This is a genomic window from Hydrocarboniphaga sp. (assembly GCF_028291725.1).
GTDB lineage: Bacteria > Pseudomonadota > Gammaproteobacteria > Nevskiales > Nevskiaceae > Hydrocarboniphaga.
In genome coordinates, this window is record NZ_JAQGNT010000029.1 from 1 (window position 1) to 57,671 (window position 57,671).

Annotated in this window: 46 protein-coding genes (1 of these 46 running past the window's edge); 32 read left to right on the top strand and 14 right to left on the bottom strand. The window is 64.3% G+C overall.

Annotated features, from left to right (window positions below; translation table 11 throughout):
* Positions 1–150: 150 nt before the first annotated feature.
* Together JWQ90_RS08250 and JWQ90_RS08255 are read right to left on the bottom strand one after the other, a co-directional pair.
* Positions 151–1,140 carry an SUMF1/EgtB/PvdO family nonheme iron enzyme gene (locus JWQ90_RS08250; RefSeq protein ID WP_299691946.1) on the bottom strand — a complete coding sequence of 330 codons (990 nt, stop codon included), beginning with the start codon at positions 1,138–1,140 and terminating at the stop codon, positions 151–153.
* 77 nt (positions 1,141–1,217) lie between these two features.
* Positions 1,218–3,569, bottom strand: a complete 2,352-nt coding sequence (locus JWQ90_RS08255; protein ID WP_299691949.1) for an SUMF1/EgtB/PvdO family nonheme iron enzyme — start codon at positions 3,567–3,569, stop codon at positions 1,218–1,220.
* Between the two features lie 140 nt (positions 3,570–3,709).
* On the opposite strand from JWQ90_RS08255, the gene JWQ90_RS08260 reads away from it, so the two are divergent.
* On the top strand, positions 3,710–4,675 hold the full coding sequence (locus tag JWQ90_RS08260; protein WP_299691952.1) for a DUF1338 family protein: 966 nt from the start codon (positions 3,710–3,712) through the stop codon (positions 4,673–4,675).
* A 106-nt stretch (positions 4,676–4,781) separates the two neighbouring features.
* Here JWQ90_RS08260 and JWQ90_RS08265 read toward each other — a convergent pair whose 3' ends face one another.
* Complete coding sequence (locus JWQ90_RS08265) at positions 4,782–6,224, bottom strand: mannose-1-phosphate guanylyltransferase/mannose-6-phosphate isomerase (protein WP_366919470.1); 1,443 nt, start codon at positions 6,222–6,224, stop codon at positions 4,782–4,784.
* A 427-nt stretch (positions 6,225–6,651) separates the two neighbouring features.
* Here JWQ90_RS08265 and JWQ90_RS08270 point away from each other — a divergent pair, with 427 nt between their 5' ends.
* The 5 genes from JWQ90_RS08270 (at position 6,652) to JWQ90_RS08290 (ending at position 15,603) form a co-directional block, all read left to right on the top strand.
* Positions 6,652–9,621 carry a ribonucleoside-diphosphate reductase subunit alpha gene (locus tag JWQ90_RS08270; RefSeq protein ID WP_366919471.1) on the top strand — a complete coding sequence of 990 codons (2,970 nt, stop codon included), beginning with the start codon at positions 6,652–6,654 and terminating at the stop codon, positions 9,619–9,621.
* Positions 9,622–10,140: 519 nt separating this feature from the next.
* A complete protein-coding gene (locus tag JWQ90_RS08275) occupies positions 10,141–10,905 on the top strand; it encodes a crotonase/enoyl-CoA hydratase family protein (protein ID WP_299691962.1) in 765 nt (254 codons plus the stop codon).
* A 2-nt stretch (positions 10,906–10,907) separates the two neighbouring features.
* Positions 10,908–12,155 (top strand): acetyl-CoA C-acetyltransferase, encoded by a 1,248-nt coding sequence (locus JWQ90_RS08280; protein ID WP_299691965.1) that lies wholly within the window; start codon positions 10,908–10,910, stop codon positions 12,153–12,155.
* Positions 12,156–12,309: 154 nt separating this feature from the next.
* The gene (locus tag JWQ90_RS08285; RefSeq protein ID WP_299691968.1) at positions 12,310–14,799 is read left to right on the top strand and encodes a TonB-dependent receptor; all 2,490 of its coding nucleotides are present in this window, start codon (positions 12,310–12,312) and stop codon (positions 14,797–14,799) included.
* 99 nt (positions 14,800–14,898) lie between these two features.
* Positions 14,899–15,603, top strand: coding sequence for a hypothetical protein (locus tag JWQ90_RS08290; protein ID WP_299691971.1), 705 nt, complete (start codon positions 14,899–14,901; stop codon positions 15,601–15,603).
* Between the two features lie 18 nt (positions 15,604–15,621).
* Here JWQ90_RS08290 and JWQ90_RS08295 read toward each other — a convergent pair whose 3' ends face one another.
* From JWQ90_RS08295 to JWQ90_RS08330, 8 genes are read right to left on the bottom strand one after another with little or no spacing between them, the layout of a single operon-like run.
* On the bottom strand, positions 15,622–17,034 hold the full coding sequence (locus JWQ90_RS08295) for an aldehyde dehydrogenase family protein (protein WP_299691973.1): 1,413 nt from the start codon (positions 17,032–17,034) through the stop codon (positions 15,622–15,624).
* Between the two features lie 35 nt (positions 17,035–17,069).
* Positions 17,070–17,738 (bottom strand): nitroreductase, encoded by a 669-nt coding sequence (locus JWQ90_RS08300; protein WP_299691976.1) that lies wholly within the window; start codon positions 17,736–17,738, stop codon positions 17,070–17,072.
* A gap of 14 nt (positions 17,739–17,752) precedes the next feature.
* Positions 17,753–18,913, bottom strand: coding sequence for an acyl-CoA dehydrogenase family protein (locus JWQ90_RS08305; RefSeq protein WP_299691979.1), 1,161 nt, complete (start codon positions 18,911–18,913; stop codon positions 17,753–17,755).
* A gap of 16 nt (positions 18,914–18,929) precedes the next feature.
* A complete protein-coding gene (locus tag JWQ90_RS08310) occupies positions 18,930–20,456 on the bottom strand; it encodes an acyl-CoA synthetase (protein ID WP_299691982.1) in 1,527 nt (508 codons plus the stop codon).
* 29 nt (positions 20,457–20,485) lie between these two features.
* Complete coding sequence (locus tag JWQ90_RS08315; RefSeq protein WP_299691985.1) at positions 20,486–21,265, bottom strand: enoyl-CoA hydratase-related protein; 780 nt, start codon at positions 21,263–21,265, stop codon at positions 20,486–20,488.
* Between the two features lie 5 nt (positions 21,266–21,270).
* The gene (locus JWQ90_RS08320; protein ID WP_299691988.1) at positions 21,271–22,395 is read right to left on the bottom strand and encodes a CaiB/BaiF CoA-transferase family protein; all 1,125 of its coding nucleotides are present in this window, start codon (positions 22,393–22,395) and stop codon (positions 21,271–21,273) included.
* Positions 22,396–22,407: 12 nt separating this feature from the next.
* Complete coding sequence (locus JWQ90_RS08325; protein WP_299691991.1) at positions 22,408–23,175, bottom strand: SDR family oxidoreductase; 768 nt, start codon at positions 23,173–23,175, stop codon at positions 22,408–22,410.
* Between the two features lie 23 nt (positions 23,176–23,198).
* Positions 23,199–24,374 carry an acyl-CoA dehydrogenase family protein gene (locus JWQ90_RS08330; protein WP_299691993.1) on the bottom strand — a complete coding sequence of 392 codons (1,176 nt, stop codon included), beginning with the start codon at positions 24,372–24,374 and terminating at the stop codon, positions 23,199–23,201.
* Positions 24,375–24,591: 217 nt separating this feature from the next.
* Between JWQ90_RS08330 and JWQ90_RS08335 the strand changes: the two genes are divergently transcribed.
* From JWQ90_RS08335 to JWQ90_RS08345, 3 genes are all read left to right on the top strand, one after another.
* The gene (locus tag JWQ90_RS08335; RefSeq protein WP_299691995.1) at positions 24,592–25,629 is read left to right on the top strand and encodes an AraC family transcriptional regulator; all 1,038 of its coding nucleotides are present in this window, start codon (positions 24,592–24,594) and stop codon (positions 25,627–25,629) included.
* A 54-nt stretch (positions 25,630–25,683) separates the two neighbouring features.
* Positions 25,684–26,994, top strand: a complete 1,311-nt coding sequence (locus JWQ90_RS08340; protein WP_299691997.1) for an oxygenase MpaB family protein — start codon at positions 25,684–25,686, stop codon at positions 26,992–26,994.
* Between the two features lie 233 nt (positions 26,995–27,227).
* The gene (locus JWQ90_RS08345) at positions 27,228–27,818 is read left to right on the top strand and encodes a TetR/AcrR family transcriptional regulator (RefSeq protein ID WP_299691999.1); all 591 of its coding nucleotides are present in this window, start codon (positions 27,228–27,230) and stop codon (positions 27,816–27,818) included.
* Between the two features lie 27 nt (positions 27,819–27,845).
* Here JWQ90_RS08345 and JWQ90_RS08350 read toward each other — a convergent pair whose 3' ends face one another.
* The gene (locus JWQ90_RS08350; protein WP_299692001.1) at positions 27,846–29,129 is read right to left on the bottom strand and encodes a Fic family protein; all 1,284 of its coding nucleotides are present in this window, start codon (positions 29,127–29,129) and stop codon (positions 27,846–27,848) included.
* Positions 29,130–29,320: 191 nt separating this feature from the next.
* Positions 29,321–30,319 carry a LysR family transcriptional regulator gene (locus JWQ90_RS08355; protein WP_299692003.1) on the bottom strand — a complete coding sequence of 333 codons (999 nt, stop codon included), beginning with the start codon at positions 30,317–30,319 and terminating at the stop codon, positions 29,321–29,323.
* 107 nt (positions 30,320–30,426) lie between these two features.
* Between JWQ90_RS08355 and JWQ90_RS08360 the strand changes: the two genes are divergently transcribed.
* The 23 genes from JWQ90_RS08360 to gfa all read left to right on the top strand — a co-directional run bounded on the left by JWQ90_RS08360 (position 30,427) and on the right by gfa (position 57,218).
* A complete protein-coding gene (locus JWQ90_RS08360) occupies positions 30,427–31,914 on the top strand; it encodes a form I ribulose bisphosphate carboxylase large subunit (protein WP_299692005.1) in 1,488 nt (495 codons plus the stop codon).
* A 25-nt stretch (positions 31,915–31,939) separates the two neighbouring features.
* The gene (locus tag JWQ90_RS08365; RefSeq protein WP_299692008.1) at positions 31,940–32,356 is read left to right on the top strand and encodes a ribulose bisphosphate carboxylase small subunit; all 417 of its coding nucleotides are present in this window, start codon (positions 31,940–31,942) and stop codon (positions 32,354–32,356) included.
* 149 nt (positions 32,357–32,505) lie between these two features.
* On the top strand, positions 32,506–33,513 hold the full coding sequence (gene cbbX / locus JWQ90_RS08370; RefSeq protein ID WP_299692010.1) for a CbbX protein: 1,008 nt from the start codon (positions 32,506–32,508) through the stop codon (positions 33,511–33,513).
* Between the two features lie 43 nt (positions 33,514–33,556).
* Complete coding sequence (locus JWQ90_RS08375; RefSeq protein ID WP_299692013.1) at positions 33,557–34,633, top strand: class 1 fructose-bisphosphatase; 1,077 nt, start codon at positions 33,557–33,559, stop codon at positions 34,631–34,633.
* A gap of 160 nt (positions 34,634–34,793) precedes the next feature.
* On the top strand, positions 34,794–35,669 hold the full coding sequence (locus JWQ90_RS08380; RefSeq protein WP_299692016.1) for a phosphoribulokinase: 876 nt from the start codon (positions 34,794–34,796) through the stop codon (positions 35,667–35,669).
* 10 nt (positions 35,670–35,679) lie between these two features.
* Positions 35,680–37,791: a transketolase gene (gene tkt / locus JWQ90_RS08385; protein WP_299692019.1), complete on the top strand. Its 2,112-nt coding sequence runs from the start codon at positions 35,680–35,682 to the stop codon at positions 37,789–37,791.
* Between the two features lie 120 nt (positions 37,792–37,911).
* Positions 37,912–38,643, top strand: coding sequence for an HAD-IA family hydrolase (locus JWQ90_RS08390; protein ID WP_299692022.1), 732 nt, complete (start codon positions 37,912–37,914; stop codon positions 38,641–38,643).
* Positions 38,634–39,698 (top strand): class II fructose-bisphosphate aldolase, encoded by a 1,065-nt coding sequence (fba, locus tag JWQ90_RS08395; protein ID WP_299692025.1) that lies wholly within the window; start codon positions 38,634–38,636, stop codon positions 39,696–39,698. Before JWQ90_RS08390 ends, fba begins: the two co-directional genes overlap by 10 nt.
* A 26-nt stretch (positions 39,699–39,724) precedes the next feature.
* On the top strand, positions 39,725–40,399 hold the full coding sequence (gene rpe, locus JWQ90_RS08400) for a ribulose-phosphate 3-epimerase (RefSeq protein ID WP_299692090.1): 675 nt from the start codon (positions 39,725–39,727) through the stop codon (positions 40,397–40,399).
* 32 nt (positions 40,400–40,431) lie between these two features.
* Positions 40,432–41,226, top strand: coding sequence for an HAD-IA family hydrolase (locus tag JWQ90_RS08405; protein ID WP_299692028.1), 795 nt, complete (start codon positions 40,432–40,434; stop codon positions 41,224–41,226).
* 44 nt (positions 41,227–41,270) lie between these two features.
* Entirely contained in the window at positions 41,271–42,104 is an 834-nt protein-coding gene (gene fghA / locus JWQ90_RS08410; protein ID WP_299692031.1) for an S-formylglutathione hydrolase, read from the top strand.
* A gap of 376 nt (positions 42,105–42,480) precedes the next feature.
* Positions 42,481–44,331 carry a PQQ-dependent dehydrogenase, methanol/ethanol family gene (locus tag JWQ90_RS08415; protein ID WP_299692034.1) on the top strand — a complete coding sequence of 617 codons (1,851 nt, stop codon included), beginning with the start codon at positions 42,481–42,483 and terminating at the stop codon, positions 44,329–44,331.
* Between the two features lie 95 nt (positions 44,332–44,426).
* Complete coding sequence (locus tag JWQ90_RS08420) at positions 44,427–46,136, top strand: quinoprotein dehydrogenase-associated putative ABC transporter substrate-binding protein (protein ID WP_299692037.1); 1,710 nt, start codon at positions 44,427–44,429, stop codon at positions 46,134–46,136.
* Positions 46,137–46,238: 102 nt separating this feature from the next.
* Positions 46,239–46,844 (top strand): c-type cytochrome, encoded by a 606-nt coding sequence (locus JWQ90_RS08425; protein ID WP_299692040.1) that lies wholly within the window; start codon positions 46,239–46,241, stop codon positions 46,842–46,844.
* Positions 46,845–46,892: 48 nt separating this feature from the next.
* Positions 46,893–47,915 (top strand): MoxR family ATPase, encoded by a 1,023-nt coding sequence (locus tag JWQ90_RS08430; RefSeq protein ID WP_299692043.1) that lies wholly within the window; start codon positions 46,893–46,895, stop codon positions 47,913–47,915.
* 127 nt (positions 47,916–48,042) lie between these two features.
* Entirely contained in the window at positions 48,043–48,900 is an 858-nt protein-coding gene (locus JWQ90_RS08435; protein WP_299692046.1) for a DUF58 domain-containing protein, read from the top strand.
* Complete coding sequence (locus tag JWQ90_RS08440) at positions 48,897–49,811, top strand: hypothetical protein (RefSeq protein WP_299692049.1); 915 nt, start codon at positions 48,897–48,899, stop codon at positions 49,809–49,811. Before JWQ90_RS08435 ends, JWQ90_RS08440 begins: the two co-directional genes overlap by 4 nt.
* Complete coding sequence (locus tag JWQ90_RS08445; RefSeq protein WP_299692052.1) at positions 49,808–50,818, top strand: vWA domain-containing protein; 1,011 nt, start codon at positions 49,808–49,810, stop codon at positions 50,816–50,818. Before JWQ90_RS08440 ends, JWQ90_RS08445 begins: the two co-directional genes overlap by 4 nt.
* Entirely contained in the window at positions 50,806–51,393 is a 588-nt protein-coding gene (locus JWQ90_RS08450; RefSeq protein WP_299692055.1) for a hypothetical protein, read from the top strand. Before JWQ90_RS08445 ends, JWQ90_RS08450 begins: the two co-directional genes overlap by 13 nt.
* A 418-nt stretch (positions 51,394–51,811) precedes the next feature.
* Positions 51,812–52,765 carry a vWA domain-containing protein gene (locus JWQ90_RS08455; protein ID WP_299692057.1) on the top strand — a complete coding sequence of 318 codons (954 nt, stop codon included), beginning with the start codon at positions 51,812–51,814 and terminating at the stop codon, positions 52,763–52,765.
* 218 nt (positions 52,766–52,983) lie between these two features.
* On the top strand, positions 52,984–54,096 hold the full coding sequence (locus tag JWQ90_RS08460) for an S-(hydroxymethyl)glutathione dehydrogenase/class III alcohol dehydrogenase (protein WP_299692060.1): 1,113 nt from the start codon (positions 52,984–52,986) through the stop codon (positions 54,094–54,096).
* 288 nt (positions 54,097–54,384) lie between these two features.
* On the top strand, positions 54,385–56,418 hold the full coding sequence (locus JWQ90_RS08465; RefSeq protein WP_299692063.1) for a sigma-54-dependent Fis family transcriptional regulator: 2,034 nt from the start codon (positions 54,385–54,387) through the stop codon (positions 56,416–56,418).
* A 218-nt stretch (positions 56,419–56,636) separates the two neighbouring features.
* A complete protein-coding gene (gene gfa / locus JWQ90_RS08470) occupies positions 56,637–57,218 on the top strand; it encodes an S-(hydroxymethyl)glutathione synthase (RefSeq protein ID WP_299692066.1) in 582 nt (193 codons plus the stop codon).
* Positions 57,219–57,365: 147 nt separating this feature from the next.
* On the opposite strand, the gene JWQ90_RS08475 is transcribed toward gfa, so the two are convergent.
* Positions 57,366–57,671: the final stretch of a porin gene (locus tag JWQ90_RS08475; protein WP_299692069.1), read on the bottom strand. The gene runs 927 nt beyond the window's last position; the window shows 306 of its 1,233 coding nt (coding positions 928–1,233); its start codon lies beyond the right edge, outside the window — the gene reads right to left on this strand; it ends in the stop codon at positions 57,366–57,368.

Genomic DNA, 57,671 nt, shown 5'->3' on the forward strand with positions numbered 1-57,671 from the left:
TACCTCAACAGCTTCATGCGCGTCAGCGCCAACTACGTCACCGTCCTCAAGCTCGATCGCGAAGGCAATGCCTTCGACGGCCAGGAACCCGCCGCCTATCAGATGCGCTTCCAGATGGCGTTCTAGCAGCCCCGGTGAAACCCGGGGCCGTCAGCGGCCGGCCGACGCGGCGACGCGGAAGCCGGTCCAGACGTTGCGGTGCCAGGCGCCGAAGGGCCCGCGATTGCTCAGCTGCAAGGCCTGCTGCGGCTCCTGCCAGGAGCCGCCGCGGACCACCAGGTTGGTCGCCTCGTCGAACGTCGCAGCGCACTGTCCCGGCGTGCCGGTGCCCGGCGCGGCGAACGGCGAGCAGGTCCATTCGCGCACGTTGCCGGCGACGTCGAGCAGGCCGAAATCGTTGGCCGGACGCGAGCCGACATAAGCCGGATGCTGCGGCGCCCGCGTATCGCAGCCGACGCAGTCGGCATATTGCGCATCGTATTCGTCGCCCCACCAGAAGCGTGTCTTGCTGCCGGCGCGCGCCGCGTATTCCCATTCGAGTTCGGTCGGCAAGCGCATCGCGATGCCGGTTTCTTTCGACAGCCAGGCGGTGAACGCCAGCGCATCGCGCGCCGACACGCAGACCGCCGGATAGGTTTCGGCCTGCTCGTAGCCCGGCTGATTCCATGACAGATCCTGCGAGCTGCCCAGGCACGGGAAATCCGCCCAGGCCGGGTTCTTGTAGCCGGTGTGCAGCACGAAGATGCGGAACTGTTCGACCGTGACCTCGGTGCGGCTGATGCGGAACGGCGCGATCTCGAAACGGGCCGGCGGCTCGGTTTGCTCCAGGCGGCCGGCCGGAATGTCCAGCAACTCCGGCAGATGGCTGCGCTCGAGCCCGGTCAGCGGCGGCAAACCCGACGTCGTCACCGCCTCATGCCGCAAAAACGCCAGGCTGATCACCAGCGCGACCGACAGCAGCGCGAGCACCAGCAAGGGGTAGCGCAGCGCATCGGTTTCTTCGACGCCCTCGCCCGGCAGATCCAACGGACGGATGCGGGCCTCGCCGTCCGCGGTTTCGCGGACCGGCCGGCGGAACGGATCGCGGGTGGCGGCCGACTCGGCAGCCGCTTGGGGCAAGGAAGGCGTGGCGTCGGTCACGCCAGGATGTTAGAGCGAGCGCCGCAATAAAGGCGAGAAAAACGCGCGGCGGAATGCTTACGCTTTGCGCTATTGCCTCAGCGCGGCACTACCAGATCCTGGGCGATGCGGAAACCGGTCCAGACATTGCGATGATCGGCGTCCATCGCGGTGCGGCGCGCCGAGCGCAAGGCGTCGGCATTCTCGATCCACGATCCGCCGCGCACGCTCAGCAGGCGCTCGTATTCGGAGGCGCACTGCGCCTCATCACCGCCGCCGTAGGGCGCGTAGGCCGAACAGGTCCATTCGCGAACGTTGCCGGCGGTGTCCGCGAGGCCGTAGGCGTTGCGCGGCCAGCTGCCGGCCGGCAGCGGGCCGGTGCGCGCCTGCGGGCAGCCGGCGCAGCTGGCCTGCGCCGGCTGATACGCATCGCCCCACCAGAAACGCGAACTGCTGCCGCCGCGCGCCGCGTATTCCCATTCGGCTTCGGTGGGCAGACGGAAATGCAGGCCGCTGGCCCGGCTCAGCCATTGCGCGTACGCGCGCGCGTCCGGCGCGCTGACGCAGACCACCGGCCGGCTACCGCTCTGCGCGAAGCCCGGCTCGCTCCAGCTCGGCTTGCGTGCGCCGGCGCTTTCGCAGGCGTAACGCGCCCATTGCGGATTGTCGTACCGGGCCTGACTGACGAACTGGCCGAATTGCTCGACGCTGATCTCATCGGCCGAGATCGCGAACGCGGCGAGGCCGACCGCATGCGCCGGCCGCTCCGCGGTGTCGCCGCGATCGTCGCCGATCCGCGCCGACGCGGCCGGCAGCTGCAGCATCTGCGGCAACTGCGGTGGTGGTGCGAGCGTGTTCACTGCGGCAACTGGCGCGACGGCGGCGCGCGCGGCAACCAAGGGCACCGATGCGGTATCGGTCGCGGCCATCGTCGGCAGGCTGCGTTCGGGGCCGTTGACGATCCGGTACACGAGGCCGCCGACCAGCAGCACCAGGCCGGCGATCAGCGCGAGCGGCATCGCCAGCACGGTCCACGACGCGGGCCGTGTCTCGGCTGCCGGATCGCGCAGCGGCGGCTCCGGCGCTGCGCGCTGCGCCGGCCTTGCCGGAACACGGGTCGATGCCTGCGCCTCGGGAGCGCTCGGCGGACGCAGCGGGTAATCGCGGCGCGGCGGCGGCGGCGGTTCCTCGGCGTCGGGCAACTCCTCGGCCTGCATCACCGCCTCGATCTGCGCGTGATGGCGGGACGCGGCGGCCGATGCTTCGACGGCGGCTGGCGGTGGCGGTGACGGCGCAGTCACCGCCACCGCAATGACCGGAGCGCTCGCTGCGGGTACCGGCGGCTCCTGGCGCGGCAGCGTGATCGGCGGCGGAGCGCGGCTTGGGATTGGCGCGGGGCTTGGGTCTGGGACGGGAACCGGCGGCGGTGTTGCCGCGGCTGGCGGCGGCACCGAGACAGCGCCTTCGCCCGTCGCCGGCGGCGCAAGCAAGGGCCGGTATTCGTCCAGCGCCGCGATGAAGTCGGCGGCCGTCTGGAACCGCGCCTCCGGCGTCAGCGCCAGCGCCCGCCGCATCGCCGGGCGCAGCGATTCCGGGATGCCGACCCAGCCTTCGCGCTCCAGTGGATCGTCGCTGAGCCGGTCCAATGCCGTCGGCGGCGCGGCTCCGGTCAGCATCCGGTACAAGGTCGCGGCGGCACCATAGACGTCAGTCCACGGCCCCTGCGCGGAGCGGCGCTGGTACTGCTCGAGCGGCGCATAGCCGTCGGTCAGCACCACCGACATGCTGTGCTGGCGCTCGCCGGCGGCCTGACGCGCCGCGCCGAAATCCAGCACGATCGGCTTGCCGACCGTGGCCAGATAGATGTTGTGCGGCTTCAGGTCGCGATGCACCACGCCGTGCTCGTGCACGAACTGCAGCGCCTCCAGCACCGGCCGGATCAGCGGCACCGCCAGCGCCGGCTCGATGATCTTGCGCACCCGCGACAGGTACTCGCCCAGCGACAGGCCCTCGTAGTAATCCATCACCAGATACGCGGTGCCATTGGCGTTGAAAAATGCCCGCACGCGGACCACGTTCGGGTGATCGAGCCTGGCGACGATGCGCGCCTCGCGCAGGAACTGCTCCTTGCCGAACTCGAAATTGCTGCGCGTCTCGTCGGTCTGCGTGACCACGTCGAGCTGGCCCGGGTGGCGCGTGGCGATGTCGCGAGGCAGGAACTCCTTGATCGCGACGCGCTGCTGCAGGTGAATGTCCCAGCCCAGATAGGTGATGCCGAAACCACCCGGCTGGCCGAGCACGCGGCCGACCCGGTACTGCCCGCCGATGATGATGCCGTGCGGCAGGAACAGCGGCGGCCTGGGCAGCGACTCGTCATAGCCGCAGACCGGGCAGACGGCGACGCCGCCCTTGTCATGGAAACAGCCGGGGCAATGCTTCTGGAATGCCATTGAAGCTTCAGGGCCGCGGGAAGATGCGCGATTGTATGCGCAATGCGGGCTCGCGCCGCCGGCCCTTTTTTCCGGTCGCCGGAACGCATACGCTGGCCGCATCGGCTGTGCACTGCGCGCCTCTCTGAATGCAGGAGCTTATGACGTCTCTCTCAAATCGGCTGGCGCCGCAGGCGCTCCGCGAACGCTTCGTCGGCGAGGCCACGGCGAAGTTCGCGGCCCAGGTTCCGGACTTCGTCGAGCTGCAGAAACTGGTGACCGGCAACGGCGGCGTCTTCCTGAACGATCACGGCGCGATCCGCACCGCGGACCCGGCACTGCGCGAGCTCATCGTGCGCGCGGCTGGCGTGATCGGTCTGCGCAAGGAGCTCGATTACTCGTTCCCAAGCAAGAAGCTGGTCAGCTTCGATCTGCAGGTGCTCGGCGAGGATTCGCGACAGTTCAAGATCTTCGTGTCGCAGGTCGATCTGCCGGCGTTCCCGCCAGACGTCGCCCGGCTGATCGAGGCGGATTGCGCGGAACAGGCGGCAGCTGTGAATCACGCTCCGTTCGTGGCGCTGCTCGAGAAAGCCGAGGCGGAGGGCGGCTTAGGTGAGGCCGACGCCGAGCGCTTCGTGCAGCATTTCGTCCACAAGCTGATGCATCGCAACGGCGCGCCGATGAAGCGCTCGCTGCTCGAAGCCGTGGCGGCGGTGTCCGGCGAAGCGGCCAGCGCGCTGGCGCTGGGTGCCGACTTCAACCACGTCACGATCGACGTTTACGCGGCCGGTTTTTCCGGCATAGAGGCGATGACCGCGGCGATGAAGCAACGCGGCTTCCGCATGCTGCCGGCGATCCAGGGAGCAGCCGGCAGCCTGCTGCGCCAGACCGCGACGATAGCCGCGACGATGGCGACACCGGTGCTGGAGGCGGATGGCTCGGTCGGCAGCGCGCAGACCGAGAAACAGTTCGTCGAGATCATCGAGCGCAACCAGGCGAGCAATGCCTGGGGCGGCAAGCTGTGGGCACAAGATGGCGCGCCGCTGATCTTCCGCAATTTCCTGTCGGCGAACGCAGAGAAGATCTTCGATGCGGCGTCGACCAAAGTGGCAGCGAAGACCGAGTAGGTTGGGGTGAGCGCAGCGAACCCCAACCTACTCGCGGCGCTGGCCCTGATCTGGCGGTGATCGTTGGGGTTCGCTGCGCTCACCCCAACCTACCCCCAACCTACCGCTAAACCTTGACTGGAGCCGCCGCCGGCGTGCGCCCGTAGATGTCCTCGAAACGCACGATATCGTCTTCGCCCAGGTACACGCCCGACTGCACCTCGATCAGTTCGAGCGGCACCTTGCCCGGATTCTCCAGCCGATGCGTGTGGCCCAGCGGGATGTAGGTCGACTGGTCTTCGCACAGCAGGAAGTTCTTCTCGCCGCACCAGACCCGCGCCGTGCCTTTGACCACGATCCAGTGTTCGGCGCGGTGGTGATGCATCTGCAGGCTCAGCTTCTGGCCCGGCTTGACGATGATGCGCTTGACCTGAAAACGCTCGCCCAGCGCGACGGTTTCGTATGAACCCCAGGGGCGATAAACCCGCGGGCTGGTCTCGGCCTCGCTGCGCTTGTCCTTCTTCAGGCGCGCGACGATTTTCTTGACCTCCTGCACGCGGCCGCGCGGCGCGACCAGGATCGCATCCTCGGTCTCGACGACGACGGTATCGCTCATGCCGATCATGCTGACCAGGCGCGTGCTGGCGTGCACCAGGTTGTCGCTGCAGTCTTCCAGCATCACGTCGCCGCGCGTGCGGTTGCCGGCGGCGTCGTTGGCCGGGAGCTTGCCGAGGAAGGTCCAGGAGCCGACATCGTCCCAGCCCGCGTCCAGCGGCACCAGCGCGATGTTCCGGGTCTTCTCCATCACCGCGTAGTCGATCGATTCGTTGCGGCATTTGCGGAAGGCGTTGACCTCGAGGCGCACGAAATCGATGTCCTTCACCGCGTGGTTCCAGCTCTGCAGGCTGGCCGCGTACATTTCCGGCTCGAGCTTTTTCAGCTCGTCGAGGAACACGTCGGCGCGGAACATGAACATGCCGCCGTTCCAGTAGTAGCCACCCTCGGCAATGAAGGCCTCGGCCTTTTCCAAGGCGGGCTTTTCGACGAACGCGGCGACGTCGAACGCGCCGCCGTCGATCGCCGCACCGACCTTGATGTAGCCGAAGCCGGTTTCCGGATGGGTCGGCTTGATGCCGAAAGTCACGATCTTGCCGGTCGCGGCAATCACCGCCGCGGCCTCGACCGCCGCGACGAAGGCGGCGCTGTCGGTCACGGCCTGGTCGGCCGCCATCAGGAACACCAGCGCCTGCGGGCCGTAGTTGCTGGTCGCGTAGTGCGCGGCCACCGCGGCGGCCGGCGCGGTGTTGCGGCCTTCCGGCTCGAGCATCACGGTTGCGCCTTCCAGGCCGACCTGGCGCAGCTGCTCGGCGATGACGAAGCGGTGAGCGTCGCCGCCGATGACCAGCGGCGGCGCGGTTTCTTCGACCGCCGCCACGCGCAAGGCCGTGCTCTGGAGCAGACTGTGCTCGCCGAGCAGCTTCAGGAACTGCTTCGGGTGCTGCTCGCGAGACAAGGGCCACAGCCGGGTGCCGGAACCGCCAGCCATCAGCACGGGGACGATCATGTGCAAGCTCCTGTAAAAGCTATTGTTATAGATGAGCCTTCATTGTAGCCAGCTCCATGCCAGTTGCGATCCAGTTGCTATCGAGGCACCTGCAATTCGGCGAGTGACGTTCAGACAACCCTGGATTCCCGCCCTCGCGGGAATGACGAGCGGGAGTCTGAAGCCCTACGATCTTCCGCGGCACTTCGCCGTTCGTCAGCTGTCTTATCTGACTCTCGGGTTAGCCATGAAACCCTGCCCCGATCCGGACACCCCGCAAAACCCCGTTCTTGCTTGCTCGCAGGCATTTCATCCACAAGTCACCCACAGGCAATGCACCGCTTTGGACACACTATGTTGGGGTTGACTGAGCGCCGAACCACTAGATATTGTTACCGAACGGTTCAGCCCCGCCTGGAAGAACCGACTCCACAGCGACTAAAAAAGGGGAGCTATGCAAACACATACCCAAGAATTCAATGACCTACGCCGCCCCGTCGTGGCGGCCCCCGCTACCACCGCCGAACTGGCCGCGGTTGCACCGGGCGGCATTAAGGTGATCCGCCGCAACGGCAAGGTCACCGGCTTCGATTCCACCAAGATCTCGATCGCGCTGACCAAGGCCTTCCTGGCCGTGGAAGGCGGCCAGGCCGCCGCCAGCGCGCGCGTGCGTGAAACCGTGCAGCTGCTCGCCCAGCAGGTCGTGCAGGCGCTGACCCGCCATATGTCCGGCGGCGGCACCGTGCATATCGAAGACATCCAGGACCAGGTCGAGCTGGCGCTGATGCGCGCCGGCGAGCACAAGGTGGCGCGCAGCTACGTCATCTACCGCGCCGAACGCGCCAGCGCCCGCGCCGCTGAGGCCGCCAAGAGCGCACCGGCGTTGGCCAGCCCTGGCATCAGCGTCAAGTTCGACGACGGCAGCCTGCACCCGCTCGACACCCAACGCATCCAGCGCGTGGTCCTTGAGGCGGCCGATGGCCTGAGCGGCGTCAGCGTCGAAGAGATCATGGCGTCTGCGCTGCGCGACCTGTACGACGGCATTCCGGAAGTCGAGCTGTCGCAGGCGGTCACCCTCGCCGCCCGCGCGCGCATCGAGAAAGAGCCGAACTACACCTACGCCTCCGCGCGTCTGCTGCTGGACGGCCTGCGTCACGAGGCGACCAAGTTCCTTGGCATGTCGGAGACGCATCCGACGCTGGAAGACATGAAGGGCCTGTATCCGGAGTATTTCCGCGAATACATCCATCGCGCGGTGAGCCTGGAACTGCTGGACCCGAAGCTGGCGCTGTACGACCTCGACACGCTGGGCAAGGCGCTGCTGGCCGAGCGCGACGCCAAGTTCGACTATCTGGGCCTGCAGACCTTGTACGACCGCTACTTCATCCACAGCCGCAAGGTGCGCTTCGAACTGCCGCAGGCGTTCTTCATGCGCGTCGCGATGGGCCTGGCGATGAATGAGATCGACCGCGAAGCGCGCGCGATCGAGTTCTACAAACTGCTGTCGTCGTTCGACTTCATGAGCAGCACGCCGACGCTGTTCAACAGCGGCACGCCGCGCCCGCAGCTGTCGAGCTGCTATCTAACCCAGGTGCCGGACGATCTGCACGGCATCTTCGGCGCGATCAGCGACAACGCGATGCTCAGCAAGTACGCCGGCGGCCTCGGCAACGACTGGACGCCGGTGCGCGGCATGGGCGGCTGGATCAAGGGCACCAACGGCAAGAGCAATGGCGTCGTGCCGTTCCTCAAGGTCGCCAACGACACGGCCGTTGCCGTGAATCAGGGCGGCAAGCGCAAGGGCGCGGTCTGCGCCTACCTGGAAACCTGGCACCGCGACATCGAGGAGTTCGTCGAGTTGCGCAAGAACACCGGCGACGACCGCCGCCGCACGCATGACATGAACACCGCCAACTGGGTGCCGGATCTGTTCATGAAGCGCGTCATGGAAGACGGCCAGTGGACGCTGTTTTCCCCGGAAGAAACGCCCGATCTGCATGACCTGGTCGGCGAAGCTTTCGAAGTGCGTTACGTGCAGTACGAGAAGCTCGCGGACGAAGGCCGCATCAAGAACTTCAAGCGCACCCAGGCAACCTCGCTGTGGCGCAAGATGCTGTCGATGCTGTTCGAAACCGGCCACCCGTGGATCACGTTCAAGGACGCCTGCAACCTGCGCTCGCCGCAGCAGCACGTCGGTGTCGTGCACAGCTCCAACCTGTGCACCGAGATCACGCTGAACACCAAGGCCGGCCAGGAAATCGCGGTCTGCAATCTCGGCTCGGTGAACCTGCCGGCGCACATCGTCGACGGCCGGCTCGACACCGCCAAACTCGAGCGCACCATCAACACCGCGATGCGCATGCTCGACAACGTCATCGAGTACAACTACTACTCGGTCGCGACCGCGCGCAACTCCAACCTGCGCCATCGTCCGGTCGGCCTGGGCGTGATGGGTTTCCACGACTCGCTGTACAAGATGCGCGTGCCCTACGAGAGCGACGCGGCGGTGGATTTCGCCGACAAGTCGATGGAAGCGGTCAGCTACTACGCGCTGAAGGCTTCGGCCGATCTGGCAGTGGAACGCGGCGCCTACAACAGCTTCAAGGGCTCGCTGTGGGATCAGGGCATCCTGCCGATCGACTCGATCGCGATCCTGGCCAAGTCGCGCGGTGGCGTGAACAATATAAATGGCAGCGCGTACCTGAAGCAGGACATCAGCATGTCCGGTGATTTCGACTGGGCGGCGCTGCGCACGCGCATCCAGACCACCGGCATCCGCAACAGCAACACCATGGCGATCGCGCCGACCGCGACCATCGCCAACATCACCGGTGTGAGCCAGTCGATCGAGCCGACGTATCAGAACCTGTACGTCAAATCGAACCTGTCGGGCGAGTTCACCGTGGTCAACGAGTACCTGGTCAACGATCTGAAGAAGATCGACCTGTGGGACGAAGTCATGGCCCACGACCTCAAGTACTACGACGGCAGCGTGCAGAAGATCGACCGCATTCCGGCCGAGATCAAGGCGCTCTACAAGTGCGCATTCGAGATCGACGCCAAGGTGCTGGTCGATGCCGGCAGCCGGCGCCAGAAGTGGATCGACCAGGCACAGTCGCTGAACCTGTACATGGCGCAGCCCAGCGGCAAGAAGCTCGACGAGCTGTACAAGCACGCCTGGGTATCGGGTCTGAAAACGACCTACTACCTGCGCACGATGGGCGCCACGCACACCGAGAAGACCACGATCACCGACGGCCGTCTGAACAAGGTCGGCTCGGCCTCGGCAGCTTCTTCGGCTGCCGCGGCGGCGCTTGCATCGGCACCGATGATGGTGCCGGCCAGCAGCGTGCTATCGACCACCGACGTCAGCGGCGCCAAGGTCTGCTCGATCCTCGATCCGGATTGCGAAGCCTGCCAGTAGCTTGAAGTAGCGGCACAAAAAAACCCGGCCTCGCGCCGGGTTTTTTTGTGCCGCTCGTAGGTCGGCAACCCTTTGCCGACGTTTGCCCGCGAAGGCGGGCATCCGTTGAGTAGGTTGGGGTGAGCATAGCGAACCCCAACATCGGCGCGGACACCCGTTGGGGTTCGCTGCGCTCACCCCAACCTACACGCGAGCAGGATGATCTGTAGATACCCATGCCCCGGTAGGTCGATATCCGGGAGTTCCGCGGATGAAGGCCCGAAGTCGAGGAATACAGCAGCAATCGAATCGCCCCCAGATGCACTGACGATCGACCGAACGGGCATCGCGAGACGAAGTTCCCGCTCGCGCAGCTTGCTGGGCCCGCCAGCGAGCGCTGTTATCGCCAGCCTACTTTTTTGTTGCTCGCAACCATTGTTGCTGATCAGGCCGGCGAGCACGCTACGACGGTCGATCGAACGATCGTCGCCGACGCCAACTGACAGATGTGGCGCGACCGTCACATTTGAGGGGAGAACGATGCAGCAGGAAGTAATCACGTCCAGGGAAGGCGGGATTCTCGTCGTCACCATAAACCGACCCGAGGCAAAGAACGCGGCGAATCACGCCGTGGCCTTGGGCATCGCCGCGGCGATGGATGAACTCGACGCCGATCCGGCTTTGCGCGTAGCCGTACTGACTGGTGCCGGCGGTACTTTCTGCTCCGGTATGGACCTCAAGGGCTTCATCACCGGCGATCGTCCTGTCATCGAAGGCAGAGGATTTTGCGGCCTAACCGAGGCGCAGCCGGCCAAGCCGCTGATCGCTGCGGTTGAGGGGTATGCCGTAGGTGGAGGGTTTGAAATGGCGATCGCCTGCGACCTGATCGTCGCCGCTTCGTCGGCCAGGTTCGGGGTTCCCGAAGTAAAGCGCGGGCTCATGGCAAAGGCCGGCGGGCTGATTCGTCTGCCTAGACAGATGCCCTCGCGTATCGCCATGGAGCTTGCGCTTACCGGCGACTTCCTCTCGGCGCAACGCGGATATGAGCTCGGGATGGTCAGCCTGGTCACCGAACCAGGTGGTGCTTTGCAGGCTGCGCTTGCGATGGCGGCGAAGATCGCGACGAACGGCCCGCTGGCCGTGGCCGCGAGTAAGAAGCTAATCAACGAATCGCAGGACTGGTCGAGTAAAGAAATGTTCCACCTGCAGCTGCAGTACACCGACCCGGTCTTCAAGAGTGCCGATGCGCAGGAAGGCGCAAAAGCCTTTGCCGAGAAGCGTGCGCCTCAATGGCAGGGGAAATGACGATGAGGGCGAGAACCGCATCCGAGGCCTGGATCATCGATGCCTGCCGCAGTCCGCGTGGCATTGGCAAAGCAGGAAAGGGGGCCTTGTCGAGCCTGCATCCGCAACGCCTGAGTGCTGCGGTCCTAAGGGCCATCGCCGAGCGTAGCGGCATCGATACCGCGGACGTGGAAGACATACTCTGGGGTACCAGCACGCAGGTCGGACCCCAGTCCAACGATCTGGGCCGCATGGCTGCTCTGGATGCGGGATACGACGTCCGTTCCAGCGGCGTGACGCTGTCGCGATTCTGCGGCTCAGGCATCACGACGGTCAGTTACGCAGCGGCCAGCATCATGTGCGGCATGCAGGATCTGGTCGTTGCCGGCGGCACCGAGATGATGTCGATCAATATGGTCGGCCCCATACCCTCTCCGTTCATGGATCGTGAAAATCTTCATCTGCGAGCGCTGCATCCGATGCCGCAGCAAGGCGTGAGCGCGGACGCGATCGCGACGCTGGAGGGCATCGAGCGCGAAGCACTGGACCAACTCGCCCTGCTAAGCCAGCAACGCGCCGACGCTGCCATCCGCGGAGGGTATTTCAGCCGCTCTCTGATTCCGATCTATCACGAGGACGGAACGCTGGCTCTCGACCGCGAGGAGTTTCCCCGCCCCGGCACGACTTACGAATCGCTGGCGGCGCTTAAACCCTCGTTTTCCGCGATGGCCGATCAGCCCCTGGATGCGAACGGCACAACGTATCGCAAGCTGGTGCTGCAGAAATATCCGGGCCTCGAGATTCGCCATGTCCACCACGCCGGCAACTCGTCCGGCGTGGTGGACGGATCGGCCGCTTTGCTCCTTGCCTCGGAAAGTTATGCGAAAGCTCATGGTCTGAAGCCCCGCGCTCGTGTCGTCGCGTCCGTGAACATGGGCGACTGTCCGACGCTAATGCTCAACGCACCGGTTCCAGCAGCCCGCAAGGTGCTGGAGAAGGCAGGCCTTTCCCTCAAGGACATCGATCTTTTCGAAATCAACGAGGCCTTCGCGGTGGTCACGGAGAAATTCATTCGCGATCTCAACGTGGATCGCGACAAGGTCAACGTCAACGGCGGCTCGATGGCGCTTGGCCATCCTATCGGCGCGACGGGTTCGATTCTTATCGGCACCGTGCTCGATGAGCTGGAGCGCCGCGACCGTCAGTTCGGCCTGGTGACCATGTGCGCCGCCGGCGGTATGGCACCCGCCATCATCATTGAGCGGATATAGAAATACAGGACAGGTAAGCGGCCCATTTCGAGGCGGTACTCGTGGTCCCGTCGACCGCATAAAACCGAAATAGCGGTATGCCGATAACGAGTGCGCATTGCGAGGCCGAGTGGCCTTCACGCGCCGATGAATTGCGAAAAAGCTGGAGGTTTACATGATGGTCCGTAAGAGTTCCTTTGTGCTTGCGCTGTGCGCGATGACCTGGGATGCCAATGCTCAGCTCCAGGCAACCGACACCGGGGCCGCGCCTGCTGCCGAGGCCGATCCGGCCTCCGCGCCGCCGGGCTCCGATCAGATGCCTTCCGATCAGACGCCTGTAGAACCCGCACCCGCGCCTGCGGAGGCTGCCACTTTAGATACGATCCCGGTTGCCTCGGACACTCCGCCGGATAAAATCTCTCGGGCGCCGTCGAGCAGCCGCCTGGTGGAAGAGGTCGTGGTTACGGCCCAGAAGCGCGAGGAGAACCTGCGCGACGTGCCGATCTCGGTCGCTGCATTCAGTGCCGCCCAACTTGACGCCAAGCAGGTCATCGACTCCGCCGATTTGCCGAAGATCACCCCGGGCCTCACCGTTACAACCCAAGTAGGTTTCGCGTCGACCTTCCTTCGCGGCGTCGGCTCCGACGCGTTCATTCTCGGCGATCCCAGCGTCGTGACTTATATCGACGGTGTGTATTTTCCGTTTGCTCTGGGCCAGGTTCAGGATTTCGGATCGGTCGATCACATCGAAGTGCTCAAGGGTCCGCAAGGAACGCTGTTCGGCCGCAATGCGCTCGGCGGCGCTATCAAGATCGATACCAAGGCGCCCAATCTGGAGGAGCCCGAGTTCCAGGTCGGCGGTAGCTATGCCGAGAATAATTCGTTCAAGTCGCGTATCTATGCAAGCGTACCGCTTGGGGAGACCTTCGCCGTCAGTGCATCAGGGCTCTACAACAACGGCGAGTCGTACCTTGATGGAACGCAGGGAATCAACCGTGACCCCCTGCCTCGCCAGGAGTCGGACGCCTATCGCTTGAAGGCAATCTGGAAACCGAACGAGTGGTTCCAGGCTCGGCTGAACTACTATCATCTGGCGCAGAATAGCGGCGACACTTTTGCCGTCAACACACAGCCGACGCTGCTGTTTTCTGCACTGATTCGGCCGCAAGACGCGCGGCATGGCGTTAACAACGAGGACCTGTTCCTGCGTAACCGGAATCGTACGGTCTTCGGCGACCTTACGTTCAGCACCAGCATCGTTGATATCAAGGTCCTGGCCAGCGATCAGCTCGCCACCAACAACCAGACATATGACTTCGACGGCTCGCCGGTTCCTTTGGCCAAGTTCGAGTCCAACCCCGGATTCGCGGATGTACAGACCGGCGAACTACAGCTCCTGTCCAATAAGTCGAGCCCCTACTCCGAGTGGCTTGAATACATCTTTGGCGTCTACTACTTCAAGTCGCATGCCGGTTTTGATCCCGCTTTCCTGGCGGTGGGCTCGATCGACCTATCGCGCGGAACCGTGGCTGGCCTGCCGATTCCGAGCGCTCTGCAGAACGTGCTTTCACCCATTCTTGGACTGGCGCCGATCCCGACCGGCGTGGCGCTCAATTTCGTAGGCCTATTGGACACGAAGTCGATCGCCTACTACACGCAGGCGACCGCGCATATCACCGACTGGTTTGCCCTCACATTGGGCGGTCGGTTTCAAGACGAGCAGCGAATCATCGACCGGTCAAGCTCCGGCGTCCGAAATACGAATGGAACCACGACACCCATTCCTTTCCAGAACTACAGCGGCTACGACGATCCTGCCTATCGTGATACGACGAAGAAGTTCGATCCGAAAGTGTCGCTAAATTTCCGCCCCCAGGTGGAATGGCTCGGAGACGCACCGCTCTTCTACGTCAACTATCAGTCGGCAACCACCAGTTCGACCTTCAATACCATCAACATTTACAACGCGCCGGAGAAGGTCAACGGCACCAAGATCAAAGCGTATGAAGTCGGCGCCAAGACCCGCATCTTCAACGGTCTAGTCGACCTCAATGCCGCCGCATTCTGGTATGACATCGACCAGCCCCAGGTTCAGGTCGTATCCCTGGTCGCCGGCGGTGCGGTCCGTCTCGAGAACGCAGGTGGTGAGCGCATTCGCGGTATGGATTTCGACACTGTCGTTCAGCTCTTTCCCGACATGAGCTTCGGCAGCTTGGTAGCCACGGCCAGCGCCGCCTACCTCGATACTGAATACACCAGCTACACCAACGGCTCCGGATTCAACCCGACAACCGGTCTTTTCACCGGCAACAACGACTATACCGGCAATCCCGTCGTACGCTCGCCAAAGTTCTCGGGCACAGCGGGTTTGCTGCAGACCATCTCAAGCGATCGGGGGCCGATCGAAATTGGGCTCGACTACTACTACAACAGCGGTTTCTATTATTTGGCTCAGGCCGACTCAAGCGTCGAACAGAAATCGTATGGAACGCTCGGGATCAACCTGAGCTATCTCTACGAACCATGGCAGCTACGCGTGACCGCTTTCGGCCGAAATGTTCTGAACGAGGATTACCTCGCTTCTCGTTTCCGCACTGACTTTGGCACCAACGATACGGCCGCGCCCCTCTCCATCTACGGCGTCCGCTTCGACTACACGTTCTAAGCGTCCCCGCGGCACCAGAAATTGCATAAATGAGCCGATCCGGCGAACGCAGGTGGTTGCGCTTCACCGACTGCGGCAAGGATCATTGAGGAGTTGAAGATGGTTTTGAATATTCGGCAGAACACTTTTCTCGGCGCCGTTCTGCGGGCCGTTGTCATCATTGCAGCGAGCGGTGCTCCAATCGGCAGCGTTCACGCGCAGGACAACCCCGGCAACAATGAGGGCGCTTACCTCGCGCCCATGGGCGTCGTGGTGGTTCCCGGCACCAAGGCGCTCGATGTGGGCTACGGCGGCAGTCTTGGGATCGGTTATCGGCTGGGGCGCTACGCCTTCGAACTCAGCTTCAACGATACGCGTCTTGGCACCGATGGCGGCAGCAAGGTGAAGGAAGCCGGCGGCAACATCAACCTGCTGGTGTTCCCGCTCCCGTCATTACCCAATCTCTACGGTCTACTCGGCGCTGGTGGGCGCGACGTCCGGAACTATCCAAGCGACACCGGTGACGCCAAGTTTAGCCTGCCTACGCTCTCGGCCGGCTTGGGCTATCTCTGGGGATTGCAGTTCGGCCAGTACGAATTCGGCATCCGTACCGAAGCTCTCTATCGCTTTGGTCACCGCGACAAAAGCATCAAGCCAGAGGGCGATCCGGATGCGCCTCGCAACTTCGATGACGCGCTGATTGGGGTCGGCCTGCAGCTCCCCCTAGGCCTCAAGCACGAAGCAACACCGGCCCCATCGGAGCCCGTGGCCGTGGTGCCGGTGGGCGCACCCACCGATAGCAATGGCGATAGCGACGGCGACTGACCGGGTCCGTTGCGGCCATCACTTCTTGGGGATGTAGTAGGTCTTGGCGTTGGTGTATTCCTGCAAGCCGTCCTGACCATTCTCCACACCGACGCCTGACTGCTTGTGGCCTGCAAACGGTGCCATCGGCGGGAGATACAGGTTCTCATTGATCCACACCGTTCCGGTCTCCATGCGGGCGGCGACCGCCAGTGCTTCGGCGACATTGCTGCCCCAAACGGCTCCGGCCAGTCCATATTCACTGGCGTTGGCGCGTTCGATGGCCTCGTCGATGGTCTTGTACTTGAGCAGCGGCAGAACCGGGCCGAAGGCCTCTTCCGTCACCACTCGGGCGTCATCCGGCGGATTGTCGACCAGCGTGACCGGAATGAAATAGCCCCGCCCCTTGGGTACCTCGCGGCCCTCGATCAGGGTGAGATGGTTTGCCTTGGCGTCTTCGATCAGCTTGTTCACGCGCTGATACTGCAGGCGGTTCTGGATTGGGCCGAGTATGGTATCCGCTTCGCTGCCGTCGCCGACCTTGAGCGCCTTGGCGATACCGGCCAGATGATCGCGCAGTTGGTCGTAGATCGACTCGTGGATGTACAGGCGCTTGGTCGCAGTGCAGACCTGTGCGGTGTTGTAGAACGCTCCCATGAAAATTCGCTCGGCGACGGCCGCAACGTCTACGTCGGGCAGCACGATGGCGGCATCGTTACCACCTAGTTCCAGTGTCACGCGCTTGAGCGACTTGGCAGCGCTCTCCATCACCCGGCGACCGGTTGCGGTGGAACCCGTGAAACTGATCTTGTCGAAACCCGCATGCGAGGTCATCAGCGGGCCGAGGCCGTCGCCGCCGGTGATGATGTTGAGCACGCCGGCCGGGAACACATCCTTGAGCAGTTCACCGATCTTGAGCACCGTCAGCGGCGTGAACGGCGACGGCTTGAGCACGAGTGTGTTGCCGGTGACCAGCGCCGGGGTCAGCTTCCAGACCGACAGCATCACCGGGAAGTTCCACGGCGAGATCGCGCACACCACACCAAGCGGCACGTGGTGGGTTTCGACGCGGCGCGTATCGGAGTCTTCGCTAACCAGCACCGGCAGCGATGCCTGTGAGTGGAAGTAGAACCAGCCGATGCCCGCTTGGACTTCAGCGACCGCGGCGGCGAGCGGCTTGCCCTGCTCGCTGGTCAACAGCGCGGCGAGCTCCTGCACATTCGCGGAGAGCACATCGCCGGCCTGCTTGAGCAGGGCCTGGCGCTCTGCGATCGGCGTTGCACTCCAGCCTTTGAAGGCTTTGCGCGCCGCAGTGACAGCCATTTCCAACTCTTTGCTTCCCGCATCGGGCGCTTTGGCGATGACCTCTTCCGTCGCAGGATTCAGCACATCCAGTGTCGCGCCAGCCTGAACCAACCGGCCGCCGATGAGCATCGAATACTGTGTGGTCATATCTTTCTCCTCGTTATGGAACGTCGTTCGGAAATTCAATCGACAAAAATGACGGAATCGGTCAGCTCTGCCCGCGTGGTTCGGCAGGCGTTGGCAGCAGCCGTGGTGTTGGCGTAGCCGAACGACATTCCGAACAGAATGGCGTGACTCTCTGGAATCGCGATCAAGTCGCGGATCGGCCCGGGGAAATAGCCCAACGACGCCTGGAAACACGACGCGATGTCGTGTTCTTTCAATAGCAAGGCGAGACTCTGGGCGTAGATACCGACGTCGACGCCACCCATGACCTGCAAGTGCTTTTCCATCGTGAACACTGCGACGTGAGGGGCATCGAAAAATGCCCAGTTGCGCAGGCTGGCCCGGGCGCGGCCGACTTTGTCGCCGCGCTCGATGTTCATGGCGCCGTATAGCGCCGCAGCGGAGCCATACTGACGCTCCTGCAATACGCCTTCGTACATTGGCATGGGGCCGTATTCCGGCGATGGCTTTCCGCTGGCACCGCTCTTGAACAGCTGCGCGAAGCTCGTCCGCAGGAGCGAAAGCTTTTCACCCGAGACGATAAATGTGTTCCACGGCTGCACATTGCAGTTGGAAGGCGCCCATTGCGCGTGATCCAGAATTGCCTGGAGTTCGATGCGAGGCACCGGCCGGTCCAGAAACGCGCGGACCGATCGGCGCGAGCGCAGGGCTTCTTCGACATTCATATCTGATCCCGGTTTCAGCGACGCTGATCGAAACGGCGCCCGACCATGGCACTGGCGATGTTCACTTTCTGGATGTCGACGGCGCCGCCGGCAATGCCCCAGCCCCAGGCATCGCGCAGGCGCCGCTCCATCGGGAACTCGCGTGAATAGCCGTAGGCGCCCATAAGCTGCACGGCGTGGCCCGTAACTTCACGCGCGATCTCATTGGCGAAGCACTTCGCCAACGATGACTCCAGCATCGACGGCAAGCCCTGCTCGGAGTTGACGGCGGCACGGTAGATCAGCAGCCTGGCGGCATCGACGCGCATGCGCATTTCGGCCACCCGGAGCTGCACGGCCTGGAAGTCGATGATCGGCTTGCCGAACTGCTTGCGCTCCTGCACGTATTCGAGAACGTCTTCGAGCGCTCCGGAGGCCTGGCCGAGTGACATCGTGGCATTGCCGCAGCGCTCCAGATCGAAAGCTTCCATCAGCTGCTTGAAGCCGCCCGCGGGCACGATGATGTTGTCGACCGGCACGCACACCTTGTCGAAAAACAAGTCGCTGGAAGGCACGCCGCGAAAGCCCATGAGCGTTTCGTTGGGGCCGAAAGAAAGACCTGGCGTGTCCTTCTCGACATACACCGCGCCGATACCCTTGGGGCCGGGCGCATCGGAAAGCCGGCAATAAACCACGTAACCACCGGCATGTCCGCCACCCGAGCACCAGCGCTTGGCGCCGTTGATGACCACGGTGTCGCCCTCGATCACGCCGCGGGTGCGCAGGTCGGTCAGCGCGCTGCCGGCGTCCGGCTCGGACATCGAGACCGCGACCACCAGATCACCTGCGCACACTTTCGGAATCACGCGTTGCTTGAGCGTCTCACTACCGAAATGCTCGATGGCGCGCACCGGACCAACGCAGGACTCGAAGATCGGGAATGCAACGGCCGACGAGATCTGCGCGAATTCTTCGACCACGATCAGAGCTTCGAGATTGCCAAGCCCCAGCCCACCGTACTGCTGCGGAATGTTGATGCCGAGGAAGCCCATGTCGGCATAACGCTTGACCAGTTCATGCGAGGGCGGCTGGTTGTTGGCCTCCAGCTCTCGGGCGATGGCCGGCAGTTCCTTGCGCGCGAAGCTGCGTGCCAGATCGCGTAGCTGGGACTGATCCTGCGAAAGATTGAAATCCATGAAACCTCGATGCTGGTTATTTGTAGCGGTCGGCCAGAAGACGTTTGTAGAGCTTTCCGTTTTCGAGTCGGGGTAGATCGCGCTCGAAATCGACGCTGCGCGGGACCTTGAGGTTGGCGATGCGCTCGCGGCACCAGCCAATCAGTTCCGCTTCAAGCAGCTTGCCGGCATCTTCCCAACGTTTGGGCTGCACGACGGCTTTGACTTCCTCGCCGAACTCGCGATTGGGCACACCGAAAACTGCCACGTCGGCGATTTTGGGATGTGTGAGCAGCAGGCTTTCGACTTCCTGCGGATAGATGTTCACGCCGCCCGAAATGATCATGAAACTCTTGCGGTCGGTCAGGTAGAGATAGCCCTCGCCATCGACGTACCCGATATCGCCCACCGTGGCCCAGCCTTTGGCGTTGTAGGAGCCACGCGTCTTGTCCGGCTCCTTGTAGTACTGAAACGTGGCCTGCGGACCCGAGAAATAGATGGTGCCGGGCATCCCCGGTGCCGCCTCGTTTTCCTCTTCGTCGAGGATATGCAGCGTGCAGTTGAACGGCTTGCCGACCGAACCCGGATGCGCGAGCCATTGCGGGGTGTCGAGTGCGGTGAAACCCGCGCCCTCGGTAGAGGCGTAATACTCGGAGATCACCGCGCCCCACCATTGGATCATCTGTCGCTTGATCGGCACCGGGCAAGGCGCGGCGGAATGGAAGGCCACCTTGAGGCTGGTGGTGGAATAGCGCTGCCGCGTTTCGATGGGCAGATCGAGCAGGCGCACGAACATGATCGGCACACACTGCACGTGAGTGACACCCTTGTTTTCGATCGCCTGCAGCGCCTTTTCGGGCTCGAATTTCTCGAGTATCACAACGGTGCCACCGAAGTGACCGGTCATGATGGCGAAGGTCAGCGGGGCGCCGTGATAAAGCGGTGCGGTCGACAGGTATACGGCGTGCTCGTCAAAGCGGAAGAAGCGGCCAAGGCCCATCATATTGGCTGAGGGCGCGTCGATTGGGAGGCCCGGCGCCCGCTTGGGCAGCACGCCCTTGGGCTGACCGGTGGTACCAGACGAGTAGAGCATCTGCACTCCGGCCTCCTCGTTGGCGATTGGCGTCGTCGGCTCGGCGGCGACGGCAGCGTCCCAGTTTTCGTAGCCGGCAGCTTCTCCGTCGATCACGAAGAAACGCTGGGCGTCGCAGCCCTCTGCGCGCACCGAATCCAGCAGGCTGCTGAAGCGCGGTGAGGTGATCACCACCGCCGCATCACTGTTGTTGACGATATAGCGCACTTCGTCGCGCTTGAGTTGGGTGCCGATGGCGGTGAACACCAGGCCGGATCGCTGTGCGCCCCAGATGAGCTGCATGAAATGGAAGTTGTTCTCCATCAGCAGCGCAATGTGGGCCTGCGGTTTCAGACCCAGCCGCCGAAACAGATGCGCGATCTGGTTGGAGCGCGCGTCAAGCTCGGCGTAACTCATGGACCGACCACTGTCGGCCATGACGATGGCGGGCTTGTCCGGCGTACTTCTGGCGTGATGCGCGGGGTGATACATCGCTTCTCCTGTGCAGCAATCCGGGATCGTCAGCGACCGGTGAAGACGGGCGAGCGCTTTTCTTTGAATGCCAGGATGCCCTCGCGGGCGTCGGCGCTTTCGGTGCAGGTGCGCTGCAATGCGGCTTCGTATGAAATCGTGTCGCCCAGCGAAGTGTGCTCGGCACGGGCAAGCGCGAGTTTGGACAGGCTCAACGAGAGCGGCGCTTTTTTCGCGAGCTGCTCAGCCCAGGTGATAGCGGCGCTAACCAGTTCGGCGTCGGGCACCACGCGATTGCACAGACCCAATTCAAGGCAACGCGCCGCGGCAAGCTTGTCTCCGCCTACGATCATCTCGTAAGCGCTCTTGCGCCCGAGCGCACGCGACAGATGCCAGGTCGCTCCACCGTCCGGGATCAGTCCGATCGCCGCGAACGCCATGTACAGATACGCCTTGTCACCCATCACCGTTAGATCGCAGGTCATCGCGAAGGCCGCACCGATGCCGGCCGCAGCGCCGTTGACGGCGCTGATCCAGGGCTTGGGCCCTTCGGCGATCGTCATGAGGATGGGCTTGTACTCCTCGTTGAGCTGGCGGTCGATGGTGAACCCGGGCGGGCGCAAGTCTTCGAGGTCGGCCCCTGCGCAAAAACCGCGGCCGCCACCCGTGAGCACCACGGCACGGATGTCCGGGTCGTTGTTGACCGCATGCGCGGTCACGAGCAGCTCTTTGCGCATCTGCGCGTTGAAGGCATTCATCCGGTCCGGACGCATCAGCGTGATGCACGCGACCGCGTTGTTCTTCTCTAAACTCAGGGTCGACAGTTCCATGTCAATCAGCCCGCTCCTGCGGCAACAGGATCGTGGGCGGACTCCATGAGGCCGATCGACTGCAGAACCGTTTCGGTATCGGCGCCAAGCTTGCGCGCGCCGTGACGCACTTCGGAAGGAGTGCGACTGAATCGCGGAGCCGGCGCCGCCTGCGTGAAACCGTCGACTTCGATGTAGGTGCTGCGCGCGACGTTGGCGGGATAAGTCGCCGCTTCGGTGAGAGTGAGCACCGGCGCAAAGCAGACGTCGGTACCCTCCATCAGCTCGCACCACTGCGCCTGTGTCTTGCTCAGGAAGACCTCGGCCATCTTGAGCTTGAGTTCCGGCCAGCGACTGCGCGAGCGATCGCTAAAGACCTCACGATCCAGCTGTGCAATCCGCATCAGCAGTTCGTAGAACTGCGGCTCGATCGCGCCGAGGCTGACGTGGCGTCCGTCGGCACATTCGTAGACGTCGTAGAACGGCGCGCCGCCATCCAGCAGGTTCGATTCGCGTTCCGCATCGTTGAACGCGCCGGCGGCGTGCCAGCCCTGAAACATCCACATCATCTGCGCGGTGCCGTCGACCATGGCGGCATCCACCACCTGGCCTTGTCCTGATGCACGCGATTCGAGCAGCGCGGCCAGGATGCCGGTGACCAGCAGCATTGCGCCGCCACCCATATCTCCGATCAGATTGAGGGGCACGACCGGCCGCTCGTTCTTGCGCCCGATAGAATGCAGCGCACCGGTGATCGCGATGTAGTTGAGGTCGTGCCCGGACGCCTTTGCCAAGGGGCCGCTTTGGCCCCAGCCGGTGAGCCGGCCGAATACCAGCCGCGGATTCCGTTTCAGGCAGACATCCGGCCCGATCCCCAACTTTTCGCAGACACCGGGACGGTACGGGTCGATCACCGCGTCGGCCTTCTCGATCATGGCCAGCAGGCGCTCGACATCCAAGGGCTTTTTCAGATCGAGCAGCACGGATTTCTTGCCGCGCAGGCTGATGTCTTTTTCGCGGTACTGCCTGGTCTCTGCCGAGCGCTCGATGCGGATCACGTCGGCCCCCATATCGGCCAGCATCATCCCCGCCATCGGTCCCGGACCGATGCCGGCCAACTCGACCACCACGTATCCCTTCAACGGTCCCATGACGCCTCCGTGCTACTTCACGCCCATGCGGATGCCGCCATCGATGCGGATGCATTCCCCGTTGATGTAGTCGTTGCCAATGATGTCGGCGACCAGCTTGGCCACCTCGTCTGGCTCGCCCAGCCGTTTGGGATACAGAACCTGCTGCGCCAGGCTGTCACGCACGTTCTGCGGAGCGCCCATCAGCAACGGGGTGGCGATGAGGCCGGGCACGATGGTGTTGACGCGCACTCCGATCGACGCGAGGTCGCGGGCAATGGGCAGCGTCATGCCGACGATGCCGCCCTTGGACGCGCTATAGGCAGCCTGACCCATCTGGCCCTCGTAGGCGGCGATGGATGCGGTGTTGACGATCGCACCGCGCCCGCCAGCGGCGTCGGGCTGATTCTTGGCCATCTGCTCGGCAGCCAGGCGCAGCACGTTGAACGTGCCGACCAGATTCACCTCCAGGACTTTCCGGAAGCGCGCGAGTGGATAGGGGCCGTCCTTGCCGAAGGTCTTCTGCGAGCCGCCGATGCCGGCGAAATTACAGCAGATATGGACGGCGCCAAATTCGGCGACCACGTCGTTGATCGCGCTCTGCACGGCCTCTTCGTCCGACACATTGACGTTGCGGTAAACAGCGCGCGTTCCGAGCGCTGCGACGAGCGCCTTCCCCGCCTCCTCGTTGAGATCGAAGATGGCGACTTTGGCGCCCGCCTTGTGAAAGCGCTCGACCGTCGCGCGACCCAGCCCGGAGGCGCCGCCGGTCACGATGGCGACCTTGTTTTCGATGTCCACGTGAAGCTCCTCGATGCTTGTTTTTAGAAATTGCGCGTATTGAACGGCACGTAGCCATTCGAAAGGCAGTCGCGGCTGATGAGCAGCTTCATGACTTCTGAGCTACCCGCATAGATCGGCGATACGCGTGCGTCAGTGTACTGACGGCTGATCGGATACTCGTCCATGTAGCCCGCCCCGCCATGCAGCTGGACGCCCATGTCGGCGGCCTTAACCTGCATTTCGCTCGCCGCCAGCTTGGCTTTTGCAGCGTCCACTGCTGTGAGTTGCCCGGCGTTGAAGGAGCGCACACATTGGTCGATGAAGCACTGGATCACATCGAGTTCGGTACGCAATTCGGCAAGTTTGAACTGGGTATTCTGGAAGCTCGAGAGATGCTTACCGAAGATCTTGCGCTGCCGGACGTAGTCCACGGCGAGATCGTATGACAGCTGGGCCGCGGCAATGTAGCCCGAGGCACCGATCAGGCGCTCTTCCGCCAGCCCCATCATCAGGTACTTGAAACCGCTGCCGGCCTCGCCGAGGACATTTTCCTTCGGAACCCGCACGTCACGGAAGAACAGCTCGGACGTGTCCTGTGCCTTTTTGCCCATCTTCTTGAGCATACGGCCGCGCTCGAACCCTTCCATGCCGCGCTCGACGATGAACAGCGTCATCGCGTGCGGATTGTTGGCCGGGTCGGTCTTGGCGGCCACGATCACCACGTCGGCATTGATGCCGTTGGAGATATAGGTCTTGGTGCCATTGAGCAGCCAATGGTCACCCTGATCGGTGGCGAACGAGCGCATTCCGGCCAAGTCGCTGCCGGCATCCGGCTCGCTCATCGCGATTGCGAGAATCTTCTTGCCGCTCACGAAGTCGGGAAAGAAGCGATCCCGCTGTTCCTCATTGCCGAAGCGCGTGAAGTAAGGCGCCACCAGCCGGCTGTGCAAGGTGCAATACCAGTCGCTCGTGCGCGCGTAGGCGCCCTCTTCGATGATGATCTGTTCGTAACGGAAATCATGATCACCGATGCCGCCGTACTTCTCGTCCGGCCAGACCATCAGAAACCCGTTTTCACCCGCTTTGGCGAAGGCGGAACGATCGACGATGCCCATCTCGCGCCACTGTTCCATGTGCGGCACGATTTCCACGGCGAGGAATTTCCGATAGGCAGCGCGAAACATCTGCTGCTCCTCGGTGAAATCACGAGGCAACATGTTGGGGTCCTCCAGGGGACGATCGTTGGCAGGTGCCTAGGGCCTGTTAACACACGTCGGTCGCTGCGCTCGACGCGTGTACAGGCCCTAGTATTCAAGCGCAGCCGCTGCGGGGCCATGCTCGCCACTGACAAAAAAACGGGCTGCCGACTACAATCGGCGACGCCGCTCAGGCTCTGATAACGGCGTCGAGCCCGGCAGGAGACGTCGTCCCGTCATGAGAGAGCTATCCGTCCCGGTGCGGTTCGTGCGCGCCGTACTCCAAAACGCTCCCAGCTTCAAAATCGATACTGAGGCATTGCTGGAACGCTGCGGTATCGCCCCCCGCCTGCTGGAGCAAAAGGGCGCCCGTATCTCGATCGAGCGCTTCGCCCAGCTTCAGACTGCCACCATGCTGGCGATGGACGACGAAGGCCTGGGCTACTACCGTCGCCCCATTCCGGTCGGCAGCTGGTCGATGATGTGCTACGCCGCGACCAGCTCGCGTTCGCTGCGGACCGCGCTGCAGCGCTATTGCCGATTCTTCGCCATGCTGGATTTCGGCCTGATGCCGGCCCTGATCGAGAGCGATGGGCTGGCCACGATCCAATTCCTGAAACGGCATTCCGATTGGCTGGAAGTCCCGTTCGTTAGCGAACGTGCCCTATTCAAATGCCACCGCTTCAGCTGCTGGCTGATCCAGGAACACATCCCGCTGCTCTCTGTCAGGGTGCCCCACAAGCGGGCCGAGTTCATGGAAGACTACCGGGACATGTTCATGGGCAATCCGGTGGAGTTCGATTGCCCCCACACCGAATTGGCTTTCAGCCAGCGCTATCTCGACAAGCCCCTGAAAGTCGATGAGCGCTCGCTGCGCAGCTTCCTGCGCAGCCCGACCCTGAGCCTGCTCACGCCTCAGTATGAAACCAGCAGCTGGACCATGCGCGTGAAGCAGAGGCTCAGTGAAGACCGCAGCCTGAACCTCAGCATGGACGACGTGGCCGGACGGCTGCATATCCACCCCCAATCGCTGCGCCGCCGCCTGTCGGAGGAAGGCACCTCGTTCAAAACCATCGTGATGGAATTGCATCGCGACACCGCATTGCATCATCTCGGCAAGCGGAACATCAGCATAGAAGAGGTCGCCTTCCTGTCCGGATTCTCGGAGACCAGCACATTTATCCGGGCTTTCAAGCGGTGGACCGGGCTTACTCCCTATACCTATCGCAAGAACAATCTCGAATCCCATCTTGGCGTCAGGGGACAAGTATCGTAGTCTGTCACCTCCAAGGCCGGCCCGGTCCGGCCTCATCAGCACTTGGAGAGCAGAATGAACATGCACGTGCAGATTCGAAAAGCGGGTATCGACGTTCCGCTGGATTTGGCGCCCGGACGTGACCTGGGCCGTACCGTCAACTACGAGCAGGCGGTAGCCCTCTATGGCAAGGATCTGGTCAACTTCATCACGGACCACCACAAGATCGGCGATGAGATCGGCTACGCCGCCTACAACGCAATGTTGGCTCGCGATGGCAACGTGGCTGCCAAACAGATGTTCGACCAGGCCCTGGCGAAGGGCATCGGCTCGGTGGAAAACCCACCGCCGGAGATGGTCGACCTGTTCTCCTCGCTGGACAATGTGCCTGACTGGGTGGATTGGGACGAGCTGCATCGCGGTAGCGTCGCCTACTGGCGCGCTGGCAACATCGTGGTGATGGCCTTGGCTTACGCGGCCATCGGTGCCGGCTTCCGGACCTATGGCGGATCCCGGCCCTTGGTGTTGAGCCGACGCCTGATCGAGCGTGACCAGGTTGGGCGCCGACTGATCGAGACCCTGCGTTGGGCAGCGAACGCATCCAAACCCGGCGGGATGCGCCGCAACGGCGACGGTTTTCGCATGACGATGAACGTGCGGTGGATCCATGGCGCCGTTCGTCATCACCTTTCCCGCAGCGACAAGTGGGACTGGCAGGATTGGGGCATGGTCGTCGCCAACAGCGACTCGGTTTACACAATGGGTTGCCTGTTCTGCGAAGCGGTAGTAGATGCGCTGGCCAAGGCGGGCATCAAGCTCAGCACGCGCGAGATCGATGATGTGACGGCGCTCTGGCGTTACATCGGCCATGTGATGGGCATTCCCGAGGACATCAATTTCCATGACTGGCAAGATCTGCGTCGCAAGTCCGAAGTGATCCGCCTCATCGAACACCCAGCCGACGATGGCTGCCGGATGCTGATGGCCTCGCTCAAGGACTACATGTGCGAAGAGGAGATCGAGGGCTACGACGTGCTGCCGCGATTCATCGCCAAGCGTCTCTCGGTCGAGCAAAAGAAGACCCTGACCTACGGCCTCATGCGCTCCTGGGCCGGCGATGAAATTTGCGAGCAGCTCGCCATTCCCGACAACAAGCTGCGCTACCTGTTGCCGACCCTGCGTCCGTTCATCATGGCGCACGACAAGATCAGCCGCTTGCTGCCTCACGACGATGAGGCCAAGGCAATCCGGTCGATCGAAGCCTTTGGAGTCGCGACCAAACTGAACGACGGTGAAACCGAGGTCGCGGATGCGGACGATGTCGTGCGCGGCATGAAGAAATTCAGCGGAAGAGCACACGAAATTTTGGGAAGCAAGCCGCACTGAAAGCCGGGACGCGCACCGGGCAGGCCCTTAGTGCCTCGGTTCCCAAGTACGATCACGAATCCGCGACGGATTTTCGCGCCTGGCGGCGTTGCGACTCCTCGCCATAGCGGGGCTATGCCTCGTCGTCGCGCCTTGCCAGTCGCAAAACTCCGCGTGCGCCTTCGTGATCGTACTTGGGAACCGAGGCACTTAGAATAGAGGCCTGCCCGAAGCCTTCAGCACGAGAGAATCTGGTGAGCCTGCCGGAAGTCGAAACCTTACCCATGCGGGAAAGAATCCTGCAAGCGGCGCCCGCCGTGATCCACCGCTTCACCCTGGCGCGGTTTGGCATGGAAGACGTCGCCAAGGCCGTCGGGATCGCTCGACAGACGATCTACAAGCACTTCCCGAACAAGGACGCGCTGTTGATCGCGATCTATGTTCGGCAAATGCGGGAGCGCCAGGTGCCGGCGATGGCTGAAGCGATCGCGAAGCCGCCTTCAGCGAAAAATCTGCTTGGCCTTTTCATGGTGGAGCTGGGGCAGGCCATGCTGTTTCCGCTGTTCGAGGAAACGCTAGACCCCAAGACAGCGCCACTCATGGCTGAACTTTGTCTCAACTCGCCCGAGCTGATGTCGGTGCGGGAGGAGATCTGGCTGCCGATTCTCGATCGATATGTTCAGCGCGGGATCGTCCGTCCGGATTTAAACCGCCGCGCTGCCATTCGCTGGATCACGTACCAACAGTTCTGGTTTCTGACCCATCCGACGGTTCTAAGCGACTCAATCTCCGAGATAGAAATATACGTGCGTGACTTCGTGATCCGCTCGCTTTTGAAGGCCTGAGCGCTTCGCGGGAGCGGCCGACCTTAGTCATCGCTGGATTCCTGTGGCACCCCCTGCAGCCGACAGGCGCTGAAGGAAACGCTCAACTTCTTCCCGCTGAAGCCCGTAAACGACGGCTTGTCCTGGATGAAGATCCTGGACCAATTGCTGCAGGTGTTGCTTCAGGGGAGCATGATCTTCCGCGGGAACGGTGCCAGGCAGCTCCGGGTCTAGACTCACCTCGCCCCGCACGAGCCGCTTGATGTAGTTAGTTCCGAACGCCCGGTATTTCAGTTCGAAGCCCTTTTGCTCCGCCGACCTGCCCTTTGGCACGGCCAGCAGCCGATAACTCTCGGCCGACTCGATGTATCCGCTGACGAAAGCGGAAGAGATGATCTCTGTAAAACCCAACTCGTAGTAGGCAAGCAGGCCGCGCGTATAGTTGGCAGCATCCACAGTAATAAAGGACAGCGGCGACAGAGAAGCCTTGATGAGAGGGAGGTTAGCCATCAGGCGGCCCGTCCGCTTGTTGCAGTCGGCGAACGGCTGCAGATACGCGATTCCCACCATCAACATGAGCGATTGATTGAAGGGATCGGTCTCATGTGCCACATGCTCCAACATCTCCTCAAGGACTTCTTCGAGTTGGAATCGGTTATCCAACGGCTGGTAGGTGCTGCTTGTAATCGATACACCGCGCTCGCGGACTTGGCCTTCGTCCCGCCTTTGAGCGAGCAAACCGTTGGAAACTAAGGCGTGCACGTCCAGAATGGTCTTCTTATCAATCTGGACGTCGTCGATGTGGTCGAGCAGGTACCGGATAGCGTCGCGATGGTTAAGGATCATCCGCGCTTCTTCGGCTGATTTGCCTGCGGCTTGCTGCCCGTACTCAAGCAGCGCTTGAGTCTCGATCAAATCGTAAGTGTTGCCTTCCAGCCGCGAGGATGCGAACGAAATCTCAATCATGAGTCGTTCCCTGACCGCTCGAGCGGTTTCTTCAGCCGTTTGGGCCGGTCGCGGCATCGCGTTGCGCATCCGCTGCAGCTGCTCGGCTCGAAATCGGGGGAGTGCAGCCACCGCCCGCTCGCGGTCAAACGGAGCGGGAGTTCGGCGAGTGACGGGCTTGTCGAAAAAGCCCTTCAAGTCGGATGCGTAGTGCTGGGTGATCGGCCCACGACGAACGGATACGACGCTTCCCTGATCCGCCAGATCTCGGAGCCAGCGATTAAGCGTGGTGCGAGACAAACTGGGAAACACGCCCTCTATGTCTCGAGGACCCGCACCGGGATGATCTTGAATCCACGCGAGGATTGCGGCCGAGCCGGCGGACATGGTCAGTTGCTTTCCAGTTAAAATGGTTTAAAAACAATTATTTATCCAAATTCTATGCTCAGATAGCGCCCTAATGGTCAGCTTTTTGGTCAGCTCACCATCGGATTATGAACTTGGATCTCAGGGTATGCGCAACCCGATCAGGGCAATCTCCTTTTTCTCTGACGATTAGCTCAGGCCAGCGACAGCAATTACTGAGGCGCCTTCTTTCGAGGCTTTTTCGGCATAGGTTTCGCGGCACTTTTTACATGCGCCGCAAGCTGCAGATCGGCATAGCTGTCGCGCAGATAGCGCTGGGTTTCCTCGATCAGAAATTTGCGGAACGCGGTCGCGGCCGGCGACAGCGGCCGGCGGCGCAGATGGACCACGTGCCAGCTGCGCTGCAGCGGCAGGCCGACCACGTCCAGGCAGGCGATCTCGCCGCTGCGCAGTTCCAGCGACAATGTGTGCAGCGACAGCACGCTCAGGCCCAGGCCGGCCATCACCGCCTGCTTGACGGTTTCGTTGCTGCCCAGCGACAGGATCTTGCGCGGCTTGAACAGATGCGCGCGGAATAGTTCCTCCATCACGCCGCGGGTGCCCGAGCCGCTTTCACGCTGCAGGAAAGTCTCGCCGCGCAGGCGTTGCAAGTCGATTTTCTGCTGACCGCACAAGGCATGCTTCGGCGGCGCGACGATCACGTGCGGGTTGTTCGCCAGCGGCTCTGCGACGGTTTCGAGTTCGCCCGGCGGCCGCCCCATCACCGCCAGATCGGTCTGGTTTTCTTTCAGCAGGCTCACCAGCGCTTCGCGATTGCCGACGACGAAGCGCACCTCGATGCCCGGATGCCGCTGGCTGAAAGCGGCCAGCAGGCGCGGCGCGAAATTGTTGGCGGTGCTGACCAGGCCGACCGTGATGCTGCCGTCGGTGAGGCCTTTCAAGGCCAGCAGCGACTGCTCGGTGTCGTGCAACTCGCCGAGGATGCGCGAGGCGTGTTCGAACAATTTCCGGCCCGCCTCGGTCAGCGCCTTGCGCCGCCCGGCTTTCTCGAACAGCACCAGGCCCACCGCGTCCTCGAGCTGGCGGATCTGCATCGAAATCGCCGGCTGGCTCAGCGACAGCGTCTCCGCCACCGCCGAGAAACTGAGCTGGCGCGCGGCCTCGCAGAACACCTCCAGCTGCCTCAGCGTGATCCGTCGTGTGAGTTTCATGGCCTGCAAACCATAAGTGATCACTTAACAAAACGAAAGAAATATTGAATTTACTTCTGCTTCTCCGACCGCGAGCATCCATACCACGCAACGGAGGAGTACCCGAAATGCTTGCAAGCACCAGCCAACGCAGCACCGGCAACACCAGCAGCCGCTACAAGTCAGGCGTGATGAAGTACAAGGAGATGGGCTACTGGCAGCCGGATTACGAACCGGCCGCATCGGACATCATCGCGCTGTTCCGGATCACGCCGCAGGACGGCGTGGACGCCGACGAGGCCGCTGCCGCGGTGGCCGGTGAATCCTCGACTGCGACCTGGACCGTGGTCTGGACCGACCGCCTCACCGCCTGCGACCAGTACCGCGCCAAGGCCTACCGCGTCGACAAGGTGCCGAACACCGGCCCGGGCACTGCGACCGAGCAGCAGTGGTTCGCCTACATCGCCTACGACCTGGCGCTGTTCGAGGAAGGCTCGATCGCCAACCTGACCGCTTCGATCATCGGCAACGTGTTCGGCTTCAAGCCGCTCAAGGCGCTGCGCCTGGAGGACATGCGCCTGCCGCTGGCCTATGTGAAGACCTTCCGCGGCCCGCCGACCGGCATCGTCGTCGAGCGTGAACGCCTGGACAAGTTCGGGCGCCCGCTGCTCGGCGCCACCACCAAGCCCAAGCTCGGCCTGTCCGGCAAGAACTACGGCCGCGTGGTCTACGAAGGCCTCAGGGGCGGCCTGGACTTCATGAAGGACGACGAGAACATCAACTCGCAGCCCTTCATGCACTGGCGCGACCGCTTTCTGTACTGCATGGAGGCGGTGAACCGCGCGCAGGCGGAGACCGGCGAGATCAAGGGCCATTATCTCAACGTCACCGCCGGCACGATGGAGGAAATGTACCGCCGCGCCGACTTCGCCAAGGAGCTGGGCTCGTGCATCGTGATGATCGACCTGGTGATCGGCTACACCGCGATCCAGTCGATGTCGAACTGGGCGCGCGACAACGACATGGTGCTGCACTTGCACCGCGCCGGCCACGGCACCTACACGCGGCAGAAGTCACACGGCATTTCGTTCCGGGTGATTTCCAAGTGGATGCGCCTCGCCGGTGTGGATCACATCCACGCCGGCACCGCAGTCGGCAAGCTCGAAGGCGATCCGCTGATGGTGCAGGGTTTCTACAACGTACTGCGCGAGGCGCATAACGAAGTCGACCTGCGCCGCGGCGTGTTCTTCGAGCAGGACTGGGGCGGGCTGCGCAAGGTCATGCCGGTGGCTTCGGGCGGCATCCACGCCGGCCAGATGCACCAGCTGCTGAGCCTGTTCGACGACGACGTGGTGCTGCAGTTCGGCGGCGGCACGATCGGCCATCCGGCCGGCATCCAGGCCGGCGCCACCGCCAACCGCGTCGCGCTCGAATGCATGGTCAAGGCGCGCAACGAAGGCCGCGACATCGACCGCGAAGGCCCGCAGATTCTGGAGGCCGCCGCACGCTGGTGCACGCCGCTGAAGCAGGCGCTCGCCACGTGGAAAGACATCAGCTTCGACTACACCTCCACCGACACGCCGGACTTCGTGCCCACCGCGACCGCTTCGGTCTGATCCAGACGCGATTCAGGAGATTGAAATGAGAGTGACCCAAGGTACGTTTTCCTTCCTGCCCGAGCTGAGCGATCAGGAAATCCACGCGCAGTGCGAATACGCGATCCGCCGCGGCTGGGCGCTCGCGGTGGAGTACACCGACGATCCGCATCCGCGCAATTCCTACTGGGAAATGTGGGGCCTGCCGATGTTCGATCTGAAGGACGGCGCTGGCGCGCTGCTGGAGATCAACGACTGCCGCAAGACCTTCCCCAGCCACTACATCAAGGTCAACGCCTTCGATGCCACGCAGGGCTTCGAGACCGTGCGCATGTCGTTCATCGTCAACCGTCCGCCGGAGGAGCCCGGCTTCATGCTGCGGCGCCAGGAGGGCGCGGGCCGCACGATCCGCTACACCACGCACGCCTACGCCACCAACAAGCCTGCGGGCGAGCGGTATTAGTGGACCGCAGCCGAACACCAGCTGCACCGGTAGGAGCGGGTCATACCCGCGACTGCGCCGTTCAAGGCCTGAGTCGCGGGTATGACCCGCTCCTACAGCGGCGGCGGCAGCCATAACCGCTTTCAACCACCACAGGCCACTGGAACATCATGAGCGCAATCGCAATTGACAAGCCGCCGCAGGCGTCGCCACCCGCGGCGGCGCCGGGCCTGCACGCGCTCTACCAGCAGAGCGGCATCGCCGAGGTGCTGGGTCAGCTCGACCGCGAGCTGATCGGGCTGGCGCCGGTGAAAGGGCGCATCCGCGAGGTCGCGGCCTACCTGATCGTCGACAAGGCGCGGCGCGCGCAGGGGCTGACATCGGGCCCACCGAGCCTGCACATGTGCTTCACCGGCAACCCCGGCACCGGCAAGACCACGGTGGCACAGCGCATGGCGGACATCCTTCACCGGCTCGGCTACATCCGCAAGAACCACCTGGTGTCGGTGACGCGCGACGATCTGGTCGGCCAGTACATCGGCCATACCGCGCCCAAGACCCGCGACGTGCTCAAGCGTGCGATGGGCGGCGTGCTGTTCATCGACGAGGCCTACTACCTGTACCGGCCCGAGAACGAGCGCGACTACGGCCAGGAGGCAATCGAGATCCTGCTGCAGGTGATGGAGAACCAGCGCGACGACCTGGTCGTGATCCTGGCCGGATACCAGGCGCGCATGGACGTGTTCTTCCAGAGCAACCCGGGCATGGCCTCGCGCGTCGCGCATCACATCGGCTTTCCGGACTACACCGCCGAGGAGCTGCTGCAGATCGCGCGGCTGATGCTGACGCGCATGGACTACCGCCTCGACGACGAGGCGCTGAGCGCGATGCGTGACTACATCGAGCACCGGCTGCGCCGGCCGCATTTTGCCAATGCGCGCTCGATCCGCAACGCGCTCGACCGCGCGCGGCTGCGCCAGGCGCAGCGCCTGTTCCAGAACGCGATGCAGGCACCCGATCGCCGCGACGAACCCGAGCTGGACGCGCTGATGCGGATCAGCGCCGCCGACATCCGCGCCAGCCGCCTATTCCAGCCGGACAACCGGCCGGACAAAGATCCGGCGCAGATCGTAGTGGCGCCACAAGTAGCGCCGCGAGCACCGACGTCGAACCGCTGAAAAAAGTGCTGCATCCCTGCTGCGTGCCGGAGGAGAAACGGACATGCTTTACGGAAGAACCACACTGTCGAAGTTCCTGATCCAGCAGCAGCGCGCGGATAAATCCGCCGGCGATCTGTCGGCGCTGTTGATCGACGTCGCCGCCGCGATCAAAGGCATTTCGGCGATGGTTTCAAAAGGTGCACTCGGCGAGCACCAGGGCACACTGGAGACGCAGAACGTCCAGGGCGAAACCCAGAAAAAGCTCGACGTCGTCACCAACGACATCATGCTGCGCCAGTGCGAATGGGGCGGCCTGCTTGCCGGCATGGTGTCGGAGGAACTCGACCAGCCCTTTGTGATTCCGGGCGGCTACTCGCGCGGCCCCTACCTGCTGTGCTTCGATCCGCTGGACGGCTCGTCGAACATCGATGTCAACGTCGCCGTCGGCACGATCTTCTCGGTGCTGAAACACGCCGAGCGCAAGCCGCCACAGACCGCGGCCTACCTGCAGCCCGGCGACCGCCAGGTGGCCGCCGGCTATGCGATTTACGGGCCGGCGACGATGCTGGTGATCAGCGTCGGCCGCGGTACTCACGGCTTCACGCTGGATCGCGAAACCGGCAACTTCGTGCTGACGCATCCCGATCTGACGATCCCGGCCGACACCGGCGAGTTCGCGATCAACGTCTCCAACGAGCGCTTCTGGGAGCCACCGATCACGCGCTACGTCGGCGAGTGCAAGGCCGGCCGCAGCGGCATCCGCGAGCGCGATTTCAACATGCGCTGGATTGCCTCGATGGTCGCCGAGGTGCATCGCATCCTGATGCGCGGCGGCGTCTTCATGTACCCGCGCGACACCAAGGACCCGTCCAAGCCCGGGCGCCTGCGCCTGCTCTACGAGGCCAACCCGATGGCGATGCTGATCGAGCAGGCCGGCGGCTGCGCCAGCACCGGCCGCGGCCGCATCTGCGAAGTCGCGCCGACGGACATCCACCAGCGCACACCGGTGGTGCTCGGATCGCGCAACGAGGTCGAGCGCATCGAGCGCTATCACCGCGAATACGAAAGCGGCGCGGACCGGCCCTTCGTCTCGCCGCTGTTCAATGAGCGCTCGCTTTATCGATCGGAGGTGACGTGATGCAGCGTCTGCATCTGCGCTGTTCTCCTTCGGAACTTCTCCCTCCCCCGCCTGCGGGGGAGGGTTGGGGTGGGGGCGGAAGTCGCGGCGCTACCGTCTCGCCCCCATCCCAACCTTCCCCCGCAAGCGGGGGAAGGAGACCAGATCCAAGGAGTACCCCATGTCCAAAAAACATCCGATCATCGCAGTCACCGGCTCGTCAGGCGCAGGCACGACGACGGTGATGGCGAGCTTCAAGCACATCTTCCGCCGCGAAAAGATCCGCGCCGAACTGGTCGAGGGCGATGCCTTCCATCGCTACGACCGCAAGGGCATGCGTGCGGCGATGAAGGCGGCCGAATCCGGCCAGGACCCGAACCTAAGCCACTTCGGCCCGGAAGCGAATCTGTTTCAGGAACTCGACGAGTTGTTCGGCCGCTACGGCGAAAACGGCAGCGGCCGCGTGCGCCGCTACCTGCACAACGACGAGGAGGCCGCGCCGTTCGCGCAGGAACCCGGCACCTTCACTCCCTGGCAGGAAATCACGCCGGACAGCTCGGATCTACTGTTCTACGAAGGCCTGCACGGCGCCGCCAAGCACGGCGAGATCAACATCGCGCGTCATCCGGACCTGCTGATCGGCGTCGTACCGATCATCAACCTGGAATGGATACAGAAACTGCATCGCGACCAGAACCTGCGCGGCTATTCGCACGAGGCCGTGGTCGAGACGATCCTGCGGCGGATGCCGGATTACGTGAAACACATCTGCCCGCAGTTCTCGCGCACGCATGTGAATTTCCAGCGCGTGCCGACCGTGGACACCTCCAATCCCTTCATCGCGCGCGACATCCCTAGCGCCGATGAAAGCATGGTGGTGATCCGCTTCACCAACCCGAAAGGCATCGACTTCCCCTACCTGATGTCGATGCTGCACGGCTCGATGATGACGCGCCCGAACACCATCATGATCCCCGGCGGGAAAATGGGCCTGTCGATGCAGCTGATCTTCACGCCGATGCTGCTGCGGTTGATGGACCAGAAGCGTCGCGCCTGAGGAATACACGATGAAAAACCTTGAATTTCAAGCGTCCGGAGCGGTCGCAGCGGTCACGCCGCAACGCATGGCCAACGCGCTGCGCATGCTCGCGGTCGACGCTGTCGAGCGCGCCAGATCCGGCCATCCCGGCGCGCCGATGGGCATGGCCGACATCGCGCAAGTGCTGTGGACCCGGCATCTGAAATACGATCCGGCCGATCCGCAGTGGATCGACCGCGACCGCTTCGTGCTGTCCAACGGCCATGCGTCGATGCTGCTCTATGGCCTGCTGCACTTGAGCGGCTACGACTTGCCGCTGAGCGAACTCAAGCAGTTCCGCCAGCTGCATTCCAAAACGCCGGGGCATCCCGAGCTGGGTGTCACGCCGGGCGTGGAAACCACCACCGGCCCGCTCGGACAAGGCCTGGGCAACGCGGTCGGCATGGCGCTCGCCGAGCGTTTGCTCGCCGCCGAATTCAACCGTCCCGGCCTGCCGATCGTCGATCACTTCACTTATGTGTTCATCGGCGACGGCTGCCTGATGGAAGGCATCAGCCACGAGGTCTGCTCGCTGGCCGGCACGCTCGGCTTGTCCAAACTGATCGCGATCTACGACGACAACGGCATCTCGATCGACGGCGAAGTCGCCGGCTGGTTTACCGACGACACGCCGGCCCGTTTTCGCGCCTACGGCTGGCATGTGATCGCCGATGTCGACGGCCACGACGCGAACGCGATCGATGCCGCGATCAGCGAGGCACGCAGCCAGGCGCGGCTGCCACGCGGGCGTCCGAGCCTGATCTGCTGCAAGACCATCATCGGCAAGGGATCGCCGAATCGTGCCGGCACCGAGAGCGTGCACGGCGCGCCGCTCGGGGCCGAGGAATCCGCGGCGACACGGCGCGCGCTGGGCTGGGATCATCCGCCGTTCGAGATTCCGCAGGACATACGCTCGGCCTGGCACGCCGGTGAACGCGGTGCGCGTGCGCAGTCGCGATGGCAGGAAATGCTGCGTCTCTACCGCAAGGCGCATCCGCAGGCCGCTGATGAACTGATGCGGCGCATGCGTGGCGAGCTACCCGCAGACTTCGACGCTCGCGCAGCAAGCATGATCGAGACCGCGCTGGCCCCGGCAAAAGAGATCGCCACACGCAAGGCCTCGCAGTTCGCGCTCGAAGCGCTTGGGCCGCATCTGCCGGAGCTGCTGGCCGGCTCGGCCGATCTGACCGGCTCGAACCTGACCGACTTCAAGGGCTGCCGCAGCGTCGGCCGCGACCAGCCCGGCAACTACCTGCACTACGGCGTGCGCGAATTCGGCATGTCGGCCGCAATGAACGGCGTCGCGCTGCACGGCGGCTTCGTTCCCTACGGCGGCACCTTCCTGACTTTCAGCGACTACAGCCGCAACGCAGTGCGCATGGCCGCGCTGATGCGCCTGCGCGTGATCCATGTCTTCACGCACGACTCAATCGGCCTGGGCGAAGACGGGCCGACGCATCAGGCTATCGAACACGCGGCCTCGCTGCGGCTGATTCCGAATCTCGACGTCTGGCGTCCGGCCGACACCTTGGAAACTGCAGTCGCCTGGCAATACGCGCTGCAGCGCCGCGATGGGCCGAGCGCGCTGCTGCTGTCGCGGCAGAACGTCGCGCTGCTGCAGCGCAACCGCGCATCCGCCGACGGCGTGCGCCGCGGCGGCTACGTGCTCAGCGACAGCGGCGCGCCCTGCGTGGTGATCGTCGCCACCGGCTCGGAAATCGGGCTGGCGATTGCGGCGCAGCGCCTGCTTGAAGACGAAGGCATCGGTTCGCGCGTGGTCTCGATGCCCTGCACCGCGCTGTTCGATCGCCAGCCGCCGGCGTATCGCAACGGCGTGATGCCGATCAGCCTGCCGGCGGTCGCGGTCGAGGCCGGACACCCGGACTTCTGGCACAAGTATGTCGGCCGTCGCGGCTCGGTCGTCGGCATCGATCGTTACGGCGAATCCGCGCCAGCGCCCGATCTTTACCGCCATTTCGGTCTGACCGCAGTACGGGTCGCCGCGGTCGCAAGCCAGGTCGTGCACACGCGCCGCCGCGACCGCGTCGCGGGCATCCGGGTCGATGAATCCGATACCGAGATCGTGCTGTCGTGCAATTAGGGCCGCCGCAATGAACCTCTATTTCGCAACTGTAGGAGCGGACCTTGTCCGCGATTGTGCCGGCGCAGCCTCAATCGCGGACAAGGTCCGCTCCTACAGTTCCAGCCACCAGGAGTCTCCATGTACGACTTAATCCTGTTCGACCTCGACGGCACGCTGGTGGATACCGCCGGCGATATCTGCGACACCGCCAACGACGTGCTGCTCGAACTCGGCTTCGCTGCGGTCGACGAGACGCTGGCGCGCACCTGGATCGGCCAGGGCAGCCGCGAACTGATGATCCGCGCCTACGCTCACGCCAGCGGCATGGCCGAATCCGAGCTGCGCGCCGGCAGCGGCGTCGAATGCCTGATGGAGCTGTTCACTCGCTACCACACGCAGCGCTGCGGCCAGCGCAGCAGCGTGTTTCCGCAGGTGCGCGAATCGCTGCAGGCACTGCGTGAAATGGACATCGGCATGGCGGTGCTGACCAACCGCGAGATGCGCTTCGCGCGCATGGTGCTGGAGCGCCACGAGCTGCAGGACTATTTCGACCCGGTGATCGCCGGCGACACATTGCCGGCGAAGAAGCCCGATGCGCTGCCGGTCGAATACTGCCTGCGCGAGCACGGCGTGGAGCGCAAGCACGCGCTGCTGATCGGCGACTCCGCGGTCGATATCGCCACCGGCCGCAACGCCGGCATCGACTGCTGGGTCGTGCCCTACGGCTACAACGGCGGGCGCGCGGTGATCGAGGACGCGCCGGACCGGATGATCGGCGATCTGTCGTGGGTGGTCGCCCATGCCCGCGCCTGCGCACTCGACCCTTCCAACCGACGCAATCTGTTCCAGGAGAACGTTTCATGGCGCTGATATCACTGCGACAACTGCTCGACCACGCCGCCGATCACCAGTACGGCCTGCCGGCATTCAACGTCAACAATCTCGAACAGATCCAGGCGATCATGCAGGCCGCCGACGAAGCGGACAGCCCGGTGATCCTTCAGGCCTCGGCCGGTGCGCGCAAGTACGCCGGCGAAGCCTTCCTGCGCCACATGGTCGAGGCCGCGGTCGAGAGCTATCCGCATATTCCGGTGTGCATGCACCAGGATCACGGCGCCTCGCCGGCGGTGTGCCAGGCCTCGATACGCAGCGGTTTTTCCAGCGTGATGATGGATGGCTCGCTGCGCGAAGACATGAAGACGCCGGCGAGCTACGAGTACAACCGCGACGTTACCCGCAAGGTCACGGAGATGGCGCACGCGGTCGGCGTGTCGGTGGAGGGCGAACTGGGCTGCCTGGGTTCGCTGGAGACCGGTGAGGCCGGCGAAGAAGACGGTGTCGGCGCGGCCGGCAAGCTCGATCACAGCCAGTTGCTGACCGACCCCGACCAGGCCGCGGACTTCGTCGCCTGGACCGGCGTCGATGCGCTGGCAATCGCGATCGGCACCAGCCACGGCGCCTACAAGTTCACGCGGCCGCCGACCGGCGACATCCTCGCGATCGAGCGCATCGAGGCGATTCACGCGCGGCTGCCGAACACGCACCTGGTGATGCACGGGTCGAGCAGCGTGCCACAGGAATGGCTGGACGTGATCCGGCGTTTCGGCGGCGACATCAAGGAGACTTACGGCGTGCCGGTCGAAGAGATCCAGGCCGGCATTCGCCACGGCGTGCGCAAGGTCAACATCGACACCGACATCCGCCTGGCGATGACCGGCGCGATGCGCCGCAAGATGGCTGAATCGCCGGACGAGTTCGATCCGCGCGCGTTCTTCAAGGCCGCCACCGCCGCGGCGAAGGACATCTGCAAGCTGCGCTTCGATGCTTTCGGCAGCTCCGGCCAGGCCGCGAAGATTCGGCCGCTGCACCTGGACAAGATGGCGGCGCGCTATGTGAAAGGCGAGCTGCGCGCGGTGGTGCATTGAGCTCCGCGCCGAACAACGCGCTGCCGATGCTGATCGCGCCGAGCATTCTGTCGGCAGATTTCGCGCGGCTCGGCGAAGAAGTCAAAACCGTGCTCGCCGCCGGCGCCGACTGGATCCACTTCGACGCGATGGACAACCACTACGTGCCGAACCTGACCATCGGCCCGATGGTCTGCAGCGCGATCAAGCCCTACGCCGGCAGCGCGCTGATCGACGTGCACCTGATGGTCGAGCCGGTCGATGCGCTGGTGCCGATGTTCGCCAAGGCCGGCGCCGGCTTGATTTCGTTTCATCCGGAAGCGTCGAAGCACGTCGATCGCACGCTGCAGATCATCCGCGATCACGGCTGCCAGGCCGGCGTCGTGCTCAATCCGGCGACGCCGCTGGCCTGCGTCGAGCACGTGCTCGATCGGCTGGATCTGCTGCTGCTGATGTCGGTGAATCCCGGCTTCGGCGGCCAGTCCTTCATTGCCTCGACGCTGCCCAAGCTGCGCCAGGCGCGGGCCCTGATCGATCGCCATGCGCGCGAGTCCGGCCAGCGCATCCGGCTCGAAGTCGATGGTGGCGTCAAGCTCGACAACATTGGCGAGATCGCAGCGGCCGGCGCCGACACCTTCGTTGCGGGTTCGGCGATTTTTGGCAGCAGCGATTACTCAGCCACGATCGCCCAGTTGCGATCATCTGCACGTAGGTTGGGGTGAGCGCAGCGAACCCCAACATCGGCGCGGACGAAATGTTGGGGTTCGCTGCGCTCACCCCAACCTACGGCTATGGCCCGCTGCGCGCGCTGCTGTTCGACGTCGACGGCACGCTGGCGGAAACCGAGCGCGACGGGCATCGCATCGCCTTCAACCGCGCGTTCCGCGATTGCGGCCTGCGCTGGGACTGGGACGCGAAGCGCTACGGCGAACTGCTGCAGATCACCGGCGGCCGCGAACGCATCGCGCACTATGCCGCGCTGCACGATCCGCGTTGGCTAGCGGGCGACGACGCAGCATCCGCGATCGCCGAGCTGCATGCGCGCAAAAACCTGCACTACGCCGATCTCGTGCGGCGAGGGCGCATCCAGCTGCGCCACGGGCTGCACGAGTGGCTGCAGCAGGCGCGCACCGCCGGGCTGCACCTGGGCATCGTCACCACCACCAGCCGCGACAATCTCGAGGCCTTGCTGGACTCAAGCTTCGACGCCGATATGCGCGCCGCGTTCGGCGTGCGCATCACCGGCGAAGACGTGCGCCTGAAAAAGCCCGATCCGGAGTGCTATCGGCTTGCACTCGCGGCGCTCGGCTTACAGCCCTCACAAGCGCTGGCGATCGAAGATTCGCGCAACGGCCTGCGTTCGGCCATGGCCGCCGAAGTGCCGACGCTGATCGTGCGCAGCCACTACTTCCGCGATGATGACTTCAGCGGCGCCTGGCGTGTCATCGACGATTTCCGCGAGTGCTCACTGGCGGATGTGCAGCGGCGCTTCGATGCGACGCAGCTTGATGAGACTGCTTGTCCGCATCGCGCTGTGCCGATACTTTAGGGCCCCGCGGAGGGCGGGCACAGCAGTCCAATCGGAGATCCACGATGGAAACACGCAGCGAAACCGCCTGCTTCGGCGGCCGCATGGGGTATTACAGCCATGCTTCGACCGCCACCGGCACCGAGATGCGCTTCGCGGTGTATCAGCCGCCGCAGGCCGCGCAGAGACCCGTGCCGGCGCTGTACTACCTCGCCGGCCTGACCTGCACCGAAGAGACGTTCATGATCAAGGCCGGCGCGCAACGCGTCGCCGCGCAGCTGGGCCTGATGCTGATCGCCTGCGACACCAGCCCGCGCGGCCTGAATCTGCCCGGTGATGCCGAGGCCTGGGACTTCGGCGTCGGCGCCGGCTTCTATCTCGACGCCGCCGCCGCACCCTGGGCGACGAACTACCGGATGAGTTCGTACATCAACGACGAACTCCCCGCACTGATCGAAGCGAACTTCCCTGCCCGCGGCGACAAGCGCGGCATCTTCGGCCACTCGATGGGCGGCCACGGCGCGCTGGTCGCGGCGCTGAGCAAGCCGCAGTTCTGGCATTCGGTCTCCGCGTTCGCGCCGATCTGCAATCCGGTCGCGGTGCCCTGGGGCGAGAAGGCCTTCGGCAACTACCTGGGCACCGACCGCGGCAAATGGGCGGCCTGGGACGCGAGCCTGCTGATGCGCCAGCGCGCCTATCCCGGCAAGATCCTGGTCGACCAGGGACTCGCCGACCAGTTCCTGAATGGGCAGTTGCAGCCGCAGGCACTCGAGGCCGCTGCAGCGATATCCAACCAGGCTCTCGAGCTGCGTCGCCACGAGGGCTACGACCACTCGTACTGGTTCATCCAGACCTTCATCGAAGATCATCTGCGCCACCATGCCCAGGCCCTGGGCTAGCGTGGAAGTGCGTAGTTGTGTAGGGCGGGTCATGACCCGCCATTTTTTTGGAACAGTGACGAAAACGGCGGGTCACGACCCGCCCTACTGCAGCGGTGCCCGCGCGCTACCACCCCGCCGTGTCACGGACGACACACTGTCGTGGCGCACCCGACTCGCCCCTATCGCAGGGGCTCGCTGACAAGGCCATCACCTACATTTCATCTGATTGAATTCATGTAAAAAAAAGACTCGGTACCAGACTGGCACGCGGGCTGCGTTGAGCTTGCACGAGTCACCCGCGGATGTTGCGCAGACGGTGGCCACTGATCGGTCGTGAGGGCTAGCCCGGGCGGCGACGGAATAACAACACAACGCGAAGCGAGGAGAGCTGCAGATGAATTTCCACACAGTAAGGATGGTCTGTGCCGCGGTGGTGCTGGGGGCGTTCTGCGGTAGCGCCGCAGCCAATCCGGAAGAAGTCCAACGGTCCAAGGATCCGGCTCAATGGGGCATGCCTGGCGGCGATCTGGCGCTGACGCGGCATAGCAAACTCGACGACATCAACACCGGCAACGTCAACAAACTCCAGATGATCTGGTCGCAGTCCAGCGGCACCCTGCGCGGCCACGAGGGCCAGCCGGTCGTCATCACCGAAGGCGGCAAGTCGACGATGTACCTGATCAGCGGCTGGCCGAACATCGTGCAGGCACTCGACCTGTCCGACCCGGACAACCCCAAGGCGATCTGGAAGTACGTCAAGACCACCGACCGCGACGAGTCCGCCGTGCCGCGGGCCTGCTGCGACACGGTCAACCGCGGTCTGTCCTACGCCGCCGGCAAGGTCGTGTTCGGCACGCTCGACGGCTATCTGATCGCGCTGGATGCCAAGACCGGCAAGGAAGTCTGGGTCACCAAGCATGCGTTCCCGGAGAACGGCGAGACCATCACGCCGGCGCCGCTGATCGCCGAGGACAAGGTGCTGATCGGTTTCGGCGGCGACGAGTTCGCCGCCCGCGGCCGTTTCACCGCCTACAACCTCAAGGACGGCAAGAAGGTCTGGGAATGCTCGTCCACCGGCCCCGACAAGGACACCTGCGTCACCAAGAACACCAACAAGGCCCATCCGGAACACGGCACGATGGACGCATCGGTGACGAGCTATCCGGGCGAGGAATGGAAGCGCGGCGGCGGCTCGAGCTGGGGTTTCTACAGCTACGATCCGGAACTGAAACTGGTGTATCACTCAACCGGCAATCCCGGCCTGTGGAGCCCCTTCTATCGCTGCAACCTGAAGACCCACGAGGAATGCAACAGCGGCAAGCAGGACAACAAGTGGTCGATGACGATCTTCGCGCGCAAGGTCGATACCGGTGAAGCGGTCTGGGCTTACCAGATGACGCCGTTCGACCAGTGGGATTACGACGGCATCAACGAGAACATGCTGGCCGACTGGAAAGTCGACGGCAAGGATCGCAAGGTGCTGGTGCACTTCGACCGCAACGGCTTCGCCTACGTGCTCGACCGCACCGACGGCACGCTGCTGCGCGCCAACAAGTACGTGACCGCGAACTGGGCCGAGAAGATCGACCTGAAGACCGGCCGTCCAGTCAAGGTCAAGGAGCACTCTCCGTTCGGTCTCGGCAATAACGTGCAGGCCTGCCCGTCCGCGATGGGCGGCAAGGATCAGCAGCCCTGCGCACTGGACCCGAACGAACCCGGCGTCGCCTACTGCCCGACCAACAACTGGTGCATGGAGCTGGAGCCGCAGGAGCGCTCCCACACCCAGCAGGGCACGGTCTACGTGTTCGCCAACGTGTTCATGTATCCGGAAAAGCCCGGCGTGACCGGCAAGTTCAAGAAGTTCAACGTGCTCACCGGCGAGACCGTCTGGGAAATCCCCGACCAGTATCCGAACTGGAGCGGCGCGCTGCTCACCGATGGTGGCCTGGCGTTCTACGGCAGCCTCGGTGGTGACTTCCGTGCCGTGGATCGCAAGACCGGCAAGGTGTTGTGGAGCCGCAAGCTGGGTTCGGGAATCATCGGCAACCCGATCACCTACAAGGTCGGCGGCAAGCAGTACGTGTCGGTCTGGAGCGGCATCGGCGGCTGGATCGGCCTGCCGGTCACGGCCGGTCTCGATCTTGAGGACAAGTTCGGCGCGATCGGCGCCACCGCGATGACCAAGGCGGCCAACCTCGACAAGATCCCGCAGGGCGGCACGCTCTACACCTTCCGCGTCGACTGAGCCCCGACCGCGGTTCTGCAGTTGCGTTGCAGTAACGCCCGGTGCTCGAAAGACGCACCGGGCGTTCGCACTGACGGGCACCGAAGGAGAGGCACGTGGACAATCGAGTCGATGCAGGCTTTGCATTCCGCAACAGGATTTCGCTGCTGATTCACCCCATCATGATGCTCGGCGCCATCGTGGCGACGAGTGTGTGCAACACCGCCGCGGCCGGCGAGATCCGCGCGCTGCGGGTCTGCGCCGACCCCGGCAACATGCCGCTGTCGAACCAGCGCGCAGAAGGTTTTCAGAACAAGATCGCCGAGGTGCTCGCCACCTCGCTGGGCACCACCGTCACCTACGACTGGCGCGCCTCCACCGAGCGCGGCCTGCTGCGCGGCACGCTCGACGCCAACACCTGCGACGTGATGCTCGACATGCCCGCCGACATGGAGCGGGTGCTGACGACCACGCCGCTGTATCGCAGCGCGTTCGTGCTGGCCTATCGCGCCGATCGCGGCATCAAGATCAAGAATCTCGACGATCCTCAGCTGAAGAAGCTGAAAGTCGGCGTCTACCAGATGTCGGCGATCCGTGAGTCTCTGGCCCAGCACGGCGTCAAGAGCAACACCGTCACTCATTTCATCAGCTACGACGGCGACCGCGTGCCCGAGCACCAGCCCTCGTACCAGGTGCAGCGGATGATCGACGGCCAGCTCGACGTCGTCGGCATCTGGGGCCCGTTCGCGGGCTACTACAAGACGATGAAGAATGCGCCGATCGTGCTGCAACCGGTCAACCTGATGGACGACGATGAGCCGCTGCAGTTCGAGATGGCGCTCGCGGTGCGCCGCGGCGACCGCGATCTGCAGCAGAAGCTCGACCAGGTGCTGCGCGACGAGCAGGGCAAGATCCGCAAGATCCTCGACGACTATGGCGTACCGCTGGTGCAGTGCGACATCTGCGTGATCAGCGGCGACATTCCCGCGCATGGTCCGTACAAGGCGGTGACGCCGCCGACGGTTGCCGAAGCGCCGGCGGCGTCCACCGCCTATGCACCACCGGCCACGCTGGACCAGCTGAAGATCTGGCTCAAGCAGGGCGCCGATCCGAACAAGGAGCTGAGCAACGCGACCACCGCCGGCGACTTGGTCCGTGTGCGCTATCTGATCGAAAAGGGCGCCGACATCAACACCCGCGACGCCGAAGGCTATACGCCGCTGCAGAACGCGGTGCGCACGCGCTACGACGAACTCGCGAGCTACCTGATCGACAACAAAGCCGATGTGAATCTCGCCGACCGCGACGGCTGGGCACCGCTGATGTTCGCCGCCTGGCGCGACAGCCCGGCCAGCATCGCCGCGCTGGTGTCGCACGGCGCCAGGCTCGAGACCCCCAATCCGCAGGGGCTCACCGCGCTGTGCATCGCCGCGCAACAGGGCAAGACCGAGGCGGCTTCGGCGCTGGTCAAGGCCGGCGCCGATATCAACAAGGTCGTCGGCGGCGCCGGTTATACGCCGCTGATGCTGGCGGTGGTCGGCGGCTGGGAAGAGACCGCCGCCGCGCTGATCGGCAGCGGTGCCGCGGTGAACGCGAAGAACAGCGGCGGCATCACCACGCTGATGATCGCCGCTGCCGGCAACCGTGTCGAAACCGCGAAGCTGCTGATCAAGTCCGGAGCGGATATCGACGCAAAAGCCGAGCAGGGCCTGACCGCCTTGAGCATCGCCCAGGACCGCGGCAACGACGCCGTGATCGAAGTGCTGAAGCAGGCACCGCATCACACCGGCAGCGCCGCCGAAGGCTTTGCAAAACCCCGGGCCTGAGCCCAGCCTGAAAATAGTTGACGAACACAGTTGGCGAATGCAGTTGACGAATACAGTTGACGTTGTTCCCCATCGTCATGATGACCAAGGAGATAGACAGTGTTGAAGATAGTCGCAGTCGGTTCAATCGCCCTGATACTGGCTACGATGGCCTATGCGGACGGCAGTGAAGCCGAAAGCCCGCCATCCAAGAAATCGGTTGCCGCAGCAGAACAGGGGCCGCCCGCGGACCCCTCAGCCAATCCGTCCGATGCTCCGTCCACTGCGGCGACAGCCGCGCCCAGCGGCATGCCGCCGCTAGATCGGGTCAAGGCCACGCCCAAGGGCGGGCTGAAGAATCCGTACACCGACGCCAATGCCGACATCGTCGCGCAAGGACAGAAGCTCTACATGAAAACCGGCTGCAACGGCTGCCACGGCGGCGGCGGCGGCGGCGGCATGTGCCCGCCACTGTCGAACGACACCTGGGTCTACGGCGGTGACGACGATACCCTGTTCCGGCTGGTGTCCGAAGGCACCGATGCGCTGCAGAAGGACGGCTATATGCGCAAGGGCCACGAGAACGTCGTCGGGCCAATGCCGCAGCACGGCATGATCATCAAGAGCGACGACGATCTGTGGAAGATCATCACCTTCATCCGCTCCAACTACCGCGGCGGCCCGTCGAAGAAGTTCGGCGATCAGCCGACAGCTCCGGCGACGCAGTAGAACGGTCTCCTCTCCGTTCGGGCGAGAGGAAAACGCGGGGAGGACGCGATGGACAATACGCAAGCCTATCTCGAGCGCTGGCGCAGCAAGGCCCTGCATTTCGAGCACGCGCTCAACGGCATCGTGCTCGGGCTTGCGCCGGCGGTGCGGCTGCTGACGATTTCGATTTTCGCGCGTGGCCACGTGCTGCTCGAAGGCAATGTCGGCGTCGGCAAGACCACGCTGCTGCGCGCCGCGGCGCGCGGTGTCGGCGGTGCTTATCAGCGCGTGGAAGGCACCATCGACCTGATGCCGCACGACATGATCTATCACACGCATGTCGACCGCGAAGGCCGGCCGCGCGTCGATCCGGGCCCGCTGCTGGCGCACGGCCCGAACCTGTCGGTGTTCTTCTTCAACGAGATCAACCGCGCGCGTCCGCAAGTGCACTCGCTGCTGCTGCGGGTGATGGCCGAGCGCAGCGTCACCGCGTTCAATGCCGAGCACCACTTCCCTCACCTGCAGGTATTCGCCGACCGCAACCGCGTCGAGAAGGAAGAAACCTTCGAGCTGCCCGGCGCGGCGCGCGACCGCTTCCTGATGGAGATCGAGATCGCGCCCTCGGAAGACGAGGCAGTGCACCGGCAGCTGATGTTCGAGGAGCGCTTCCACGACACCGACACGCTGATCGCCGGCATCGAGGAAGGCCAGCTCGACTATCGCGAACTCGGCGGCGTCGCGCGGCTGATCCAGTCCAGCGTGCTGGCCGGCGCCGCGGTGCAGGACTACGCCGGCCATCTGCGGCGCGCGACGCATCGTCCTGCGCAGGCCGGCATCAAGATCGACGAGGTCGACATGGACGAGCTGATTCTCGCCGGCGCCGGCCCGCGCGGCATGAGCATGCTGGTGCGTGCAGCCAAGGTCGCCGCCTGGCTCGACGGCCGCCTGCATCTGAGGCCCGAAGATCTGCGCGCGGTGTTTCACGAAGTCGTCGGCCATCGCGTGTTCTTCACGCCGCTCTACGAGCTGCAGCGCGGCCGCATCGCGCCCGAGTTCAGCGCCGCGATACTGCGCCGCGTCCCGGCGCCATGAAGCGCATGGTCTGGGCGATTCAGCGTGTAGGTTGGGGTGAGCGCAGCGAACCCCAACATTGCGACGGTGATCGTTGGGGTTCGCTGCGCTCACCCCAACCTACCCCAACCTACGAAGCCGGGGCATCGTGACCCACCCCGGCTTCGCCACCGTCGACTACCGCGTACAGTGGAAGCCCGGCGGCGTGCTGCCCGGCTCGCATCGCGGCGCGCACGCCGGCAGCGGCCACGAGCTGCGCGCACTGGTGCCGCTGAACGATCACCCCGATCCACGCCGCCTGGATCTGCGCGCGACGTTGCGCGATCCGTATCAGCGCCTGTGGGTGCGCGACTTCAAGCAGAACACCGCGCTGAAGGTCTACGTACTCGCCGACGTATCGGCGTCGATGGCATTCAACGGCCGCTACGACAAGTTCGAACAGATGCGGCGGATCACGATGACGCTGGCGCATTCGGCCTGGCGCTCCGGCGACCGCTTCGGCATGGTCGCCGCCGACGAGCAGCTGCGCCCCGAGCTGAGCCTGCCGGCGCGGATCAACAAGGGCGCCGCGCAGTGGCTGGACCGGCGCATGAGCGCATTCGAGCCGCGCGGGCGCAGCGCGCTCGGGCTGCTGCAGGCGGTGTCGCAGCTGCCGGCCAAGCGCGCGCTGGTTTTTCTGATTTCGGATTTCTGCTGGCCCGAATCCGACACCCGCAGAATCCTGCGCGCGCTGACCCATCACGACGTCGTGCCGGTGGTGCTGTGGGACCCGGCCGAGGACCGCGACATCCCGCGCTGGGGCATCGCGCGCCTGCGCGACAGCGAGACCGGCCGCAGCCGCTATCTCTGGCTGCGGCCGAAGCTGCGCGACAAGCTGCGCGCGGTGTATCAGACGCGGCGCGACGAGCTGCTGCGCCTGTGCCACGAGGCCGGGCGACGCCCGTTTTTCGTACTCGATGAATTCGATCCGGCGCTGCTGACGCGGTATTTCATGGGGGCGGCGTGATCCGCCACGCCGCGCTGTTCGTGCTGGCACTGGCGCTGCCGACGCCGGCCGAGGCGGCAGCCACGGTCGCGGCCGCGCCCGCGTACCGGGTCGAGGCGCGGATGCGCGACACCGGCTACGTGCTCGGCGATCTGCTGCAGCAGCGCGTCGAGATCCAGGTGCCGGACGGCGCCCGGCTCGACGCCGATTCGGTGCCGCGGCTCGGCCGCGTCAACAACTGGCTGGAGCTGCGCGACTGCCGCATCGACCGCCACGACGGCGGCTACACGCTGCTGCTGACCTACCAGATGTTCGGCGTCGTCGAGAACGCGCTGCAGCTGGCGATTCCGGCGTTCCAGCTGCGCTTTTCCGACGCCGCTCATCCCTCGATGCCGACCACCGTCGGCATCGCACCACAGCCGTTCTATCAATCGCCGGTACTGCCGGCGAGCCTCAGCGATACCGATCGCGAGCCGCGCGCGAGCTTCGCGCCCGAGCCGATCGCGAGCGCGTTCTGGCGCCGGGCCTCGGCAGCGAGCTTCGCGGCGGCGCTGCTGCTGGCGTTCTACCTGGGCTGGATCTACGACCGCCTGCCATGGCTGCCACGCAAGCCCGGGCCGCTGACCGCGCTGTTCCGGCGCCTGCGCGGACGCCGCGCACTCGGCCTCGACGCGCAGGCGTATCGCGATCTGCTGCGCCAGCTGCACGCCACGCTGAATCACTGCGCCGGCCAGACCCTGTACATCGACAATCTGTCGCTGCTGTTCACGCGCGCACCGCATCTGCAGCCGCTGCGCGGCGAACTCGAGAACCTGTTCCGGCATTCGCGCAGCGTGTTCTACGACGCGGCGCCGGCGGGCGACGTCTGGCCGAGCACGCGGGTGATCGAGCTGTGCCGCCAGGCACGCGACTGCGAGCGCGGCATCCGATGAACGCGTCCATCGGCGGACTGTCGTTCACCGATCCCTGGCTGCTGCCAGCGCTGCTGCTGGCGCTGCTGCCGCTGGCGTTTCAGGGCCTGCGCCGCTTCGCCTATCCGAGCCTCGCCTATGTTCCGGTCGACTGGCCTTCGCGCCTGCTGCAGGGCGGGCTGCGGCTGCTCGCGGCGTCGACGCTGGCGCTACTGATCATCGCCGCGGCCGGGCCTTATGCCGGCGGCGGCAGCGTCAGCCATGTCGGCAGCGGCGCGCAGATCGTCGTCGTCTTCGACCGCAGCGGCAGCATGTCGGAGCCGATGGCCAGCGGCTGGGACGACACGCGCAAGGGCGAGAGCAAGATCGTCGCGGCGCGGCGCATATTGCTCGATTTCATGCACCAGCGCCGCGGCGACATGTTCGGCATGGTCGCGTTCGGCTCCACGCCGATCGGCGTGGCACCGCTCAGCGACGACCGGCCGATGGCCGAAGCGGCGCTGAAAAGCGCCGAGGCGCGCAGCATGGGCTTTACCGCGATCGGCCGCGCGCTCGGCATGTCGCTGGACTACTTCCGCGATCGCCCCTACACCGCGGCGCGCATGGTGCTGCTGGTGTCCGACGGCGGCGCCGAGATTCCGCCGGCCGATCGCGAAATCCTGCAGACCCTGTTCGTCAACCGCCGCACCTCGCTGATCTGGCTGTATACGCGCGGTGCGCGCGAGCCCAGCGTGATCACGGTTGGCGACGGCGATGGCGACGGTGACGCTGCGCATTCGTCGCAGAGCCTGTCGATGCACCAGTTCTTCTCGCAGCTCGGCGTGCCCTACCAGGTGATGGAGGCGACCAGCACCGCCGACGTGCAGCGCGCAATCGACCAGATCGGCAAGCTGACCAACCTGCCGACGCGTTACCAGGAGCAGCTGCCGCGCCGCGATCTGGCGACGCCGCTGTACAGCCTGGCGCTGCTGATGCTGGCGCTGCTGGCCGCCGCCAAGCTCGCCGAGCTGCGCACATGGTCCGCCTGAGATGGCTGCGGCCGCGGCTGCCGCAGCTCGCCTGGGCTGCGCTGCTGGCCTGCGTCGCGAGCGGCGCTTTCAGTCTTTACCAGTGGCAGCACGCCGCCGCGCTGGACCGGATGATCGCCGATGGCACGCTGATCGAGCAGGCGGCGATTCCGAACGCGCCAGCGGTGCGTTATGCCGCCGGCTGGCTGTATCAGAGGGTCGAGCAGAACCAGCTGGCACTGCAACGCTACGCCGACGCGGAAACCGCACCCGATCCGCATCTGGCCTCGCGCGCCAAGTTCGCGCTGGGCAATCTCTATCTGCAGATCGGCCTGCGCGCCGGCGACATCGCCGCCGGCGGCTCGCATGTGCGCGGACTGGCGCAACTCGAACTCGCGCGCGAGGCGTATCGCGACGCGCTGCGGCTCGACCCGGATCTGCGCGACGCACGCTACAACCTCGAACTGCTGGAGCGCCTGAGCCCCGGCAAACGAGACCAGGGCTGGATGCGCAACGAGCGCAACCAGAAGCTCGGCGCCGGCACCGAGCCCGGCTGGGCCAGCATGCAGGAAAGCTCGATCCGCGGGTTGCCATGACGCGGCAGACGAGCGACCAGGATTCCGCGCGACCGTCACCCTCGTCATTCCCCTCTCCCGCAAGCGGGAGAGACCACCGCAGGCTTGCACCTGCCGGCTTGAATGCCGGAACCGGCCCGCTCCTTCCCCGGCCTGCGGGGGAAGGTTGGGATGGGGGCGCGACGATAGCGCCGCGCCTGCTCGCCCCCACCCCGGCCCTCCCCCGCAAGCGGGGGAGGGAGAGGTTCCTGGGTAGCCCCGTGTTCCTTGCGGACCGGCTCACGGACCATGAACCCGACGAAGGTAGGTCGGCAATCCTTTGCCGACGTGCTCAAGCGATCGGGGCGCACACGTCGGCAAGGGATTGCCGACCTACGTCGCTGGCGGGGCAGCGCCGCTTGCGGGAGAGGGGACTGCTGGTTCAGTCAGTGCCATTCCAATGAAAGGCGCGCACCGCCTGAGCTGGCCACGTCCCAGCCTGCTGCTGTTGCTGCTGGCGATGCTCGTGCTGCTGCCGGTCTACGCCGCGCCATCGCGGCTCGCGCCCGGTATCAGCTATGCGTATCTGTTCGTCATCGACGTCAGCCAGAGCATGAACGTGCGCGACCAGGCCGTTGATGCGAGCCGCGGCGCAGCGCTGGTTTCGCGGCTCGAAGCCGCCAAGCTCGCAGTCGACAGCGGCCTGCGCGGCCTGCCCTGCGGATCGCGCGCCTCGGTCGCGCTGTTCGCCGACGACGAGACGCTGGTGCTGTTCGAACCGCTGGAAATCTGCGCGCACTACCCGGCGATGCAGCGCGTCGTCGCCGATATCAGCTGGCGCATGGCCTGGGCCGGCAATTCGCGGATCGATACCGGCATCGTCAGCGCGATGACCGAGGCCGCGAGCCGCAGCCTCAAGCTGGTGTTCTTCACCGACGGCGACCAGGCGCCGTATCGCGAGCAGGTGCGGCTCAATGAATTGCAGGCGCATCGCGGCGCCACCCGCGGCCTGATCGTCGGCGTCGGCGGCGAGCAGGAGCGTCCGATCCCGAAGCTCGGCGTACATGACGAGATCATCGGCTGGTGGCAGCCGCAGGACGCGGCGCGCAACGGCTTCAATCCAAACATGGCGATCGTGATGGACGGCTTCGAGCCCGCGGCGCGTGGCACGGACACCGCATCGCAGGGGCCGCACGAGCATCTGTCGGCGCTGCGCAGCGAGCCGCTGCAGCAATTCGCACAGGCCGCCGAGCTGAACTACCTGCGGCTCGGCAGGAACGACGCCTATACGCGTGCGCTGGCCGATCCGCATCTGGCGAACTTCGACGTCGCACCGCGCGATCTGCGCATGATCTTCGGCCTGATCGCGGCCAGCCTGATGCTGCTGGCCTGGGTACTGCCTGACAGGCCGTGAGCGCCGCCGGCCGGCTGGGTCACATCCGTCCCAGTGTTGTTGCCTGGCCGACTCAGGCGCGCGCGGCGGATCTTGGCGCCGAGTAGCGTTACATTCTCAAAGCCCTGTTTTTCAGAGATTTATTCACCATGCACACGCTGGCATGCTGGCTGCAACTGCTAGCCTGCAGGCGCTGCTACGCCCAACGAACCACCCATATAAGAGTTAAGAGGAACAACATGAAATCGAGAGCCGCAGTCGCCTGGGAAGCCGGCAAGCCCCTGTCGATCGAAGAGGTCGACGTTGCCGCGCCCAAGGCCGGCGAAGTGCTGGTGAAGATCGTCGCCACCGGCGTCTGTCACACCGATCTGTTCACCTTGTCCGGCGCCGATCCCGAAGGCCTGTTCCCGGTGATACTCGGCCACGAGGGCGGCGGTATCGTGCAGGAGATCGGCCCAGGGGTAACCAGCGTCAAACCGGGCGATCACGTGATCCCGCTGTACACGCCGGAATGCGGCGAGTGCAAGTTCTGCCTGTCCGGCAAAACCAATCTGTGCCAGAAGATCCGGCTGACCCAGGGCCGCGGCGTGATGCCCGATGGCACTTCGCGCTTCTCGATCAAGGGCCAGACCATCCTGCATTACATGGGCACCAGCACCTTCTCCGAATACACCGTGATGCCGGAGATCGCCGTCGCCAGGATCAACCCGAAAGCGCCGCTGGAGAAAGTCTGCCTGCTCGGCTGCGGCATCACCACCGGCATCGGCGCGGTGCTGAATACCGCCAAGGTCAAGCCCGGCGACAGCGTCGCGGTGTTCGGGCTCGGCGGCATCGGTCTATCCGTCGTACAGGGCGCGGTGATGGCCAAGGCCGGCCGCATCATCGCGGTCGATATGAACCCAAGCAAATGGGACATGGCCAAGGCACTCGGCGCCACCGACTTCGTCAATCCCAAGGATTATCCGGGCACACCGATTCAGCAGGTGATCGTCGACCTGACCGACGGCGGTGTCGACTTCTCGTTCGAATGCATCGGCAACGTCAACGTGATGCGCTCGGCGCTGGAGTGCTGCCACAAGGGCTGGGGCGAATCGGTGATCATCGGCGTCGCCGGTGCCGGCCAGGAGATCAGCACGCGGCCGTTCCAGCTGGTCACCGGCCGGGTCTGGCGCGGCTCGGCCTTCGGCGGCGTCAAGGGGCGCTCGCAGCTGCCCGGCTACGTCGACCGCTACCTGCAGGGCGAGATCAAGATCGACGAGATGATCACCGAGGTGCTGCCGCTGGAGGAAATCAACAAGGCCTTCGAACTGATGCACGAAGGCAAGGTGATCCGCTCGGTCATTCGCTACTAGTCGCTGGATCACCATGCAACAAGCGAAAGTACCCAACGCCGCATTTCAGTCCGGGGAGTCGATCCCCGGCCTGTTTCCCGGCCTGTATCGGCTTTGTCCTACTTTCGTCGTAGAACAAAAAGCTTTCAGTCGTCTTTCATTAGAAGTAGCCTCCACGCTCGACAGCGGCGGAATGGATTCGCGCGAGCCTGGCGGCGACATCGGTTCCGGTATCAGGCGGCTTCTTCCGTCGCGTAGATCGATCCCATGCAGATCAGCATGAGGACTATTGCGATAGAGGAGTTTGCTATGCGACCGAGACAAGACGTCCAGGAACACGCTCGCCTGATCGAATCTGCGATGCACGGGCAGCCGGTGGGCCAGGAAATCGGCCAGGTGGTTCGCCATTCGTGGAGCCGCTGCATGGGCAGCTACTCGCTCGATCCGCTGCAGAGCAAGAAGCCGATCATCGTCGAGCGCGGCGACCTGCAGGCGCGGCGCGAACGCTGCGGCGCGCTGCTGCCGATTGCACGCGTCGAGATGCTCGGCCTGTCGCGGCAGATGCAGCACTCGCAGTACGGCATCATGCTGACCGATCGCGACGGCGTGATCCTATGCTACACCGGCGACCCGGGCTTCTCCGACGTGGCGCGCCGCAGCGGCTTCCGCGAAGGCGCGGTCTGGAGCGAACGCGAACTTGGCACCAACGGCATGGGCACCTGCCTGATGATGCAGCGCTCGGTGATCATCCATCGCTCCGAGCATTTCCTGGTGCAGAACACCGGGCTGACCTGTACCGCGGCGCCGATCTTCGACATGCAGGGCAACGTGATCGCGGCGCTGGACATCTCCGGCAGCTCCAGCGAGCCGCAGATGCATACGCTGGCGCTGGTCGAGATCGCGGCGCTGAACATCGAGAACCGCGCGCTGTTAGAGGCGGCACGCTCGCACTACGTGCTGCGTTTCCACCCGTTCCCGGAATTCGTCAGCACGCCGGGCGAGGGCGTGCTGGTGTTCGACGTCGCCGGCGTCGTCATCGGCGCCAATCGCAGCGCACTGGAACTGCTCGGCTTCCGCGACCACAAATCGCTGTGCGGCGAGCGCGTCGACGCGGTGCTCGACACCACGCTGGCGCAGCTGATCGCGCTGTCGATGCGGCCCTCGCCGCGGCCCGAGCCGGTGGCCGCGCACCTGGGCCATCTGCGGCTGTTCGCGGTGGTGCAGGCACCGGCGCCGGAGACGCTGTGCACGGTGCGGCTGGCCACGCCGTCTTTGTCGATCGGCTCGCCGGACGGCATGGAGTCGCGCGACCCGACGATGGCCGCCAATTACCACATCGCGCGCCGCGTGATGAACCGCGACATCTCGATCCTGCTGCTCGGCGAGACCGGCACCGGCAAGGGCCATTTCGCCAAGAGCATCCACAAGGCCAGCGCGCGCGCCGAGCAGCCGCTGGTCGCCGTCAACTGCGCCGCGATACCGGAACAGCTGATCGAAAGCGAGCTGTTCGGCTACAAGCCCGGCGCATTCACCGGCGCGGCGCGCCAGGGCAGCATCGGGCGCATCCTGCAGGCCGACGGCGGCACGCTGTTCCTGGACGAGATCGGCGACATGCCGCTGTCGCTGCAGGCGCGCGTGCTGACGGTGCTCGAGGATCGCGAGGTGATGCCGCTCGGCGGCAGCAAACCGGTGCCGGTGGATATCCGCATCATCAGCGCGACCCATTGCGACCTGGTCGAGATGATCGCCCGCGGGCAGTTCCGCGACGATCTGTACTACCGCCTCAACGGCATCACGCTGACGATACCGCCGCTGCGCCAGCGCCAGGATCTGCGTGACCTGGTGCACCGCCTGCTGCTTATGGAGGCTGGCGATCGCAGGGTGCATGTCGACGAAGCCCTGGTCGAGCATCTGGTGCGCTGCCCCTGGCCGGGCAATGTGCGCCAGCTGCGCAACGTGCTGCGCAACATTCTCGCGCTGAGCGAGAACGACGAACTCGGCGAGGCCGATTTCGACGAGCGCTGGCTGCATGGCGGCCTCATCAGCGCGCGGCCAGCGCTGCCGGTGACACCGGTGAGCCCGATCGCGGACGAGGACGACACGGATACCGACGACGCGCTCGGCGACGCCGAATGCGAGGCCCTGCAGCGCACGCTCGAAGCCTGTCACTGGAATGTCAGCGAGGCGGCGATCCGGCTGCACGTCAGCCGCAAAACCATGTACCGGAAGATGCACCGCCACGGTCTGGTGCGCCAGGGCACCGGCTTGAATACCGGCAAGTTTGCAAATGAGCTTGCAAATGAGTTTCCGACTTTATCCGGATCAGCGCATACGACGAGCTAGCCGCAAGCGTGGTCGGTGGCCGATGCCGACACGAAGCAGGATGCGCAGCTCCACGATGTCCTGCCCCGGCCACCGAGCAAGCCCGACCACGGGCCTGTGTAGCGATCGCTAACCACAGCGAACGCTACCCACACTGTAAGAAGATGGAGGAGTTGCCATGAGTTCAGCACCGTCCCGCACGCCCGCCGGCGTCGCCCCAGTCAAGGGGAGATAAGGCAATGGCCAGCGCAATCTCGATTCATCCCTCGCTCGACAACGGCATCAAGCCCGGCGCGTCCGGCAATTTCGCCGGCGGCACGCTGACATGCAAATGCGCGCAGAACCCGGTCAAGGTCAAGCTCAGCGCGCAGACCGCGCACAACCACGCCTGCGGCTGCACCAAATGCTGGAAGCCGGCCGGCTCGCCGTTCTCGGTAGTCGCCGTGGTTTCGCGCGACGCGGTCAAGGTCACCGACAACGCCGACAAGCTGTCGATCGTGGACACCAACGCCGCCATCCAGCGCCATGCCTGCAAGGGCTGCGGCGTGCACATGTACGGCCGCATCGAAAACCAGAAGCATCCTTTCTACGGGCTCGATTTCGTTCACACCGAACTGTCGGCGGAAAGCGGCTGGTCGGCGCCGGCCTTCGCCGCGTTCGTGTCGTCGGCGATCGAAGGCGGCGTTCATCCGTCGAAGATGGACGCGATCCGCGACCGCTTCCGCGAACTCGGCCTGGAGCCCTACGACTGCCTGTCGCCGCCGCTGATGGACGCGATCGCGACGCATGTGGCGAAAGCATCGGGCGTGCTGAAGGACTAGCAATCTCTGCAACTGTAGGAGCGGGTCATAACCGCGACTGTGCACTGCAAGGTCTCAGTCGCGGGTATGACCCGCTCCTACAGTTGGTTCACGCAGCCCCATAAAAAAGCCGGGCATTGCGCCCGGCAGTCTTACAGCGGAGACGACCTAGAACGACATGAAAGCGCCGACGTTGAAGTTGCTGCTCTTGTTCTCGGCGCCGTTGTGGGCCTGGGCCTTGACGTCGCTGAACTCGGCCAGCAGCGTCAGGTTTTTGGTCAGGCTATGGTAGACGCCGAGCGTGTACTTGCTGTTCTTCTCGACCAGGCTGGATGAGGCCTCACCGTCGGCCAGATCGAGATTGCTCTCGCCGTAATTGACGCCGAGCTTGGTGTCACCGAGCTTGTACGTCGCCTGCGCGATGAAACCGTCGGAGTCGCGCTTGTCGCCGGCTCCGTCGCTGCCGTTGATGAA

Bases quoted from the DNA above. Each gene is read 5' to 3' on its own strand.
- JWQ90_RS08290 (WP_299691971.1), top strand. From the start codon at position 14,899: ATGGTTTTGAATATTCGGCAGAACACTTTTCTCGGCGCCGTTCTGCGG.
- fghA (WP_299692031.1), top strand. From the start codon at position 41,271: ATGGAAACACGCAGCGAAACCGCCTGCTTCGGCGGCCGCATGGGGTAT.
- JWQ90_RS08255 (WP_299691949.1), bottom strand. From the start codon at position 3,569: ATGGCATTCCAGAAGCATTGCCCCGGCTGTTTCCATGACAAGGGCGGC.
- JWQ90_RS08270 (WP_366919471.1), top strand. From the start codon at position 6,652: ATGCAAACACATACCCAAGAATTCAATGACCTACGCCGCCCCGTCGTG.
- JWQ90_RS08380 (WP_299692016.1), top strand. From the start codon at position 34,794: ATGTCCAAAAAACATCCGATCATCGCAGTCACCGGCTCGTCAGGCGCA.
- JWQ90_RS08350 (WP_299692001.1), bottom strand. From the start codon at position 29,129: ATGTCCGCCGGCTCGGCCGCAATCCTCGCGTGGATTCAAGATCATCCC.
- JWQ90_RS08300 (WP_299691976.1), bottom strand. From the start codon at position 17,738: ATGAATGTCGAAGAAGCCCTGCGCTCGCGCCGATCGGTCCGCGCGTTT.
- fba (WP_299692025.1), top strand. From the start codon at position 38,634: ATGGCGCTGATATCACTGCGACAACTGCTCGACCACGCCGCCGATCAC.
- JWQ90_RS08340 (WP_299691997.1), top strand. From the start codon at position 25,684: ATGAACATGCACGTGCAGATTCGAAAAGCGGGTATCGACGTTCCGCTG.
- JWQ90_RS08335 (WP_299691995.1), top strand. From the start codon at position 24,592: ATGAGAGAGCTATCCGTCCCGGTGCGGTTCGTGCGCGCCGTACTCCAA.
- JWQ90_RS08310 (WP_299691982.1), bottom strand. From the start codon at position 20,456: ATGTATCACCCCGCGCATCACGCCAGAAGTACGCCGGACAAGCCCGCC.
- JWQ90_RS08260 (WP_299691952.1), top strand. From the start codon at position 3,710: ATGACGTCTCTCTCAAATCGGCTGGCGCCGCAGGCGCTCCGCGAACGC.
- JWQ90_RS08445 (WP_299692052.1), top strand. From the start codon at position 49,808: ATGAACGCGTCCATCGGCGGACTGTCGTTCACCGATCCCTGGCTGCTG.
- JWQ90_RS08365 (WP_299692008.1), top strand. From the start codon at position 31,940: ATGAGAGTGACCCAAGGTACGTTTTCCTTCCTGCCCGAGCTGAGCGAT.
- JWQ90_RS08320 (WP_299691988.1), bottom strand. From the start codon at position 22,395: ATGGGACCGTTGAAGGGATACGTGGTGGTCGAGTTGGCCGGCATCGGT.
- JWQ90_RS08450 (WP_299692055.1), top strand. From the start codon at position 50,806: ATGGTCCGCCTGAGATGGCTGCGGCCGCGGCTGCCGCAGCTCGCCTGG.
- JWQ90_RS08455 (WP_299692057.1), top strand. From the start codon at position 51,812: ATGAAAGGCGCGCACCGCCTGAGCTGGCCACGTCCCAGCCTGCTGCTG.
- JWQ90_RS08360 (WP_299692005.1), top strand. From the start codon at position 30,427: ATGCTTGCAAGCACCAGCCAACGCAGCACCGGCAACACCAGCAGCCGC.
- JWQ90_RS08375 (WP_299692013.1), top strand. From the start codon at position 33,557: ATGCTTTACGGAAGAACCACACTGTCGAAGTTCCTGATCCAGCAGCAG.
- JWQ90_RS08285 (WP_299691968.1), top strand. From the start codon at position 12,310: ATGATGGTCCGTAAGAGTTCCTTTGTGCTTGCGCTGTGCGCGATGACC.
- JWQ90_RS08390 (WP_299692022.1), top strand. From the start codon at position 37,912: ATGTACGACTTAATCCTGTTCGACCTCGACGGCACGCTGGTGGATACC.
- JWQ90_RS08415 (WP_299692034.1), top strand. From the start codon at position 42,481: ATGAATTTCCACACAGTAAGGATGGTCTGTGCCGCGGTGGTGCTGGGG.
- rpe (WP_299692090.1), top strand. From the start codon at position 39,725: ATGCTGATCGCGCCGAGCATTCTGTCGGCAGATTTCGCGCGGCTCGGC.
- JWQ90_RS08295 (WP_299691973.1), bottom strand. From the start codon at position 17,034: ATGACCACACAGTATTCGATGCTCATCGGCGGCCGGTTGGTTCAGGCT.
- JWQ90_RS08430 (WP_299692043.1), top strand. From the start codon at position 46,893: ATGGACAATACGCAAGCCTATCTCGAGCGCTGGCGCAGCAAGGCCCTG.
- JWQ90_RS08315 (WP_299691985.1), bottom strand. From the start codon at position 21,265: ATGGAACTGTCGACCCTGAGTTTAGAGAAGAACAACGCGGTCGCGTGC.
- JWQ90_RS08275 (WP_299691962.1), top strand. From the start codon at position 10,141: ATGCAGCAGGAAGTAATCACGTCCAGGGAAGGCGGGATTCTCGTCGTC.
- JWQ90_RS08465 (WP_299692063.1), top strand. From the start codon at position 54,385: ATGCGACCGAGACAAGACGTCCAGGAACACGCTCGCCTGATCGAATCT.
- cbbX (WP_299692010.1), top strand. From the start codon at position 32,506: ATGAGCGCAATCGCAATTGACAAGCCGCCGCAGGCGTCGCCACCCGCG.
- JWQ90_RS08305 (WP_299691979.1), bottom strand. From the start codon at position 18,913: ATGGATTTCAATCTTTCGCAGGATCAGTCCCAGCTACGCGATCTGGCA.
- JWQ90_RS08460 (WP_299692060.1), top strand. From the start codon at position 52,984: ATGAAATCGAGAGCCGCAGTCGCCTGGGAAGCCGGCAAGCCCCTGTCG.
- JWQ90_RS08405 (WP_299692028.1), top strand. From the start codon at position 40,432: ATGTTGGGGTTCGCTGCGCTCACCCCAACCTACGGCTATGGCCCGCTG.
- JWQ90_RS08355 (WP_299692003.1), bottom strand. From the start codon at position 30,319: ATGAAACTCACACGACGGATCACGCTGAGGCAGCTGGAGGTGTTCTGC.
- JWQ90_RS08280 (WP_299691965.1), top strand. From the start codon at position 10,908: ATGAGGGCGAGAACCGCATCCGAGGCCTGGATCATCGATGCCTGCCGC.
- JWQ90_RS08330 (WP_299691993.1), bottom strand. From the start codon at position 24,374: ATGTTGCCTCGTGATTTCACCGAGGAGCAGCAGATGTTTCGCGCTGCC.
- gfa (WP_299692066.1), top strand. From the start codon at position 56,637: ATGGCCAGCGCAATCTCGATTCATCCCTCGCTCGACAACGGCATCAAG.
- tkt (WP_299692019.1), top strand. From the start codon at position 35,680: ATGAAAAACCTTGAATTTCAAGCGTCCGGAGCGGTCGCAGCGGTCACG.